Source organism: Aliiruegeria lutimaris (assembly GCF_900099935.1).
Classification (GTDB): domain Bacteria; phylum Pseudomonadota; class Alphaproteobacteria; order Rhodobacterales; family Rhodobacteraceae; genus Tropicimonas; species Tropicimonas lutimaris.
This window is the reverse complement of the sequence record NZ_FNEK01000042.1, coordinates 1-41,784: the sequence shown is the minus strand read 5'-3', so window position 1 is coordinate 41,784 and position 41,784 is coordinate 1. Positions and strand designations below refer to the sequence as shown.

The following is a 41,784-nucleotide window of genomic DNA, read 5'->3' as shown; positions in this document are numbered from 1 at the left end:
AGACCGCATTCATCGCTGGACGGGCAAACGCCCGATCAGGCATATCTCAACCCGCCACGGCCAGTCCCGGTCGCGGCATAACTGAGCGGAAGATCCACTTAGAAAACGGCTTCAACCTGTTCAGACAAACCGAGCCACCTCTACCTTCGCGTTTCGCTGGCACCCGCGCTGAACGGCCAGACCCAAAAAGAAAGAGCGCCGGGAATGTTTCCGGCGCTCTTCTTGTTCCATGTCTTCGGGCGTTATGTCCGGAACACCCGGTAGATCGCCGGGATAACCAGCACCGTCAACAGCGTCGAGCTGAGCAGGCCGAACAGCAGCGACAGCGCCAGCCCCTGGAAGATCGGGTCGGCTAGGATCACCGCCGCGCCGATCATGGCCGCGACCGCGGTCAGCAGGATCGGCTTGAAGCGGATGGCGCCGGCCTCGATCAGGGTCTCGACCTTGTCCTTCGTCGGGTCCGCGTGGCGAATGAAATCCACCAGCAGGATCGAGTTGCGCACGATGATCCCCGCCAGCGCGATGAAACCGATCATCGAGGGTGCCGAGAAGGGCGCGTGGAACAGCCAGTGCCCGGCGATGATGCCGACGAACGTCAGCGGGATCGGCGTCAGGATCACGAGCGGCAGCTTGAACGATCCGAACTGCGCCACGACGAGGATGTAGATGCCCAGCAGCGCCACCGCGAAGGCCGCGCCCATGTCGCGGAAAGTGACCCAGGTCACCTCCCATTCGCCGTCCCAGAGCAGGGTGATGGTGCTTTCATCCTCGGGCTGGCCGTTCAGGCGGATCTCGGGCTTCTGCCCGTCCTCCCAGTCCATCGCGTCCAGCGCCTCGCCAACGGCCAGCATGCCGTAGAGCGGGGCCTCGAAATTCCCCGCCAGCTCGGCGGTGACCATCTCGGCGGTGCGCCCGTTATGCCGGAAGATCGGGAAGGAGGCGTGCTCCTCAGCGACTTCCACCACGTCACCCAGCTCGACCACGCCCCGCGCGCCGGGCAGCACATTGGCCGGGATCGGGGTGGAGAGGAAGCGCTCGTCCACCACGCGGTCGGCCTTGTCCCGCTCGACGTTGATCGGGATCGGATAGCGGCCCTCGCCGCGATGGGAATAGCCGACCGTGGCGCCGTGGTTGAGCAGGGACAATGTCGTGAAGACATCCGACTCCTCGACGCCGAAGAATTCCAGCTGGTCGGTCGAAATGGTCGCGCGCAAGCGGCGCGGCTGCTCGCCGAAACTGTCATCCACGTCGACGATGAAGGGAACGGATTGGAATGCCTCCCGGATCTTCGTCGCCGCTTCCCGGCGCGCCTCGGCATCCGGGCCATAAACCTCGGCCAGAAGCGTCGCCATGACCGGCGGGCCCGGGGGCGGTTCGACCGTCTTCAGGCTGGTGCCAGCGGGAACGTCCAACTCGGCGATCCGCTCGCGGATTTCCAGCGCGATCTCGTGGCTGGTCCGTTCCCGGTGCGCCTTGTGATCGAGATTGATCTGCACATCGCCCAAATTCGGCTGCGCGCGCAGGTAGTAATGCCGCACGAGGCCGTTGAAGTTGAAGGGCGCGGCATCGCCCGCATGGGTCTGGACCGAAAGGACCTCCTCCAGTTGCAGTACCTCGCGCGCGACGGCCTGTGCCACGGCATCGGTCGCCTCGATCGAGGCGCCCTCTGGCAGGTCGATCACCACCGACAGTTCCGACTTGTTGTCGAAGGGAAGCAGCTTCACGGTCACGTCACGCGTATAGAGCGCGCCGAGCGAACCGAAGGAGATCGCCGCGGCAACCAGCAGGAAGAGCAGGCTGCCGAACTTGGTCTTGAGCAGCGGACGCGCCACGGAGGCATAGATCCGCCCGAGGGTGCCGCCGTGGTGGCCTTCGCCCCCGTGGTCATGGAGCGGCGCGCGCCCCGCGATCTTGACCATCAGCCAGGGCGTTATGATCACCGCCACGAAGAAGGAAAAGATCATCGCCGCGGAGGCATTGGCCGGGATCGGGCTCATATAGGGCCCCATTAGCCCGGAAACGAAGAGCATGGGCAACAACGCGGCAACCACGGTGAGTGTGGCGACGATGGTCGGGTTGCCGACCTCGGCCACGGCCCGAATGGCCTTATTGACCCGGTTCTCCTTGTCCGGCATCGCCCAGTGACGCGCGATATTCTCGATCACCACGATGGCGTCATCCACCAGGATACCGATGGAGAAGATCAGCGCGAAGAGCGACACCCGGTTGAGCGTGTAGCCCATCACCCAGGCGGCAAAGAGCGTCAGCAGGATCGTCACCGGGATGACCACCGCCACCACGATGCTCTCGCGCCAGCCGATGGTGAAGAGCACCAGCGCCACGATGGAAACCGTTGCCAGCCCGAGGTGGAACAGAAGCTCATTGGCCTTTTCATTGGCCGTCTCGCCGTAGTCGCGGGTGATCTCGATCGACACGGTGTCCGGGATCAGGTCGTGCTCGAGGCTGTGCACCTTGTGCAGGATCTGCTCTGCCACCACGACGGCGTTCGAGCCGGCGCGCTTGGCGATGGCCAGCGTCACGGCGGGCGAGCGGATGATCTCGCCATCCTCGGCGCGGACGACATTGGCGACGATCTTGTCCGAGGTGTCGGGCACGAAGCTCACATCGGCCACGTCGCGGACATAGACGGGGCGGTTGTCGCGTGTTGTCAGCAGGAGGTTGGCCACATCCGCCGGCGCCTTGAGCGTCTGTCCGGCCACGAGCGAAATCTGCTCGCCGCCATCGCGGACATAGCCGGTGCTGAAGGCCCGGTTGGCGCCTTCGACCTTGCCGGCAAGCTGTTGCAGCGTCACGCCATAAAGGGCCAGCCGCTCCGGATCGGGTGCGATGCGGATCGCCTCGGGGGACTCGCCCACGAGGTATGTCAGGCCCACGTCGGAGATCTTGGCCAGTTCCACCTGCAATTCGCGAGCAATGCGGGTGAGGTCATTTGCGGTCATCTCGCCGGCCTCTGGCTTGGGCGAGAGGGTCAGCGAGACAATGGCCACGTCGTCGATGCCACGCCCGACGATCAGCGGCTCGTCGATGCCGACCGGGATGCGGTCCAGGTTGGCGCGGACCTTGTCATGCACGCGCAGGATCGCGGTATCGGCCGATGTGCCGACGAGAAATCGGGCCATGACAAGCGCATAGTCGTCGTTCGTCCGGGAGTAGACATGTTCGACCTCGTTGATGCCCTGCACGATGGTTTCCATCGGCTCGGTCACCAGCTTGGCCGCGTCTTCGGCCTTCAGCCCCGGCGCCTGGATATGGATATCCACCATCGGCACCGAGATCTGCGGTTCTTCCTCGCGCGGCAGGCTGATGAGCGCCACAAGGCCCATCGCGAGCGCGGCGAGGATCATCAGTGGCGTCAGCGCCGACTGGATGAAGGCCCGGGTCAGCCCTCCGGCGATCCCGAGTTTGCTTTGGGACTCCTGCTCACTCATGGCCCATCACCAGTTCTTCACCTTCCGTGACGCCGGAAAGGATTTCGACCACCGGCACGCCGTCCAATTCCTGCGCGGCGCCGATCACGACAGCGCGCTGCACGGCGGCGCCGTCGGCACCGGCAATGGTGACGAAGTCGAGCCCCATCCGGGTTGCAACCGCCTCGGCTGGCACGACCAGCGCGGCCTGTTTGCCGACCGGCAGGCGAACGAGCACGCGCGCATCGACGAAATCGGTGGCGATGCCTTCAACCTCGACATCGGCGATCACGCGGCCATTCTCGATCAGCGGATAGAGCTTTGCCAGCGTTCCGGTGGTTTCGGCGCCTTCGCCGCCAATTCGGATCTTGGCCCCTTCCTCAAGGAAGCCAGCATGGCGCTCGGGCACCGCAAGCCGCAGGAAGAAACCGCCGCCGCCGATTTCCGCGATCTGCTCGCCCGAAAGGACGACCGAGCCCTCAGTGACCGGAACATTCAGGACTGTCCCGGAGATCGGCGCAAGCACCGCACCTTCGGCCTCGCGCTGCAGCAGAACGTTCTTTTCGGCCTCGGTGGAGCCGATCTGGCCCTGGATCACGTCGACCTGGGTGCGTAGCTGGTCCAGCCGTTGGGCGGTGGTCACGCCGCGTTCCAGCAGGCTCTCACCGCGTTTCAGCTCCGCCATGGCGTTTTCGAGCTGTGAGCGCAGCGAATCCAGCGTGGCGTCGATGGCGCCAAGCTGAAGGGCGAGTTTCTCGTCCTGCACTGTCGCGATCTGTTGGCCTTCTTCGACTTTCGAGCCTTCGGCCACGCCGACCTCGAGCAGGGTGCCACCAAGCCGCGAGCGCGCCGGGACACGGTCGCGCGCCTCGATCCGGCCGAAAACGGCTTTCCATTCCGTCAACTCGACGGATCGAACCTGTTGCGCTCCTTCGGCCATGGCTCCCAGGGGGAGCAGGGCGGCAATCAGAGGCAGAAAATATCTGAGCATGACGGGACTCCTGGTCGGTCGGCGGGTCGACAACATATGCGTATTGATGAATATAATGCAACCCGTAGCGGCAAGTCTCTTGTATTGAAGGCGAATTATAGATGCAGGATATGCTTTTGTGACCCATGGCGAAAGGTGCGCAATCGTAGCGCCCCTTGATTTCTGGCCTGGCCGGCGGCGCATGGGGAATCGCGCCGCAAGGAGTGGCATCATGCTGATACAAATGTTGAATTCCCCGTGCTGGCGCATATGAAGAAGAAAGGCTTTTCCGCGGCGTCGAACCGGACGGTTCGCGATCTGCCAGATGAGAAAACCTCATGCTTGTCTTTCTCGCGGCACTGCCCGTGACAGAGGATTCGGGGGAGAACGAACCGCTGCTGTCCAACCGCAAGTCCCGGTTGGCGCGGGGTTTCGAAACGGAACGTGACTGGCGCAGATATGTCGCCGAGGAGGAAGAATGACCAAACCCACAATCGGTTTCATCGGTGTTGGCCTGATGGGGCACGGCATGGGGCTGAACATCCTGAAAGGCGGCTATCCCCTGGTGGTCGTGGCCCATCGCAACCGCGGCCCCGTCGAGGACCTGCTGGCGAACGGGGCAACGGAGGCTGCTTCCATCGCCGAGCTGGCCGCGCAATGCGACATCATCCATATCTGCGTCTCCGGCTCCCCACAGGTCGAAGCGGTAATCGCGGGCGAGGGCGGGATCGCGGCCAAGGCCAAGGCGGGCAGTATTGTCGTGGATTGCTCCACGGCCGATCCGGTGTCGACCGTGCAAATGGCGGAAATGCTCGCTACCAGGGGAATCGCCATGGCCGATGCCCCGCTTGGCGGAACACCGGCCAACGCCGCGCAGGGCACACTGTCAACCATGGTCGGTGCCGATGACGAGGCCTTTGCCCGGATCGAGCCGGTTCTGAAATGCTGGGCCACCAATATCGCCCATCTCGGCGCCGTCGGCCTTGGCCACAAGATGAAGCTGATCAACAATTTCGTCGCCATGGGCAATGCTGCGCTGCTGGCGGAAGCCATGGCGCTCGCCCGGAAGTCCGGCCTCAGCGTCGAGCAGTTCCATAAGTTGATCGGCTCCTCGCGAATGCATAACAGCTTCTACGACACCTTCATGAAATGGACGCTGGAGCATGACGAGAACGCCCACCGTTTCAGCATCACCAACGCCCACAAGGACATGCGCTACCTGTCGAACCTGGCCACGAGCGTGGGCGCGGTGAACCCGGTGCAATCGGCCATCCGCAACAATTTCGGCGCGATGGAGTCCGCGGGGCAGGGGGAGCGTTTCGTCCCGATGCTCGCCGATTTCATCGCCGCAACGAACGGTCTCGACCGGGAGGAGTAACCCGGGTCTCGCTGCTTCAGGCGAACAGACCCGGAGCCGGCCGCGTTCGTCGCGGCCGGCTTTTCCTTTGGGGTGCGGTCGTTCGGCCCCGGGAACCTACGGCTCGCATTCCATCCGTCGCCAATCAGTCCAGTTCGGTGGATGGAATCATCGGGAAGAAACAGCCGCCGGACCATAATCCGAACCATTTCTCGCCGAGGTGCTCGTGATGCGTGCCGATCTCGCTCAGCCGATAAAAGGTCTTGCGGTCGATCAGCGCTTCGAGGTTGACGCGGACGAGCACGTAAGGCGACGGTTCGCCCGTTTCCGGATCGCGCTCCACGCGGATCGGGTGTTCGGGGCCAGCGGTGACCGTGTCGCCCACATTCGTCTTGAAGGTGATGACCTGTTCCTCGCCCTCGCCGGCGAAATTCGCATCGATTGCCACGAAGGGCGCGTCCTGCACCCGAATCCCCACCTTCTCGACCGGTGTCACCAGGAAATAGTCGTCGCCATCGCGGCGCAGGATCGTGGAAAACAGCCGCACGAGCGGCGCTCGGCCGATCGGCGTGCCCTGGTAGAACCAGGTGCCGTCGCGGCGGATTTCCATGTCCAGATCGCCGCAGAAGGGCGGATCCCAGAGGTGAACCGGGGGAAGTCTGCCCGAAGTCGCCACTTTGCTCGCGGCAGCGGCAAGGCTTTCGGCCGACGGGGTCCTGTTCATTTTCGTCGATCCCTTATTTGTCATTTGTTCCCCGCGAAATATCTGCCTTACTGGTCGCGACGTATTTGCCCGAGGAACCGTGTCATGTCCGAACCTAGCGAACTTGTTGCCGAAATCGAAGCCCTCGGTGGAAAACTGGCTGAAGCGCGGGAATCGATCACGCGGCGGTTCATCGGCCAGGAACGGGTGGTGGATCTCGTCCTTTCGGCGCTCCTGTGCGGCGGACACGGGCTTTTGATCGGCCTTCCGGGGCTGGGAAAAACCCGTCTCGTGGACACGCTGGGAACGGTGATGGGGCTGAACACCAACCGGATCCAGTTCACGCCCGACCTGATGCCGGCGGACATTCTCGGCTCCGAAGTGCTGGAGACCGGCGAGGGAGGCCGGCGCGATTTTCGCTTCATCGAGGGGCCGGTCTTCTGCCAGCTTCTGATGGCCGACGAGATCAACCGCGCCAGCCCGCGGACGCAATCGGCCCTGCTGCAGGCGATGCAGGAGAAAGAGGTAACGATTGCCGGCGAGCACCGCGCGCTCGGAGCGCCCTTCCACGTGCTGGCCACGCAGAACCCGATCGAACAGGAGGGTACCTATCCGCTGCCCGAAGCGCAGCTCGACCGTTTCCTCGTGCAGATCGACGTGCCCTATCCGGATCGCAAGACGGAGCATGAGATCCTGCTGGCCACGACCGGCATCGAAGAGGCGCAGAGCCACGCCGTCTTTACGCCCGAGGAGCTTCTGGCGGCGCAGGTTGTGCTGCGCCGGATGCCGGTGGGCGAGAAGGTCGTCGAACTAATCCTTGATCTCGTGCGCGCCTTCCGCCCCGGTGAGCCGGGTGTGCCCGAAGAGGTGACGCGCAATGTCAGCTGGGGGCCGGGGCCGCGCGCCGCGCAGGGGCTGATGCTGACAGTCCGCGCGAGGGCGCTGCTTGATGGCCGGCTGGCGCCGTCGCCCGAGGACGTGGTGCAGATGGCCGAGCCGGTGCTGCTGCACCGCATGGCATTGACCTTTGCCGCCCGGGCGCGCGGCGAGAGCCTTGGCCATCTCATCCATTCCGTCGCCGAACAGGTCAGCCATATCGAGGTTGCCGCGTGAGCATTGGCCCGACAGCGCAGGCAGGTCCGCAATTGCGAACGCGGGCCGAGGGGCTGGCAAGTGTGCTGCCGCCGCTGTTGGTGCAGGCCGAGCACCTGGCCTCGACCGTGCTGCTGGGGGCGCATGGGCGCCGCCGCGCGGGGATGGGCGACGAGTTCTGGCAATACCGGCCCATCGCGCAAGGTGACGAGGCGCGCGAGATCGACTGGCGGCGTTCGGCGAAATCCGACGTGCATTTCATCCGTCAGAAGGAATGGCAGGCCGCGCAGAGCGTCGTGATCTGGGTCGATGGGTCCCGTTCGATGAGCTACACGGGCGACCGGGATCGAGCGACCAAGTCGGATCGTGCCCGGCTGCTTGCGCTGGCGCTCTCTGTGCTGCTGGTGCGGGCCGGCGAGCGGATCGGACTTGCCAATCTCGGAACGCCGCCGCGGTCGGGACAGGTACAACTCGTGCGCCTTGCCGAGGCGCTGACCGGCGAGCTTTCACAGGAGGATTACGGCATCCCGCAGACGCCCGGGCTGCCCGCCCATGCCCGCGCCGTGTTCCTGTCGGATTTCATGGGCGACATGGACGCGGTGGAGGCCGCTCTGGCCAAGGCCGCGGATCGGGGCGTGCACGGGATGCTGTTCCAGATCCTCGATCCGGTGGAGGAGACGTTCCCCTTCGATGGCCGGACGATCTTCGAGAGCATGGGCGGCACCGTTTCGCACGAGACCCTGAAGGCCGGGGAGTTGAAAGATCGCTACCTGGAGCGCCTGGCCGGACGCAAGGACCGGCTGGATCGCCTCGCGCGGCTCTCCGGCTGGCTCTATCAATGTCATCATACCGGTGACAGCGCCCAATCGGCGCTGCTCTGGCTCTACGCGGCGCTGGAGCGCAGCGGCTGATGTGGATGCTCGGGCCCATAGGTTTTACCGCGCCCCTGCTGCTCTTGGGGCTTCTGGCGCTGCCGATCCTGTGGATCCTGCTGCGGGCCGTGCCGCCTGCGCCGATCCGGCGGCGGTTTCCGGGCGTAGCGCTGCTGCTGGGGCTCAGCGACGAGGAAACCCAGACCGACCGGACGCCGTGGTGGCTGCTGCTTCTGCGGATGCTGGCGGCAGCGCTGGTGATCCTCGGCTTTGCCGGTCCGGTGCTGAACCCGCAGATCGACGAGCCGGGTTCCGGACCATTGCTGGTTCTTGTCGATGGCGGCTGGGCCGACGCGGGCGACTGGGCCCGGCGGCGGGACCGGATCGAGGCCGCGCTGGAGGAAGCCGGGCGGGCCGGACGGCCTGTCGCGTTGGTGCAGCGCAGCGATCTTTCGCCGGTGGCGACGGAATTCCTGTCGGCGGATCGCTGGGCCAATCGCCTCGCAGGTCTGCATCCTCAGCCGTGGTTGCCCGATCCGGAGGATCAGGCCGGCTGGATCGCGGCCCTCGGGTCGGAGCGGTTCGACACCTTCTGGTTGTCCTCCGGGTTGGAGGACGAAGGCCGCGCCCCGCTGCTCGAAGCGCTGGAAGCGCGCGGAACAGTCCGGGTTCTGGAAAACGGCCGTCCCGTGCTGGCGCTGAAGCCGGCGATTTACGAGGATGGGCTGGTGCGCCTGTCCGCGCTTCGGCTCGGCAGCGGGCCGGAGATGGAAGTGGACCTCGCCGCGGTCGGGCTGGACCCGGCAGGGGTGGAACGCCAACTCGCCACGGTGCCGCTGACCTTTGGGGCCGGTGAAGCCGGGGCCGAGGTCGAGCTGTCCCTGCCGCCGGAGCTGCGCAACCGGGTCACGCGTTTCGAGATCGTCGCTCAGCGCTCGGCCGGGGCAGTGACGCTCACCGATGACAGCCTGAAGCGGCGCGAGGTGGCGCTGATCGCCGGGCGGGAGGACCGCGAGGGGTTGGAGCTACTTTCGCCGCTGCATTATCTGGAGCAGGCGCTGGCGCCCACGGCAGACCTCGTCGACGGTGACATTGCCGACCTGCTCCTTGCAAACCCGGACGCCATCATTCTGGCCGATGTCGCCCGCCTCGCGCCTGCTGAGAGTGACGGGCTGGTCGACTGGGTCGAGGCAGGGGGCTTGCTGGTGCGATTTGCCGGTCCGCGACTGGCCGGCTCCGATGTGAGCCGCAACGAGTTGGACCCGCTGATGCCGGTGCGCCTGCGCGAAGGCGGGCGCTCGGTGGGCGGTGCGATGAGCTGGGGCGAGCCGAAGGGCCTGCGCCCCTTCAGGGAAGACTCGCCCTTCTTCGGCCTCGACATTCCCTCCGAGGTGGTCGTCAACTCGCAGGTCATGGCGCAACCCGATCCCGAGCTTTCCGAACGTGTCATCGCCGCGCTGGCCGATGGCACGCCGCTGGTCACGCGCAAGCGGATGGGCGACGGGCAGGTCGTGCTGTTCCACGTCACTGCGAACACCGAATGGTCCACGCTGCCGCTCTCCGGCCTTTTCGTGCAGATGCTGGAGCGGTTGGCCATTTCCACCCGCCCTTCCGCGCCCGATGCGGCAGAGCTGGTGGGCACGACGTGGACGGCGGACCGGGTTCTTGACGGGTATGGCCGCGTGGAACTGGCCGAGACGCTGGCCGGGGTTCCGGGCGAGCGGCTGGCCGAGGGCCGGCTGACGCGCGAGATGCCGCCGGGGCTCTATGCCAGCGGCGACCGTCGGGTTGCGTTGAACGTGATTGGGCCGGAGGCCGTGCTGAAACCCGCCCAATGGCCTGCGCGGATTGCCGTGGAGGGCCTGCAGGTTGCCCGCGAAACGCCGCTCAAGGGGCAGGCTCTTGTGGCGGCCCTGGCGCTGCTCTGGCTCGACCTGATGCTCTCGCTCTGGCTCTCTGGGCGCTTGCGTCAGCTGCGGGGCGGTGCCGTTGCCCTTCTGGCACTGTCGCTCCTGATCGTCCCCGGTGGCCGGGCCAAAGCGCAGCAGGGCGATGACGCGCTGGCACTTCTTGCCACCAACGAGGTCGTGCTTGCCCATGTGATTACCAATGATCGTCAGACAGACCAGATCGCCGCTGCCGGACTTCGCGGTCTGTCGGAAACGCTCTACGGACGGACGTCGATCGAGCCAGTCGATCCGGTGGCGGTGGACCTGGAGACCGACGAGCTTGCTTTCTTCCCTTTCCTCTACTGGCCGATCTCGCTCGACCAGCCGATCCCCTCGGCAGTCGCCTACGGCAAGCTGAACCGTTACCTGCGCTCGGGCGGGATGATCCTGTTCGACACGCGCGACGCCGATATCGGCGGCTTCGGCTCAGGCACCCCGGCAGGCCGCAAGCTGCAACAACTCGCCCGCCCGCTCGACGTTCCGCCGCTGGAGCCGTTTCCGCAGGACCACGTCCTCACCCGCACCTTTTACCTGCTGCAGGATTTCCCCGGCCGTTTCGTCAGCCGCGATGTCTGGGTCGAGGCAGCGCCTCTGGACGCGGAAAAGGTCGAGGGGATGCCGTTCCGCAACCTCAATGACGGGGTGACGCCCGTGGTGATCGGCGGCAATGACTGGGCGGCTGCCTGGGCGGTCGACGAGCGCGGCAACACGATGTTCCCAGTTGGCCGGGGCTTCTCCGGCGAACGGCAGCGCGAACTGGCGCTGCGCTTCGGCGTGAACCTGATCATGCATGTGCTGACCGGCAACTACAAATCCGACCAGGTCCATGTGCCGGATCTGCTCGACAGGTTGGGCCAATGATGCGCGCCGCCGATATCTTGTTCGACCCGCTTCTGCCATGGATGGCGATCTGGATCGCCTGTGCCCTCTCGGCGCTGCTGGTCGGGCTGGCGCTCTGGCGCGGCGGGCGCGGTTGGTGGCTGCGCGGGCTGGCCGCCATCGCGCTGCTGGTGGCGATTGCGAACCCGTCTTACCAGGTCGAGCAGCGCGAGCCGCTCTCCGATTTCGTGTTGATGGTGGTGGACCGGACCGCTTCGCAACAGATCGGCGCGCGTGCCGAGCAGACCGACGCTGCGATTGCCCGCGTCACCGAGGCCGTGGCCGCGCTGCCCGATACCGAGCTGCGGCAGGTGATCCTTCGCGACGGCGATGACAATGCCGGCTCACTCGCCATGAGCGCGCTGGCCGAGCTTGCCGCCGAGCAGCCGCGGGCGCGCATCGCGGGCGCTGTGCTGGTGAGCGACGGGCTCGTCCATGACATAGCGCGCGCCCCGGATCTGCCCGCGCCGCTGCATCTGCTCATGACCGGGCAGGAAGAGGATTGGGACCGTCGCCTGACGATCAAATCGGCGCCGGCCTTTGCCATCGTCGGCGAGGAGGTGACGCTGACCCTGCGCATCGAGAATAGCGGCGCGGTGCCGGAAGGCGCCGGGGGGCTTGTCACGCTGATGGTGGGCGTCGGTGCCGAGGAGCCCTTCCCGGTGCAGGTGCCGGTGGGGCAGGATCTCGACATGCCGCTGACGCTCTCGCATGGCGGCATGAACGTGGTGCGGCTGGAAGTGGACGCCGCCGAGGGCGAGCTGACCGACCGCAACAACGCCGCCGTGGTGCAGATCAACGGCGTTCGCGACCGGCTGCGGGTGCTGCTGGTCTCGGGCGAGCCGCATGCGGGCGAGCGGACATGGCGCAACCTGCTGAAATCCGACAGCTCGGTGGATCTCGTCCATTTCACCATCCTGCGCCCGCCGGAAAAGCAGGACGGGGTGCCGGTGACCGAACTGTCGCTCATCGCCTTTCCCACGCGCGAGCTGTTCCTGGAGAAGATCGACGAGTTCGACCTGATCATCTTTGATCGCTACAAGCGGCGCGGTATCCTGCCGATGATCTATCTCGACAACGTGCGGAACTATGTCGAGCGCGGGGGCGCGATCCTCGTCGCGGCGGGGCCGGATTTCGCCACCGCCGACAGTCTCTACCGCTCCCCGCTCTCCGAGATCCTGCCCGCCATGCCGACCTCGCGCGTCATCGAGCAGGGCTACCGCCCGCAGATCACCGAGACCGGCAACAAGCATCCGGTGACGGAAGGGCTGGACCGGCTGTTCCCATCGGTCGAAGATTCCGGGGAACCGGGCTGGGGCCGCTGGTTCCGGTTGGTGGAGCTGGAGCCGGAGCGCGGGCAGGTGGTGCTCTCGGGCATCGAGGAGCGCCCACTACTGGTGCTGGATCGCGTCGGCGAGGGGCGCGTTGCGCTGCTTGGGTCCGATCACGCCTGGCTCTGGTCGCGCGGTTTCGAAGGCGGCGGGCCGCAGATGGAACTGCTGCGGCGGCTGGCGCACTGGACGATGAAGGAGCCAGACTTGGAGGAGGAGGCGCTCACCGCGACGGCCGAGGGGTTGGATGTGACGCTGACGCGCCGTACTTTGGGCGAAACACCAGAGGCGGTCGAAGTGACGGCACCGGATGGACAGGTGCAGGTCGTGCCTCTGACGGAGGCTGCACCGGGGCGCTACACGGGCCGATTCAGTGGCGAGGAACCGGGGCTCTACCGGTTGGTCGAAGGCGAGTTGACCGGTGTCGTGGCGCTCGGTCCGGCGGCGCCGAAGGAATTCGAGCAGACCATTGCCAGCGCCGAACCGCTGGCCGATATGCTCGCCGCGCGCCGTGGCGGCGCTGTCCGGATAGAGGAAGGGCTGCCCCGGATCCGGCAGGTGCGCGAGGGCCGCACGGCGGCCGGGCGTGGCTGGATCGGGATCACGCCGCGCGGTGCCTACCAGACAGCGGACGTGACCATCATCCCGCTGGTCGCGCCGCTTCTGTTCCTGTTGCTGTCGATCGGGCTGATGCTCGGCGCATGGCTGCGCGAGGGACGCCGCTGATCGGCCCGCGAATGACCCCTAAAGCAGCCTGGGCGCGACATGTTTGCGTCGGATTTGGCGCTTAGTTCAACCTGCAAAAGTCGCGTAGATTTTTTCAGGTTCCGTTGTGATGTTGAGAGAGATCTGTCTGGCGCTGTCGCTGTTTGCCGTTTCGGCCCTGCCGTGCAATGGCGCCGTGGTCCAGTGTACCGCCGAGGATGGCGGAAACGACCACTGGTACGAGTATATCTATGCGTGGGTCACGCATGAGGACTCGCAGGACTTGGCGGCCGCCTCTACCTATGACGACATGACGGGGTATCTCGTCACCATCACCTCGCAGGAAGAACAGGATTTCGTCGATTCCCTCGCCACGGCCAGTTACCAGGTGGGCGGCGGGCAGAACGCGGATGGCAACTGGGGCTGGCTGGACGGGCCGGAGGCCGGCGAGGAGATCGGGGTGAGCGGCTGGGAAAACTTCCCTGTTGGCGAACCCGATAATTCCAGCCATTGGGCCGATTACATTCTTTCGCCGATGTGGAGCGACGAGTGGCGCACCACGAATGGCTATGTTGCCACCTATGTCATCGAGTATTCCGCCGCAGCCGTGCCGCTGCCCGCGTCGGCTTTCCTGCTGGGCGGGGGGCTCGGGGTCATGGCATTTGCCGGACGCCGTCGGCGCCGGAGCGTCAGCGCGGCAGCCTGAAGCCCTGCGGCTTGCCGGACCAGCCCTCGGGCGAGGTGCTGGCCTCGATGCGCACCTTTGCAATCGTGTCCGGGATCGCCACCCCGGAGAGGGAGCGGGTGAAGGGTTGTTCATTGACATGTGGATGGGCCAGCACGCGGGTGCCGAGCACCGATCCGTCAGGCGCCAGCACGCGCCACCCATCGGCGTAATCGTCCCAGCCGGTATCCCCGTGACGCAGCGTGACCGAGAAATGCCAGCCATTTGACATCGCGCGCGCCTCGACGGCTTCGATCACGGCCGGGTCGGCCATGACGGGAGTGGCGGCGAGAAATGCGAGCAGCGGTGATGCGAACCGTTTCATGGCACCATCCTGCCACGGGGCCGGCCAGCCGTGCGGTCACGATGCTGTCAGCCATCCTCGCGCATCAGCAGCGCGCGGCTGTGGGAGGCAAATTCGCGACGCCAGATCATGGCGGTCACCGCCAGCGTGCCGAGGATCAGTGGAAGGGCGCCCGCCAGCCAGGCGGTTGCCCCAAGCGCGTAATAGACTGAGCGCATACCGCGGTTGAAGCTGCGCGCGGCGCGGGAATTCAGTTCCGCCGCGCGTGCCGCGCGGGGATAGGTAATGGGGTTTTCGGGATCGTTTGGCACGGATGCCATGAGCACCCCGCAATAGCCGAATTGCCGGTGCGCCCAGACGAAGGCGAGAAACGCGCTCACGAGGTAGAGGAGTATCGGCAGAAGCTTGATCTCCCACAGGATCGCGGGGGCCTGGTTGTTGCTCACGAGTTCCCCGGCGACGTCGCTCAATGGTTGCGGATTGGCAATGAGGGCCAGGCCAGCGCCGATGGCGATCATGCAGGAGGAGGCAAAAAAGGTCGTTCCCTGCCGAAGCGTCGACAGGATGGACGCGTCGAAGATGCGGGGCTGGCGGGTGACGAATTCCCGCATCCAGTCTTCGCGATAGGCCAGCATCATGTTGGAAACCGAGCGCGCGCCGCCCATGGGATGCTCGATTCTCCAGCCGATGCCATACCAGCACAGGACGAGCAGGGTGAGGCCGGCTATGTCGAGCCAGGAGAGAAGGGCGAGTCCGTCAAGCAATGTCATGGCGCGACACTAGCGCCGAAATCCTTCCTTGCCAGCCGCAAAAATTGGTTCTATTTCCTTACCAATTATGGGGAGGACAAGCATGGACATGCCGGTGCCCAATCAGCGCGTGCTTGCGCGCAAGGACCATATCGTGAACCGGTTGTGGGCGGTCCTTTCGGACGGCGCGGTGATTTCGGAAATCGCCGAGACGCGGGCCTATGAATGCGATGCGCTCACAGCCTATAAATGCCCGCCCCTGGCGGCGGTCCTGCCTGCTTCCACGGCGGAAGTGTCTGCGGTTCTGAAGATCTGCCACGAGGAGGGCGTGCCGGTTGTGCCGCGCGGCGCGGGCACCTCGCTTGCCGGTGGAGCGCTGCCGACGGCGGATAGTGTCATTCTCGGGGTGGCCCGGATGACAGAGGTGCTGGAGGTCGACTACGCGAACCGCTTCATCCGGGTGCAGACCGGGCGGACCAATCTCAGCGTCTCTGCGGCGGTGGAAGAGGAGGATTTCTTCTATGCGCCCGACCCGTCCAGCCAGCTTGCCTGTGCGATTGCCGGCAATGTGGCGATGAATTCGGGCGGGGCGCATTGCCTGAAATATGGGGTGACGACCAATAACCTGCTTGGTGTGACCATGGTGTTGATGGATGGAAGCGTGGTCGAGATCGGCGGGGCGCATCTCGATGCCGACGGCTATGATCTTCTGGGGCTTGTGTGTGGCTCCGAGGGGCAGCTTGGCGTCGTCACCGAAGCGACGCTGCGCATCCTGCGCAAGCCCGAGGGCGCGCGGCCGGTGCTGATGGGGTTCGACAACAACGAAGTGGCCGGGCAATGCGTGTCCGACATCATCCGCGCGGGCGTGCTGCCGGTGGCGATCGAGTTCATGGACAGGCCCTGTATCCGCGCGACGGAGGCCTTTGCCAAGGCAGGCTACCCGGATTGCGAGGCGCTGTTGATTGTCGAGGTCGAGGGCTCGGCGGCGGAGATCGACGAGCAGCTGGGCAAGATCCTGGAGATCGCGCGCCAGCATAACCCGGTGGAATTGCGCGAAAGCGGTTCGGACGAAGAATCGGCGCGGATCTGGCTGGGGCGGAAATCGGCTTTTGGCGCCATGGGGCAGATCAACGATTACATGTGCCTCGACGGGACGATCCCGGTCTCTTCCCTGCCGATGGTGCTGCGGCGGATCGGCGAGTTGAGCCGGGAGTTCGGCCTGGATGTGGGCAACGTCTTTCATGCTGGCGATGGCAATATGCATCCGCTGATCCTGTTCGATGCCAACAAGCCGGGGGACCTGGAGTTGTGCGAGGCCATGGGGGCGGAGATCCTGAAGCTCTGTGTCGAGGCAGGCGGGTGCCTGACGGGCGAGCATGGCGTTGGCGTGGAGAAGCGGGATCTGATGGTTCACCAATTCGCGCCCGAGGATCTGGAGATACAGATGGCGGTGAAGGATGTGTTCGACCCGAAATGGCTGTTGAATCCGGCCAAGGTGTTTCCGCTGGCGGCTTCCGAGCCGCGCCGGGGGGATGCGGCGTGAGGGCGCTTGGCGGTGGCAGGGGGCTGTCTGCCCCCTCTTTGCCTGACGGCAAATTCACCCCGGAGGATACTTGGGAACAGTTGATGACAGGGTTTGGCGCGAGATGTTGAGGCCGGAGAGTGAAGCCGAACTGGCAGAAGCCGTTCGGAGCGCGGAGGGACCGCTGGCGGTATGCGGCGGTGGCACGCGGCCCATGGGGCGACTGGTGGCCGGGCAGGCGTTGACGGTCTGGGGGATGTCGGGGATCACGCTTTATGAACCGGGCGCGCTGACGCTCGTGGCCAAGGCAGGCACGCCGGTTGAGACGGTGGATGAGGCCCTGCGCGCCGAGGGGCAGCGGTTGGCATTCGAGCCGATGGATCACCGCGTGCTGCTTGGCACGGACGGGGTGCCGACCTTGGGCGGGGTGGTTGCGGCCAACGTGTCCGGGCCGCGGCGGATCCAGGCAGGGGCCTGTCGGGACAGCCTGTTGGGGGTGCGTTTCGTCGATGGCAACGGCACGGTTCTGAAGAATGGCGGGCGGGTGATGAAGAATGTCACCGGCTATGATTTGGTCAAGCTGATGGCGGGCAGCTTCGGCACGCTCGGGGTGTTGAGCGAGGTGAGTTTCAAGGTTCTGCCGGCACCGGAGACGGCGGCCTGTCTTCGGTTGGAAGGGCTGGAGGTGGCGCGCGCCGTGGATGCGATGTCGCTCGCCCTGGGCTCGCCCTTCGAGGTGACGGGCGCGGCGTATCTGCCAGCCGAGGGCGGGAAAGAGGCGACAACGTTGATCCGCATCGAGGGGTTCGATGCATCGGTGGCCTATCGCACGGATCGGTTGCGCGAAGTTCTGGAGTCGTTTGGAGAGCTTTCGGTCGTGACGGACCCGGAAGAAGTCGCTTTGATCTGGCGGGATGTTCGCGATGTGACGCGGCTGTCTGCCGGGGATGGCGTGGTCTGGCGAATTTCCGTGAAACCCACGGATGCGCCGGCGGTGATCGCGGCCCTGCCAGATGCCGATTTTCAGCTTGATTGGGGCGGGGGGCTGATCTGGGCGCGATTGGATACGCAGTTCGATCTGCGAGCAGCGCTTCGCGGGATTGCCGGTCATGCGACCCTTGTGCGCGCGCCCTTGGAACGGCGCGCCTGTGGCGGGATTTTCGCGCCGCAATCGGCGCCGCTGGCGGCACTGGCCGAAGGGTTGCGGGCGCGGTTCGATCCGCGCGGGATCCTGAACCCGGGGCTGATGCTGTGAGGTGCCGGGGCGAATGCCCGGGCGCGTGCCTGATGACGAAGAAAGCGACAGGGTAGGGCGGGATGCAGACGAATTTCACCGAGGCGCAATTGCAGGATCCCGGCATCGCGCGGGCGAACGAGATCCTGCGCTCCTGCGTGCATTGCGGCTTCTGCACGGCGACCTGCCCGAGCTACCAGGTGCTGGGCGACGAGCTGGATAGCCCGCGCGGGCGGATCTACCTGATCAAGGACATGCTGGAGAATGACCGGCCCGCGGATGCGCATACCGTCAAGCATATCGACCGCTGCCTGAGCTGTTTGGCCTGCATGACGACCTGCCCCTCGGGTGTGCATTACATGCACCTGGTCGATCATGCGCGCGAACACATCGAGAAGACGTACAAACGCCCGTTCACGGACCGGGTGCTGCGGTCATTGCTGGCGCGCATCCTGCCATATCCGGGGCGCTTCCGGCTGGCGATGCTGGGCGCGAAGATTGGCCGTCCCTTCCGGCGACTGATGCCCGATGCGCGGCTCCGCGCGATGCTGGAGATGGCGCCGAAGCGCATTCCGCCGGTCAGCCGCAATGACGATCCGCAGGTGTTCGCGTCGAGGGGCGAACGGCGGATGCGGGTGGCGTTGATGACGGGCTGCGCGCAGAGGGCGCTGAACACGGATATCAACGATGCCACGATCCGGCTGCTGCGGCGGTTGGGGTGTGAGGTTGTCGTGGCCGAGGGGCAGGGCTGCTGCGGGGCGGTGACCCATCACATGGGCAAGACCGATCAGGCGCATGGCACGGCAGCGAAGAATATCGAGGCCTGGTGGGCGGAGATGCAACGTGATGGGCTCGATGCCATCGTCATCAACACATCCGGCTGCGGCACGACGGTCAAGGATTACGGCTTCATGTTCCGAAACGACCCGCTGGCCGAGAAGGCGGCGGCGGTCAGCGCGATTGCGCGCGACGTTTCGGAAGTGCTGATGGAACTGGGGGTCGAGGCAGAGCCGCCAGAGACGCTGCGGGTGGCCTACCACTCCGCCTGCTCTTTGCAGCATGGCCAACAGATCAAGACCCATCCCAAGACCCTGCTGAAACAGGTGGGGTTCGAGGTGGTGGAGCCGTCCGATCCGCACCTGTGTTGCGGGTCCGCGGGGACTTACAACCTTATGCAGCCGGAAATTTCGGCCGAGCTCAAGGCGCGCAAGATAAGGACCCTGAAGGCCAAGCAGCCGGACGTGATCGCGGCGGGCAATATCGGCTGCATGATGCAGATCGGCAGCGGGGCGGGCGTGCCGGTGGTGCACACGGTCGAGTTGCTGGATTGGGCGACGGGCGGGCCGAAGCCGCGCGCGATGGATCCGATGGCGTTCTGAAGCAAGGCGTCCCCGGGCGAGACCGTTACTTCACCCCGGCGCGCAGGAGGGTCATGAAGGAGCTGTCGAAATGCTCCGACATGGCGGCCTCGGCCTTTTCGACATCCTGTTCCACCACGGCCTTCGCAATACGCTCGTGACAGCGGATATTCTCGACCCGGTTCTCGTAATTGCCGCGCGCCCGCCAGCCGATATTCCATGTCTGGCGGGTGATAACGCGGAAACTGTCGACGAAGATCGAGTAGAGCGGGTTGCCAGAGGCGCGGGCAATGATCTCGTGAAAGAGAATGTCCAACTCCATCACGGTCTCGGACTCGCTGCGTTTGGCGGCCGCCATCATCCCGTCGATGGTTTCGAGCAGCGCACGCGCATCATCTTCGCTGCGATGGAGCGCGGCAAGCCCGACCGTGCGCATCTCGATCGTGCGCCGCGCGTCCTGGATCTGGACCACGGAAACCTGTCGCGTGTGAACTGTGTGATCAATGATAACGCTGAGCGCTTCGGCGGACGGGCCGGCGACGCGTGCCCGACGACCATTGCCGACCTCGATGATGCGAAGCGCGGCCAGACCGCGCAGGGCCTCGCGCGCGACGGTGCGGGACACATCCAGCTGAGTCGAAATCTCCGCCTCCGGCGGCATAACGTCTCCGGGCTTCAACCCGTTGCCATAAATGTATTTTCTTATGTCCAGCATCGTTCTTTCGACGAGGCTTGGCGATTCTGTCGTATCAAATGGCGTCGATTGTAGGATTGATCTGTGCATCGGGTACCTTGAAAGGTAGCAAAATTGTTCTTCTTTTTATAGCGGGCTTGTCTTATCAAACAATCCAAGAAAGCGTGGTTCGAGTCGTTTTCCCGGTTTAAAACGGTGACGGGAGGTCCTTTGGAGGGGCTGAACGTGATGCGCCGGGAGGGCGGAGTCGCTTGCACTGCCGGAATTCGGGACTTCGGGACGTGAGCAGGTCACGACATGCTCCAGGTCCATGTTGGAACCGGAAAAGGCTTCTATGGTCTCGGAGGAGGAGATCGCAATTCCGCAATTGGCGCGGTGCCTGTTCATGGTTTCCCTGCCAGCGGATTGCCGGACACGCCTCCGTGCCGGTTGGGTTGCAATTTGCAGTCATCCGAACCGGTCGTGCCATGGGAACCGATCCGCTTGAATGCGCTGTATGCCACGGCTGAAACCGGCGTTCTTTCCTGAGGGCTGGTTGTTTTGAAAAATGAGGAAAAACATGAGCTTGAAGCTGTCCGCCCTCTCCCTCAAGACCGCGCAACTGCGTGCGAAGGGGCGTGGCGTGATCGCTGCTCCGTTCGAGCTAACATCTGATGAAACAGGCCATGTTGCGTGGCTGGCAACCCGTGCCGATCACGGCATCAGCGGTGCGCTCCGAGCATAATGGCGGCTGTCCTCGATATCCCTTCTCTTACCCTCAGGCAGGCAATGTCCTGCCGGGGTCTTAACCTTCCCCGGGAATCCGTTCCGTCCCGAACGGAGCGACCTCGCAAAGCAAGGAAATCCGCATGAAACTTCGTTCCCAAGAATGGTTCGACAATGCCGAAGATCCCGGATCGACGGCGATCTACCTTGAACGCTACCTGAACTTCGGCCACACCCGCGAAGAACTGCAATCTGGCAAGCCGATCATCGGTATCGCCCAGACCGGTTCCGATCTCAGCCCCTGCAACCGTCATCACATCGAGTTGGCCAAACGGGTCCGCGATGGCATCGTTGCCGCGGGCGGTATCTGCTTCGAATTCCCGGTTCACCCGATCCAGGAAACCGGCAAACGCCCGACCGCGGCGCTGGACCGCAACCTGGCCTATCTCGGCCTGGTCGAGACGCTTTATGGGTACCCACTGGACGGCGTGGTTCTCACCATCGGGTGCGACAAGACCACCCCGGCGCTACTCATGGCCGCCGCCACGGTGAACATTCCCGCCATTGCCCTCTCGGTTGGCCCGATGCTGAACGGCTATCACAAGGGCAACCGCGCCGGCTCGGGCAGTGTGATCTGGGATGGCCGGGAGATGCTGGCACGTGGCGAGATCGACTATGACGAGTTCATGGAAATGGCCGCGAACTCGGCGCCCTCGGTTGGGTATTGCAACACGATGGGGACGGCCTCGACCATGAACAGCCTGGCCGAAGCGCTCGGCATGCAGCTTCCCGGCTCCGCCTCCATCCCCGCGCCCTATCGCGAACGCGGCCAAATCTCCTATGAGACCGGCAAGCGGATCGTCGAAATGGTGCATGAGGACCTGAAGCCCTCCGACGTGATGACGCGCGCCGCTTTCGAGAACGCCATCGTCGTGAACTCGGCCATTGGCGGCTCGACCAACGCGCCGATCCACCTCAACGCCATCGCGCGGCACCTCGGGTTGGAGCTGAGCAATGACGACTGGCAGAAATTCGGCCACAAGATTCCGCTGCTGACCAACGTCCAGCCGGCCGGTGCATATCTGAGCGAGGATTTCCACCGCGCGGGCGGCATTCCGGCGATCTTCTCGGAGCTGATGGGGGCAGGCGTGTTGCCGAACCCGGATGCCGTGACCGTTTCGGGCAAGCCGGTCTCCGAGATCTATGCGAATGCCGAGGTGGCCAACGAGGATGTCATCCGCCGCTTCGCCGCGCCTCTCAAGGAGGCGGCTGGTTTCGTCAATCTCAAGGGCAATCTGTTTGACAGCGCGATCATGAAGACTTCGGTGATCTCTGGCGATTTCCGCGCCCGCTACCTGTCCAACCCGGACGATCCGGACGCCTTCGAGGGCCGGGCCATCGTCTTTGACGGACCGGAGCAGTATCACGAGACGATCGACGATCCCGCGCTCAATATCGACGAGTTCTGCATCCTCGTTATCCGTGGCGCGGGCCCGATCGGCTATCCAGGCGGTGCCGAGGTGGTGAACATGCAGCCGCCCGCGGCGCTGTTGAAGCGCGGCATCGCGGCGCTTCCCTGCATCGGCGATGGACGGCAATCGGGCACATCCGGCAGCCCGTCGATCCTAAACGCGGCCCCCGAAGCGGCTGCGATGGGCGGGCTGGCGCTGGTGCAGAACGGTGACCGGCTGCGGATTGATCTCAAGAACGGTTCCGCCAATATCCTGATCTCCGACGAGGAACTGGCTGCCCGCCGCGCGGCGCTGCAGGCCGCGGGTGGCTACCAGTATCCCGATCACCAGACCCCCTGGCAGGAGATCCAGCGTTCCATCGTGGATCAGTTCGACGAGGGCATGGTCCTCAAGCCGGCGGTCAAGTACCAGAAAGTCGCCCAGACCAAGGGCATGCCGCGCAACAGCCACTAAAACCGATGCGCCGGGGCCGTTTCCGTCGGCCCCGGCGCTTTCCCTGCCTGTCTTTCCATGTTTGAAGCATTGTCACATTGGAAAGCATGGCCGACCGGCGTAAAGGCGTGTCACGCTAAATGGTCGGACCAAAAACGATGTCTCTCGAAACCCGCTATCCCTCGATTCCCTATCTCGCAGCCCGCGCAAGACAGCGTGTTCCCTTCTTTGCGTGGGAATACCTTGCCAGTGGAACGGGCTCGGAACGGCTTGTTCCGCGCAACCGGGAAGCGCTCGATGCGGTGGAACTCGTGCCGCGGGTGCTGAAGGGACGTCTCACGCCGGATCTGGAGACAAAAATCTTCGGCCGCAGCTACAGCGTGCCCTTTGGGGCGGGGCCGGTTGGCCTGTCGGGGCTGATGTGGCCGGGAACAGAGCGTTTTATCGCGCGCTCGGCGGCGGAAAAACGGTTCCCCTATGGTCTGTCCATGGTTGCAAACGAAGCGCCGGAGACCATCGGGCCGATGGCCGATGGCAATGGCTGGTACCAACTCTACACGCCGGTGGACCCCGAGATCCGCGCCGATATCATCAAGCGCGCCTGGGAGAGCGGTTTCGGAACGCTCTTGGTGACGGTGGATGTGCCCGTAGGCAGCCGTCGCGAGCGCCAGCTGGTGGCTGGGGTTTCAGTGCCGCCCCAGTTCACACCGCAGACCTTCTGGCGGGCGGCCATCCGGCCGCGCTGGTCGCTCGAAACGCTCACCAACGGGATCCCGCGTTTCAGGACGCTGGAGAAATATTTCGACAAGAGCACCTTTGCGGGCGCGGCCCGTTTCGTCGGCAAGGTCGTCGATGGTCGCCCGGATTGGGAGATGCTGCGCCAGATGCGCGACCTGTGGCCCGGCGCCTTCGTGGTCAAGGGGATCCTGCACCCCGAGGATGCGCGGCTGGCGGTGGAGGCAGGCGTTGACGGCATCGTCGTCTCCAACCATGGCGGTCGGCAGTTCGATGCCGCGCCCGCTTCCATTGATGCGCTGCCCGAGATTGCCCGCGTCGTCGGGGGGCGCGCGAAAATTCTCTTCGACAGCGGCATCGAGGGCGGGCTGGATATCATACGGGCGCTGTCGCTCGGGGCCGATTTCTGCCTGCTAGGCCGGGCCTTCCTCTATGCCACCGGCGCGCTTGGCTCGAAGGGGCCGAACCATGCGTATGACATCCTCAAGGCGGACCTTGAGGCGAACATGGTGCAGCTGGGGATCGAGAAACCCTCGGAGTTGAAACCGGACTGGGCGGTGCAGCCATAGTGTCAGGGAAATCGCTACGATCCGCTTGCATGGCCTGACCGATGCCGAAATAGTCCCGCTCCATGAAGAGATTGCAGAACCATCTTATTGGTGTTGAGCAGGGCGAAACCCTGCTGTTTTCCGATTTTCAGAACAACGGCCCCATGTGGGCCGATGAGGGAGAGCGTTGCGTTATCCGGCAGGTGCGGTTCTCCGAACCTTACCGCAAGGCACCGAACGTGCAGGTTGCGCTGTCAATGTGGGATATCCATTCGGACAGGAATTCTCGCATTGAGATCGCGGCGGAAGCGATCACGGCGGAGGGGTTCGAGCTTGTGTTTCGAACCTGGGGCGATACCCAGGTTGCCCGCGCCCGGGCGAACTGGTTGGCGATCGGCGAGTTGCCGCATGAGGATGACTGGGACATTCCCTGATGCGGCCCGCGACTGTGCGCCCCGCCAATTACAAAGGCCCGGCAAATGCCGGGCCTTTGTCATGTTCAGATCAGGCGTGACAGCCCGGACGAAGGCGCCTCAGTAGGTGCCTTCGTAGATTGCGGCGAGCGACTCGTGATCGAAGAGCGAGGAGACAGAGGTGCCGTTCCAGATATTCAGGATGGCCTGCGCGAACATGGGCGCGGTCGGCACGATCCGGATGTTCCTGGCCTTCTTGACCGGTTCCGTCGCTTCTATGGAATCGGTGATCACCAACGATTTCATCGAGGAATTGGTAATCCGTTCGACAGCGGGGCCGCTCAGAACGCCGTGGGTGATGTAGGAATGGACCTCCTTTGCCCCGGCCTGGAGCAGCACGTCCGCTGCCTTGCAGAGGGTGCCGGCGGTGTCGCAGATGTCGTCCACGATGATACAGGTCTGGCCCTGCACGTCACCGATCACGGTCATCTCGGCCACTTCGCCGGCCTTCTCGCGCCGCTTGTCGACGATGGCCAGCGCGCAGCCGATCCGCTTGGCAAGCTCGCGCGCGCGGCCCACGCCGCCCACGTCGGGCGAGATCACCGTCACCTTGTCGAGCTTCTTGCCGAACTTGTGCTGGATATCGAGCGAAAAGATCGGCGAGGCATAGAGGTTGTCCACCGGGATGTCGAAGAAGCCCTGGATCTGGGTGGCGTGCAGATCCATGGTCAGTACCCGCTCGATGCCGGAGGCGGCGATCATGTTGGCCACCAGCTTGGCCGAGATCGGCGTGCGGGCCTTGGCGCGGCGATCCTGGCGGGCATAGCCGAAATAGGGAATCACGGCAGTGATGCGCTGGGCCGAGGAGCGGCGCAGCGCGTCGGCCATGATCAGCAGCTCCATAAGGTTGTCATTGGCCGGGTTCGAGGTCGGCTGGATGATGAACATGTCCTCGCCGCGGACATTCTCGTACACCTCGACGAAGATTTCCTGATCGTTGAACCGCTCCACGCGGGCATCGACAAGTCCTACGGACATGCCGCGGCTCATGGAAACGCGCCGGGAGATTGCCTGGGCAAGCGGCAGGTTGGCATTGCCGGCAATCAGTTTCGGCTGGCTCTGGTGGGGTATCATTCGGTTCGCTCCGGAGTGCACGGAATCATGACAGGTATGTGACGGGTTCCGCCTAACCCATGGGCGACGAAATTTAAACACTCCCTTTTGTCAGCATTCGCCGCATTGCGGCGCTGTTGCACAGGCCTGGACGCTCAGGGGGCGCAAACCTCGTTGGCCTCGCCCCAATACGCCAGTACCCAATCGTCGAACCTGTACAGGCAGCGCGGCTCGGGGGCGCCCTCCTGCAGTGCCTCGTCGAGCCCGTCCTGCTGGAAATAGGCAAAACTGTTCTGCCCGCTCTCGAGCGCGTCGGTCAGGCGGGACAGCGTGAAGGAGCGCGGCCACATCCGGTCAAGCTCCGGGCGGTCGAAATGATGCGGCCAGAGTTCGAGGATCAGTTCGCTCCTGACACCGCCGGTCTTGTCGATCAGCAGGCTGACCGTTTCCGGCGGTACCCGGTTGATGATCTCGGCCACCGGTTCCAGCGAGCGGTCGCGGGGTGCGCCGGGTTGCGTGGCCTTGAAATAACCGGAGAAGGCGAAGAGCAGCATCAGCGGCGCGATTGCCAGCCAACTCCAGCGCGTGCGCGCCCGGGCTGCGGCCATGCCGGTTCCGGCCAGCGCGAGCAGGGCGATCCAGGGCGGCAGGAAATAGCGTGCGACCAGTACGCTGGTCCAGATGCTGACGCAGAGCAGGATCAGCGTGTAGCCGGCCATCAGGCAGGCGGGGGCGATCAGGGCGGGGCGGTATCGGATCCGGGCGAGGCCGAGGACAAGGAAGGCCACGAACAGCGCCGAGCCCGCCCAGATGAGCGGCATGTTCGCCGCCTGCGGTCCTCCCAGTCGCGCGATACCCTCCGCAAGCCCGCCATCGGAGAGCATCGAGGACCAGAGTCGGCCCAGCCCGTCGAGGCCCAGCGGGTTGTATTTCTCGGCCCAGTAGCCATCGACCTGGCGGGCGATATGCGGCCCGCTCATGGCGAAATAGGCCAGGACCGACACGACGGCGGGTACCTTCAGGGCTTTCTTCCAGCGCTTGAGGAAGGCCTTGTCGCGGCGCGTCCTTGGCAGGGCAAAGGGCAGCAGGGCCGTGGCGAGGAACGCGAAGATCCCGGCCGTGATCGTCAGGCTGGCCATGGAGAAGCCGAAGCCGAAGAGGCGCCTCTGGCGGCGTGTGGCCACCGCTCCCTCGCGTCCCAGCGTTGCCAGAAGGCCGATCGCGCCGGCAAGGCCAATGCTGACAAAGAAGATCAGCAAACCATAGGGTCGGGCGTTCTGTGCCCAGTGGATCGCCACGGGAGACCACGCATAGAGAAAGCCGAAGAAGAGCGCCGCTGGCCGGCCCACATGAAGCGCCAGCGCGCCGGCGACGATCCCGGCCCCGAGGGCGTCAAATACCGAGGATGCTGCGCGCATGGCGGCGACATCGGCCCCCGGAATGCCAAAAGCCTTCATCAGCGCGTAATAGAGCGGCGAGTGGCCCCGGCTGATCCTGTCGGCAGCCAGCCCATACCATTCGCGCGAGATCGCGAACTGGGAATAGACCTCGTCGAGCCAGGGCTCGCGCAGACCGACGCCCAGCAGGCGGATTGCCAGCGCAAGGGCGAAGGTGGCAAGGGCCACGAAAAGAGCGTTACGGGTGTTTGCGGCCATGATCTGCTGTCCGATGTGCTGGCGTCAGCGGCATTATGCGGCCCGTGACGTGACTGCCGATTTCTAGGAACCGAAGCATCACCCATTGTCAACTGCCACCGGGTCGCTAGGGTTGCAACGCTGACACGGAGAGGCCAATGCCGCAAATTGATTATTTCTTCTCGACACTTTCGCCCTTTACCTACCTGGCCGGCAACCGGCTGGAAGAGATCGCCGAGAAACACGGCGCGACGATTACCTACAAGCCGATGGATATCATCGCGCTCTTCCCGCGGACTGGCGGGACGGCACCGCCGGACCGGCACCCCTCCCGGCTGGAATACCGTATGCAGGAACTGAAGCGGGCGGCGAAGAAAACGGGCATGGCGATGAATTTCAAGCCGGCCTATTTCCCGACCAACGCCGCGCCATCCTCCTACGCCATCATCGCGGCGCAGAAATCGGGCGGCAATGTCGGCCCGCTGGTTCAGTCTTTCCTGCGCGCCGTCTGGGCCGAGGAAAAGGACATCGCCAGCGATGACGTTGTGCGCGAATGCCTCGGCAATGCCGGATTCGATCCCACGCTGGCCGATTCCGGCCTGCTGATGGGCGCAGAGACCTATGCCGCCAACCTTGAAGAGGCCGTCAATCGCGGTGTCTTCGGCTCGCCTTTCTATATCACGGAGACCGATGAACGTTTCTGGGGCCATGACCGGCTGGACGATCTGGACGCCTACCTGGCGGGAAGGCTCTGAGCGGCATCATGCGAAGCCTCGGGCACGGTCCGGAACCTGTCGTCGCGCTGCATTGCACGCTGGCCCATGGGGGTGTCTGGGCACCGATGACCGCCAATCTCTCCAATCAGGTCACAGTCCTGGCGCCGGATCTTCCGGGCCATGGCGACCGGCCGGATTGGGAGAGCGGCGGGGATTTCATGGCGGCCTCGCTCGAGACACTGGCGGAGCTTCCGCAGGAACCCTGCCATGTTCTGGGGCATTCCTTCGGGGCTGTCGTGGCGCTGGAATATGCGCTGCGCACGCCCGAACGGGTGTTGAGCCTGACGCTGGTCGAGCCGGTCCTGTTCGCGGCGGCGGCTTCCGCGCAGGGGCGCATGGAAGCGGCGAATGAATGGCGTGAGCTGGAGCGCCTCTCTCACGCGCAGGACCGCGAGGCCGCTGCGAAATACTTTACCGATACCTGGGGCGCGGGCCTTCCCTGGGAGTGTCTCCCACGTCCTGCACGGGCTCGTATCGTCGAGCAGATCCATATCGTGACGGATCAGACCGCGACCCTGCACCATGACGGTGCCGGGATCCTCTCGCCCGGTCGGCTGGAGGCGCTGACTGTCCCGGTAACCATCGTGTCGGGGTCGGACAGCCCGGACGTCGTCAGGGATATTGCCGGGGCACTGGCCAGCCGCATGCCACGTGCCCGCCGCGTGGAGATCGACGGGGCCGGGCATATGCTGCCGCTGAACCATCCGGCTGAAATGGCCGATGTGCTAGGCCAGTCCATCGAGGCCGGGCGTGTGCCTTTCTCCTAGGCGGGCTTGCGAGCAATGACGAAGACGGCCTTCATCGAGTCGTCATCCGGCTGCCAATTCTCCTCGATCTCAAAACCCGCCGTGGTGAGCGCGTCGATCAATCCGTTGCGGCTGAAGGCATGGATCCTGGGCAGCAATCCGAGCAGGTTTCCCAGCGGCAACAGGGTATTCGTCAAGAGCCGGGCCTGGCCTTCGAGGCACATTGTCGAACTGACGAAAACGCCACCGGGTTTGAGCAGGCGATGGACCTTGCCGATCACGGCATCCCGGTCATCGACAAGGTGCAGGATGCTCATGCCGAGCACCGCGTCATAGATGCCATCCTCGGCGTCGAGCGTGTCGATGGCATCCACGTCGAAGGTGGCGTTTGGCACCGCGCCCGCGTCCAGTTTCTCGCGGCAGATGTCGATCATTTTCGGCGCGGAATCGATGCCGCGAATACTGGCGACATGCGGCGCGTGTTCCAGCGCTGTCGATCCGGTGCCGCAGCCGAATTCCAGCACGTTCCAGTCAGGTTGAAGAACAGCCTGTGTCCGCCGCAGCTTTTCGCGGTAGGCCGCCTCGTCCCGAATGGGAGTGCGGGCATATCGCCGGGCAATCCAGTTCCAGAATCGGTGAGAATGCGCCATGAAAACTCCGTTTATCGAAATACCCGCTCGGTCTAGCCCGGTCTTGTTTCCCGGGCAATCGACGGTTTCGTGACAGACTTGCCCCGAATGGACCCATGCGGTCCCGCCTGACGTTCAAGGGCGCGCGCTTCGCGCGCGAACGATCCTTCGGATCGTGCCTTCGGATCGTGCGCCCGGCAGGGCATTGCCGGCCTCGCGCCTCCCTGAATACGCTGAACCCGGAGAAGGAGGATGAAAGACAAAACTCAAATCATCTTTCCTCAAATATCCTGGGGGGAGCGCTCGCAAGAGCGCGGGGGGGCGAAGCCCCCGAATCTGTCCGGAAACGGTGCGACGGATGCCGAACCGACATTGTCCGCGGTTCCACGCGAAACGCGCTCTGCTCAGAGCAGGGAGAGGAAACGCTCCGTATCGGACGGATTTGCGGACCAGTCGGTCACGAACCGCGCGGCGATCCGTTCATCTTCCGCGCCACTTTCCAGGTAGCCATTCCAGAGGTGGTACTCGGCACCAGCCGCGAAGAGGCGCCTATGTGTGCTACGCGGCAGGCGGGCGAAGAGGATATTTGCCTCGGGGCGGTACATCAGGTTTGCGCCCGGTGCCTCGCGGAACCCGTCAGCCAGATTCTGGCAGGCGGCATTGGCCGCCGCGGCCATGTCCAGCCAGAGATTGTCGGTGAGATAGGCCTGCATCTGCGCCGCGAGGTAGCGGTGCTTGGAAAACAGATGCGCCCCGCGTTTGCGCCGAAGCTGAAACTCCGTGTCGCGCGCCGGATCGAACAGGATCGCGGCCTCGACTCCCATCAGGCCGTTCTTGGTGCCGCCGAAGCTCAGCATGTCGATGCCGGCTTTCCACGTCATCTCGGCCGGGCTGCAGCCGAGGGTGGACAGTGCGTTGGCAAAACGCGCACCGTCCATATGGGTCCTGAGGCGGAACTCCCGCGCGACCTCTGTCAGCGCGCAGAGTTCTTCGAGCGTGTGCACCGTGCCCTTTTCAGTGGCCTGTGTCAGCGAAACGGGGCCGCGTTGCGGGCCGTGCACGCCGCGCGTCTCTTCCGCCTCGATGGCGGCGCGCAGGCCCGCCGGTGACATCTTGCCGTCCTCGGTCGGAACCAGCGTCAGCTTCGCACCGCCGCAGTAGAATTCGGGCGCGTTGCACTCGTCCTCGTGGATATGGGAGACGCGGCTGCAGAAGATCGTGTCCCAGGGTGCCGTGTGGCTGGCCAGCAGGAGCGAATTCGCCGCCGTACCCGTGGCGACCAGATGTACCACGGCGTCGGGCGCCTCGAAGATCTCGCGGATCTGGTTGGTGACTTCCCGGGTCAGGGCTTCGGCGCCATAGGCGGGTGCATAGCCCTCGTTGGCGCGCAGGAGCGCTTCCATGACCTTGGGGTGAACGGGGCCGGTATTGTCGGAGGCATAATGCATGGGCCAAGCCCTAGCGCTGACAGAAAGATTCGGAAAGGGGGCCTGCGGCTGGTGGGGCTAGAATTCGCCCTCGAAGAGGTAGTCCTCCCAATCCTCCTCGGGGGTGTCGAATTCCGACACCGTGATGTGCCGGACCGAGATGCCCGCTGTGTGCACCATGTTGCGATCCCCCGAGACGAGGTAGTGCCAGCTGGGCAGCGGCTTGCCTTCGGCCAGCAAGCGGTAGGCGCAGGTGGAGGGCATCCAGTAGGCGTTGGTCTGGATATTCTCGGAGGTGAGCGTCACGCAGTCGGGCACGAACTGGTGGCGGTTCTCGTAATGGGCGCATCGGCAGGTGTCGTCGTCCAGCAGGCGGCACGCCACTCGGGTGAAGGCGACCTCGCCGGTATCGGCATCTTCGAGCTTGTTCAGGCAGCATTTGCCACAGCCGTCGCAGAGCGCTTCCCATTCCGGCTGGGTCAGCTTCTCAAGCGGCAGCTTTTCCCAGAATCGCGGTCGCAGCGTGGGAAGGCGTCTCGCTTCAGACATCGATCTGGAAACTCCCAATGGCCTCGCGCGGGAAGCCCACGAGCGGGACTTGCGAGAGGATCTCGCGGGCTTTGTCCTCGTCGCGCCGGATCTGGGCGACAAGAGCGTCCACGCCGTCGAACTTCATCTCCGGGCGCAGGAATTGCACGAGGCCGACCGAGAGATGCTCGTCGTAGAGCTCACCCTTGAAGTCGAAAAGGTGCGTTTCGAGATTGGGCAGGTTTTCCCCGAACATCGGCCGGATGCCGAGCGAAGAAACCCCGCGGTAGTGGCCGGCATGCGGCCCGGTGACGACCTCGACCAGCACCGCGTAGACGCCGAATTTCGGCGGGTGGATGCCGGAAATATCCATGTTCGCCGTCGGGTAGCCGAGGTTGCGGCCACGTTTCTCGCCATGCAGGACCGGGCCTTCGATGCGGTGCCAGTGCCCGAGCATCGCTGCCGCCTTGTGCGGGACGCCGTCGTGCAGCGCATTGCGGATGGCGGTGGAGGAGACCCGCTCGCCGCCGCCGGCCAGCCCGAGCAGCTCGGCGATCGTCACGGCGAAGCCGTGTTTCTGACCGGCCTGCCGGAGGGTTTCGGTATTGCCGGCGCGTCCCTTGCCGTAGCAGAAATCCGCGCCGACGGTCACGCCCGAGACGCCGAGCCCATTGACGAGGATCTTCTCGCTGAATTCGGCTTCGGCGAGACCGAAAAGGGCGGCGTCGAAGGGAATTTCATAGAGCAGATCAACGCCGAGCTTGCTCAGGCGGTGCGCCTTGGCCTCGGAGTTCATCAGGCGGAAAGGGGGATCGTCGGGGCGGAACACTTCGCGCGGATGCGGCTCGAAGGTCAGCACCGCGAGCGGAGCGCCCTGCGCATCGGCACTTTTCTTGGTCAGTTCCAGAACCGCCTGGTGGCCAAGATGCACGCCATCGAAATTGCCGATCGCAGTATATGCACCGCGCTCAGCCTGGGTTATCCGGGAAAGAGACGTGATCCGCTTCATGCGCATCCCCTAGCTGCGGGGCTGGGCAAGCGCAAGCACCCGATCACCGCCTCGGGGCCGGGTTCGGTCAGTCCAGCTTGCGCGAAGGCGCCAGCACATTGGCTTCGCCGCGCAGAACGGGTTTGCCGTCGATCAGCGCCTGGGTCCAGAGCTTGACCTTGCGCTTCTTGTGATCGATTTCGGCCACTTCGACCTCGACATTGACCATGTCGCCCGGACGCACCGGCGCCATGAATTTCAGCGTCTGGCCGAGATAGATCGTGCCATGGCCCGGAAGCTGCTCGCCGATCACGGCCGAGATAAGGCCGGCGGTCAGCATGCCATGCGCGATACGGCCGTGGAAAATCGTTTCCTTGGCGTATTCCTCGTCGAGATGGACCGGATTGTGATCGGTCGAGACCTCGGCAAACTTCTCGATATCTTCTTCCGTGATCAGCTTGGTCAGGCCACGCTTCATCCCGACTTCCAGGTCTTCCAGGAAAATCGTGCCACGGGGATCGTTGTCGAGCATCATGACTGTCCTTTGAGTTGCTGGCTACTTTCCTAGCGGATTTTGGTGTCCGCCGCAATGCAGAAAGAAATAATATGCAAGGCTGCTATGCGCTGGGAGCAACAAAATTACAAGATCTCTGTCTGTCAAGGCGCCTATGGTCTAAATCGACAGGTGGCGGTCATGTATTGCGCTAACGATGCCGCGCTGCGGCGCTAACATTTGGCAATTGCAGAAAGTCTGCTCCATTTGCGGTCAGCGGAAAAAGCCCATGGCATACGTTACGGCCATCTGGTGAAGCGCGAGATAAGCCTCGAGCGCCTCCGGTTCGGGCTGACGTTGCGTCAGGGTTTCCTTCGCGGCCAGCCCGCCGGTGATGAAGACCACATCGAGTCCCTCGCCGACGGCCCCTTTGACGTCGGTCGCGATTCCATCGCCGATGCAGACGATTCGATCATCCGGCACCACGGCCAGTTCGGCCAACCGGCGGCGGGCGAGGTCATAGATCGCCGGGTGCGGCTTGCCGAAATAGAGGCTTTCGCCGCCCATCTCGGTATAGAGCTTGGCCAGCGCGCCGGCGCAGTATTCGCGCTTGTGGCCGCGATCGACGATGACATCGGGATTGGCGCAAAGCAGCTTGAGCCCCTTGGTCTTGGCATAAAGGAATTGCGCGCGCATCTCCTCCGGTTCGCCATCGGGGTGGAACAGCCCGGTCACGACCATGCTGTCGGCCTCCTCAAGCGGAACGCGGGTGATTTTCTGGGGGGTCTCGACCATGTGCAGCGGCTCGAAGAAGGGCAGGTCGCGCTCCTCGCCGATATGGTAGACCTTGTTGCCCACGGCACCGGAAAAGAGCGCAAGACGGGCGGAGTCGCCGGAGGTCGCGATCGTGTCGTAGCAATCGCTCGGGACGTTGAAATGCTCCAACTGTGCGGCAATCGAGGCGCGCGGGCGCGGAGCGTTGGTGAGCAGCACGACCTTGCCGCCCCGGGCGCGGAAGCTCCGGCAGGCGGCGACGGCCTCCTCGTAGGCGGTCAGACCGTTATGCATGCAGCCCCACAGGTCCACGAAGGCGGCGTCATACATGGAAGAGACTTCGGCGAAGTTTTCGATGATGCGGGTCATGGGGCCTCCGGAACAATTGGGGGCGCTATCATAGCCGCCCGGCAGGGCTATAGCGCAGCCAACGGGTTGCCGATAGGGCCAGTGGAAAGGCGCGGCACCTCAACGCAGCATGAATTTCGTCGCGAAGCGGGCCAAACGGCCATATGGGGAGTGCAGCAGGCGGGAGACGTGACGTTTGCCGGGGTGGAAGCTGCCCTTGGCATGGCTGAGGCGGCGGAACCCCTCGACACCGTGATAGGCGCCGATGCCGCTGTCGCCGACGCCGCCAAAGGGCAGGCTTTCCACGGCGTAATGCAGCATGCACCCATTCACCGTGACATTGCCGGAGGTGGTCCGTTGCAGCACATTGTCAACCGCGGCCCGGTCCTTGCCATATATATAAAGTGCGAGCGGGCGCGGGCGGGCATTCACGAAATCGATGGAATCCGCGACGGACTCGCGGGCGATGACGGGCAGGAAGGGGCCGAAAATCTCCTCCTGCATGATCCGCATCTCGGGCGTGGCATCGAGCACGAGCGCGGGCGAAAGCGCGCGGGGATGCGCGCTATTGCTGCCCGCTGGGAAGGCCTCGACGATCCGGGCGCCCTTGGCGCGGGCATCCTCCAGCAGGTCCCGCAGACGGGCGAGGTGCCGCTCGCTGATGATCGTCGTCAGGTTCGGATCGGCCAGGCCGCCGGGGAAGCTCTCACGAATCTTCGCGATCAGAGCCTCGCTTAGCGGTTCCACCTGATCGCGAAGCGCCAATAGGTAGTCGGGCGCGATACAGGTCTGTCCGGCATTCACCGTCTTGGCAAAGGCGAGGTCGCGCGCGAGCAGGTCGAGATCGGCATCGGGGGCGAGGATGACCGGGGATTTGCCGCCGAGTTCGAGAGTCACGGGCGTGAGGGTGTCGGCAGCCGCGCGCATGACATGGCGCCCGACGGCGGTGGAACCGGTGAAGAGCAGGTGGTCGAAGGGCAGGGCGGAGAAGGCCGCGGCCACATCCGCCCCGCCGGTGAGCACCGCGACCTCTTCCTGCGGGAAGATTCCGTCGAGCATGTCTCGCAGCACGTCCGCCGTGGCGGGGGCCAGTTCGGACGGCTTGATCATGGCGCGATTACCCGCGGCGAGCGCGGTTGCCAGTGGGACCAGCGTCAGCGCAACCGGGTAGTTCCAGGCCGACATGATGCCGACCACACCGAGCGGCTGGTAATGAACGCGCGCGCGCCCCGGCCGCATCAGCCAGCTCACCGGGCGATGTTTTGGCGCCATCCAGCGTTTCAGGTTGGCACGCATATGGTGGATCGCCTGCACCGTCGGGCCGAGGTCGATCAGCGAGGTTTCCACCGGGGCGCGATTGCCGAAATCGGCCATGGCGGCGGATTGCAGGCGCTTGCTCTCGCTTCGGATGGCGTTCTTCAGCCGTTTCAATGCGTCGCGGCGCGCGTTGAGATCGGGCGCACCTGCTTGAAGAAAGGCGGCGCGTTGCGCGGCGAGCATGTCGATGCCTGTGGAAAATTCCGGCGTGGTTCCGTCCGCCATTTGGGACTCCCTGCTTCTGTCAGGCAGAAGATGGGGGTGGCAGCGCCGCCGGTCAACGACGCCGCAGCGTCGCCTTGTGTCGGTCGGGAGGAATATCCAGGCCGAGCATAGCCGGCCGCCGCGATCTCGGGCGGCCGGCAATCGTGTCAGGTCATCAGACCTTGAGGTTCGGAATGATCTGCTTCTTGCGGCTCAGGATGCCGGGCAGCACGACGCTGTCGCCTTCGACGGTGGCGCCGAAGCTCTTCTCGGCGACTGTCTTGACCACGTCATTCGGGATCAGCAGCGTGGCTTCTTCCTTCAGGATGTCGATGACGAAGAGCAGGACGTGGTCCACGCCGTCCTCTTCACAGACGGTCTTCATCGTTTCCACGATGGAGGCCTTGCGGTCGAGCGGGATCTGCGGCGCGGTGGTTTCCAGCACCGAGACGCGGAATTTCACGCCGTCAATCTCGTTGATCTTGGAATCCATCCGGATCAGTTCTGCGTCGGAGAACTCGGAGACGTCGGATTTGGCTTCGAACATCTCGGAGGCATAGGCACCCATTTCGATGCCCAGATCGGCGGCGAGCTTCTCGGCCAGCGACTTGTCGTGATCGGTGGTGGTCGGCGAGCGGAATTCCATCGTGTCCGACAGGATGCAGGAGAGCATCGCGCCCTTGATCGCGGCGGGCATCTTGGCGGCATCGTCGCCCATCAGGTCGTACATGATGGTGGCGGTGCAGGCGAGCGGGCGCATGGTGATGTCGATCGGCGACTTGGTCTCGATACCACCGGTCAGCTTGTGGTGGTCTATGATCTGGAGCAGGTCGCAGGAATTGATGTCCGCGGGCAGCTCGGCAGGGTTGTTGGTGTCGACCACGACGCAGGGCGCGCCTTCGCCGGCGGCCTCGATGATCTCTGGCTTGTCCAGCGACCAGCGCTCCAGCACGAAGGCGGCCTCGGTGTTGGGCTCGCCAAGCAGCTTGGCTTCGGCGGGCGTGCCTTTGATTTCGGAGAGATACCAGGCCCAGATGATGGGTGAGCCGGTGGAATCGGTGTCGGGGGCCTTGTGGCCGAAAACCTTGATAGTCATGAGGCAATTTCCGTCGTCAGGGGTACAAATCGCCGTCCTTGTAGCGGGAAGGCGGCGCGCTGTCATGGGGCGATTGGGCGCGGCGGCAAGAAAATGCTGCGTTGCGGCGTGGCCTTGCCTGTCGCGAGTTTCTGCTTGCCAGTTGTCTGATGAACCTGTGCCAGACTTCCGTCCTCGCTTCATCTGCCCAGAAGTTCGAGGACCGCTTCGGGCTGGCTCGTCAAAACGGAGTGGCCGCCTTCGAGCACACTCAGCCACGGGGCCGGATCGTTGCGCTCGACAAGCGCGTGGTCCTCGTTCGACGCCCAACCGGACACAGCCAGGTGCAGGTCGAGATCCTCCAGTCGCCCAAGGAATTCAGGGGTCAGCCCCTTGCTTCTTGCGACGACCATTTGAAGATGCGCGCCGAGTTGTCCGGCCACGGCTTCGAGATCCGCCAGATAGTCGGTCGACCCGTACATGACGACGGCAACACCCAGTCCGGACAGGTCTGCCATTTCGCGGAGCTTTGTCTGGGTGGTGCCCGGATAATACAGTTCGAACAACAACAGGTTGCGGGTCTCGTGGTTTTCGAGAGTCGTTGCGAGGCTCTCGACGTCATAGGATTTCAGGCCCAGGCTCACGAGGAGTCGCCTGTCGATCAGGTCAAGTGCCTCGTCCAAAGTGGGTATCGGGTAGGCGCCCGCGATATTCTCGCCCACGACCCGCAGTTGCCTGATCTCGTCGAGCGTGAAGTCGCCGACATAATCCTTGCCGCCACGCTGCTCGCGTGTTGGGCCGCCGGGTGGCCCGGCCGAGAAGACCAACTCCACATTGGTTGTACGATTCAGGGTCTGGTCATGCATGAGCACGTAGTGGCCGTCTGCGGTCAACTGTGGGTTGAGGTGGATCATGTCTACACCTCGATCAATTCCGTACTGAATCCACGGCAGGGTATTTTCGGGGTGACCGCCCATATGAGCGCTTCGGTGCGCGATGACCATTGGGGGCTGCCCCTTGGCCAACCGATCTTCCAACGCGACTTGGGCCTGGCATGTTCCATGCAGACACGTCACCAATACCAAAGCGGCCAAATTGAGCCTCGACATGACATCCCCCGGAATGACCCTGCTCGGTTCTTCCGCATTGGCCTTGCGGCACCAACAGAGAATAGCATGGCCCGTACGAATGCACGTTGACCTCGGTCACTCGTGCGACCGGAATATCCCCCGATACGTTGCCCGGCGCAGCCGGTCTGTGGTCCGCGACTGGTACACCTGCCAACTTCCGGCGAAAAAAAGCCGAACGACCTGTCATGTGGTGGCAAAGGTGCCGCCCGAGACACAAAGCCTGGGCGGCACCCGTTGACCGCGTCATGGCGTCGGCATGGCGCGGAGCCAGCCGACCCAGCGGGGTAACCAAACCCGGAGCCGCCGCATGGGCCGGGGCTTCGCCGGAGCCTCGCGCGCTGCATTGTCCAGCATCTCGGCAATCTCCGCGCGCACGGCCGGGCTGTCGGGCAGGGTGGTCGTCGCGTGCAAAAGGAAGCTGTCACGTCGGAAACGTTCAGTGTTCGTCTCGTTCAGAAGAGTGATGTCGATAATGGGCGGATTCATCGTGAGCCTCGTAATCCGAAAATTCATGTTCATGGCCGGCCGATTGGCCGAAATGGGACGCATTATCCCGGCGTCGGAAAGAAACACTGGTGCATGTCATGAAAGACACCTCGCTCGTTGGGTTTGTGCATGGATGCTCCGCCGAGGGCGGAGCCAAAAGGGAAAGGAGGGTCTCCGGGGAGCCAAACTCGAAACGGATCACTCAAAAGCCGAAGCGGCGGTAGAACGCTTGCGCGTGTCCAGGGGCGTCAGGGGCGGTTGGGAAATCTGCAAGGAGGACAGCCCGCGCGGGGCGCATGGCCGGAGAGCTGGGGCCTGTTCAGCAGGCGTGGGTAAGGGTGCTCATCATATTTGGTCCTCCTGTCGCAAGACGCGCAGTGCGGATCGGCTAGCACGCATGTTCGTAGCCATCCATAGGTGGTCCGAACGAAATTCGATTTCGTGGCTTTTTTGCAAAGGAAGCTGTTGACTCGATTGGTGCGCTTGCCTACATCCATCGCGTTAGCACTCACGGTTGGTGAGTGACAAAAATCGAAACACCTAGAACGTAGGAGCGTTCCGACATGGCATTTACTCCGCTGCATGACCGGGTTCTGGTCGAGCGTGTCGAAAGCGACGAGAAAACCGCTGGCGGCCTGATCATCCCCGACTCTGCCAAGGAAAAGCCTGCCGAGGGCATGATTATTGCCTGCGGCGAAGGTGCCCGCAAGGACAGCGGCGAGCTGATCCCGATGGGTGTCAAGGAAGGTGACAAGGTTCTGTTCGGCAAGTGGTCCGGCACGGAAGTCACCGTCGACGGCAAAGAACTGCTGATCATGAAGGAAAGCGACATCCTGGGGATCATTTCCTGATCTCCGGGCTTGCGCCACACCCTTCCACGAAATTCAAGTATTCAGGAGTAGCAACCAATGGCTGCTAAGGACGTCAAGTTCGAATCCGAAGCCCGTAACAAGATGCTGCGCGGCGTCAACATCCTGGCCGACGCGGTCAAGGTGACCCTCGGCCCGAAAGGCCGTAACGTCGTCATCGAGAAGTCCTTCGGTGCCCCGCGCATCACCAAGGACGGTGTGACCGTCGCCAAGGAAATCGAACTGGAAGACAAGTTCGAGAACATGGGCGCCCAGATGGTGAAGGAAGTCGCTTCCCGCACCAATGACGAGGCCGGCGACGGAACCACCACCGCCACCGTTCTCGCCCAGGCGATCATCCGCGAAGGCCTCAAGTCGGTTGCCGCCGGCATGAACCCGATGGACCTCAAGCGCGGCATCGACCTCGCCGTTGCCAAGGTCATTGAGAACATCAAGTCCTCTGCCCGTGACGTGACCGACAGCGACGAAGTCGCCCAGGTTGGTACCATTTCCGCCAACGGCGAAGCCGAAATCGGCCGTCAGATCGCCGACGCGATGCAGAAGGTCGGCAACGAGGGTGTCATCACCGTCGAGGAGAACAAGGGCCTTGAGACCGAGACCGAGGTCGTCGAGGGCATGCAGTTCGATCGCGGCTACCTCTCGCCCTACTTCGTCACCAACCCTGACAAGATGATTGCCGAGCTGGAAGACTGCCTCATCCTGCTGCACGAGAAGAAGCTCTCCTCGCTGCAGCCGATGGTTCCGCTGCTGGAAACCGTCATCCAGTCCTCCAAACCGCTCCTGATCATCGCTGAAGACGTCGAAGGCGAGGCTCTGGCCACGCTCGTCGTCAACAAGCTGCGTGGCGGCCTCAAGATCGCTGCCGTCAAGGCTCCGGGCTTCGGCGATCGCCGCAAGGCCATGCTGCAGGACATCGCGATCCTGACCGGCGGCCAGGTCATCTCCGAAGATCTCGGCATGAAGCTGGAGAATGTCACCATCGACATGCTCGGCTCCGCCAAGAAGATCGCCATCACCAAGGACGAGACCACCATCGTCGACGGCAATGGCGAGAAGGCCGAGATCGAAGCCCGCGTGGCCCAGATCCGTCAGCAGATCGAAGAGACCACTTCGGATTACGACCGCGAGAAGCTTCAGGAACGTGTTGCCAAGCTGGCCGGCGGCGTTGCCGTCATCCGCGTCGGCGGCATGACCGAAGTCGAAGTGAAGGAGCGCAAGGACCGCGTCGATGACGCGCTGAACGCGACCCGCGCTGCTGTTCAGGAAGGTGTTGTCGTCGGTGGCGGCGTTGCGCTGCTGCACGGTGCCAAGGCCCTTGAGGGCATGGTAGGCGCCAACTCCGACCAGAACGCCGGTATCACCATCGTGCGCAAGGCGCTTGAGGCGCCGCTGCGCCAGATCGCCGAGAACTCCGGTGTCGACGGTTCGGTTGTTGCCGGCAAGATCCGCGAAAGCTCCGATCCGACCTTCGGCTTCAACGCCCAGACCGAAGAATATGGCGACATGTTCAAGTTCGGCGTGATCGACCCGGCCAAAGTTGTCCGCACCGCGCTGGAAGACGCTGCTTCCGTCGCGTCCCTGCTGATCACCACCGAGGCCATGGTTGCCGACAAGCCCGAGAAGCCGGGTTCCGGCGGCGGCATGCCCGACATGGGCGGCATGGGCGGCATGGGCGGCATGATGTAATCACGCCGTCTGCACGCCAGACATCGGGAAGGGGTCGCGTTTCGCGGCCCCTTTTCCTTTTTTTCGTCCGGTCGCCGTTCTTGAGCTTTCCTTAAGGAGCCACTGCGTAAGGTCCATTCGGAGGAACGGATGATGCGGATATACGACCTTCTGGACAGGATTTTCCCGGGCTCTTACGCGGCCAAGTTCGGTCTCGTCCTCGGGCTCGTGCTGGCCTGCCCGCTTCTGGCCGCATTGCTGATACCTCCGAACGGAGCGGAAGGTTCCATCGCGCTGTTCTCGGCGACCGTGATGGGTGGAATGGGTGCTTTTCGTGCCATTCTGGGGCTCCTGTCTCCGCTTTCACGAGTCGCGGCCTCGCTTCAACGGATCGAGGCGGGGCATCGGGCGCGGCTTCTGCCGGTTGGACACCGGGACGAGATGGGCTTCCTGATGGAATGCACGAATCGCCTTGCCGCCGGCCTGGAGACGCATCTCGAACTGGCATCGGAAAAAGCCGACAGGGATGCGATGACGGGGCTTCTCAACCGTCGCGGAATTGAACGCTGGATTCCGTCGCTGCAACTCGGAGCGTTCATCATGATCGGTCTCGACCACTTCGAGCAGGTCCAGAACAGTCATGGTCGCCATGCCGGGGACAGTCTCTTGATCCAGGTAGCCGATCTGCTGGGAGCGACGGTCCGGCAGCGGGACATATTGGCCAGAATTGGGGGGGGCGGACTTCCTTGTCTGCCTTCCGGGAGCCGGGATGGAACAGGCGCGGCAGACGGCGGAGCGAATCCACATGGTGCTCGAAGACAGGATCCACCTAGGCGAGCAGGTCATGACGGCGTCTATCGGCGTTGCCTGCAGGGAACGTGGCGTTGCCGATCTGACGGTTGTCGAGGCGGCGGACCAGGCCATGCAGGCGGCTCGGACGGCTGGGCGCAACAGGATCGTTTGCGCCGGGTTGCTCTCCGCGGCCGCGTCGACCGAGGCTCGATCATGCGCGGGAGCACCAGCCAGAGGGCCGCGGGCGCAACGAATGGCAGCTCTCCGACGATTCCGTTGAAAAACAATGCGCTGCAAGTCAGAAAATTGGCTTCAAAAAACGGTGTGAGCGCCTTTGTTCATGGCGCTTTCGGCAATGCTGCAGGTGCAGGAAGGAGCTTGGCGAGTTTCCTGAGGTTCTGTGCGGTGGCTGCGAGGAGGAATTCATCGTTGGCGCCGTTTGGACCGCGTAGTCGGAGCCGGTTGAGGCCGAGTATCCGCTTCAGATGGGCGAACAGCATCTCGACCTTCTTCCGCAGCTTCATGGCGATCTCGTATTGGTCGGTTTTGGCGAGGTCTCGGGCTGTCTGACGGGCGTCTTCGTGTTCTTCGCGCGTGATGGATCGGAAATCCGC

General features: G+C 64.0%; 38 protein-coding genes and 1 pseudogene. 20 read left to right on the top strand and 19 right to left on the bottom strand.

What is annotated here, in order from left to right; all coding sequences use genetic code 11:
• Positions 1 to 242 precede the first annotated feature (242 nt).
• Positions 243 to 3,449 carry an efflux RND transporter permease subunit gene (locus tag BLR85_RS17895; protein ID WP_093159702.1) on the bottom strand — a complete coding sequence of 1,069 codons (3,207 nt, stop codon included), beginning with the start codon at positions 3,447 to 3,449 and terminating at the stop codon, positions 243 to 245.
• The gene (locus tag BLR85_RS17890) at positions 3,442 to 4,419 is read right to left on the bottom strand and encodes an efflux RND transporter periplasmic adaptor subunit (protein ID WP_093159697.1); all 978 of its coding nucleotides are present in this window, start codon (positions 4,417 to 4,419) and stop codon (positions 3,442 to 3,444) included. The genes BLR85_RS17895 and BLR85_RS17890 overlap by 8 nt, the downstream gene beginning before the upstream one ends.
• A gap of 317 nt (positions 4,420 to 4,736) precedes the next feature.
• On the opposite strand from BLR85_RS17890, the gene BLR85_RS29210 reads away from it, so the two are divergent.
• Together BLR85_RS29210 and BLR85_RS17885 are read left to right on the top strand one after the other, a co-directional pair.
• Positions 4,737 to 4,880: a hypothetical protein gene (locus BLR85_RS29210; protein ID WP_170844622.1), complete on the top strand. Its 144-nt coding sequence runs from the start codon at positions 4,737 to 4,739 to the stop codon at positions 4,878 to 4,880.
• Positions 4,877 to 5,776, top strand: coding sequence for an NAD(P)-dependent oxidoreductase (locus tag BLR85_RS17885; RefSeq protein WP_093159692.1), 900 nt, complete (start codon positions 4,877 to 4,879; stop codon positions 5,774 to 5,776). The genes BLR85_RS29210 and BLR85_RS17885 overlap by 4 nt, the downstream gene beginning before the upstream one ends.
• A gap of 124 nt (positions 5,777 to 5,900) precedes the next feature.
• Here BLR85_RS17885 and BLR85_RS17880 read toward each other — a convergent pair whose 3' ends face one another.
• Positions 5,901 to 6,479 carry a DUF1285 domain-containing protein gene (locus BLR85_RS17880; RefSeq protein WP_244520775.1) on the bottom strand — a complete coding sequence of 193 codons (579 nt, stop codon included), beginning with the start codon at positions 6,477 to 6,479 and terminating at the stop codon, positions 5,901 to 5,903.
• A gap of 84 nt (positions 6,480 to 6,563) precedes the next feature.
• Between BLR85_RS17880 and BLR85_RS17875 the strand changes: the two genes are divergently transcribed.
• The 5 genes from BLR85_RS17875 to BLR85_RS17855 all read left to right on the top strand — a co-directional run bounded on the left by BLR85_RS17875 (position 6,564) and on the right by BLR85_RS17855 (position 13,992).
• Complete coding sequence (locus BLR85_RS17875; RefSeq protein ID WP_093159682.1) at positions 6,564 to 7,571, top strand: AAA family ATPase; 1,008 nt, start codon at positions 6,564 to 6,566, stop codon at positions 7,569 to 7,571.
• Positions 7,568 to 8,461, top strand: coding sequence for a DUF58 domain-containing protein (locus tag BLR85_RS17870; protein WP_244520774.1), 894 nt, complete (start codon positions 7,568 to 7,570; stop codon positions 8,459 to 8,461). The genes BLR85_RS17875 and BLR85_RS17870 overlap by 4 nt, the downstream gene beginning before the upstream one ends.
• On the top strand, positions 8,461 to 11,232 hold the full coding sequence (locus BLR85_RS17865) for a DUF4159 domain-containing protein (RefSeq protein WP_093159678.1): 2,772 nt from the start codon (positions 8,461 to 8,463) through the stop codon (positions 11,230 to 11,232). Before BLR85_RS17870 ends, BLR85_RS17865 begins: the two co-directional genes overlap by 1 nt.
• Positions 11,232 to 13,307, top strand: a complete 2,076-nt coding sequence (locus BLR85_RS17860; protein WP_093159727.1) for a hypothetical protein — start codon at positions 11,232 to 11,234, stop codon at positions 13,305 to 13,307. Before BLR85_RS17865 ends, BLR85_RS17860 begins: the two co-directional genes overlap by 1 nt.
• A 109-nt stretch (positions 13,308 to 13,416) precedes the next feature.
• Positions 13,417 to 13,992, top strand: a complete 576-nt coding sequence (locus BLR85_RS17855) for a VPLPA-CTERM sorting domain-containing protein (protein ID WP_093159672.1) — start codon at positions 13,417 to 13,419, stop codon at positions 13,990 to 13,992.
• Here BLR85_RS17855 and BLR85_RS17850 read toward each other — a convergent pair.
• Both BLR85_RS17850 and BLR85_RS17845 read right to left on the bottom strand, forming a co-directional pair.
• Positions 13,976 to 14,335: a hypothetical protein gene (locus tag BLR85_RS17850; protein ID WP_093159667.1), complete on the bottom strand. Its 360-nt coding sequence runs from the start codon at positions 14,333 to 14,335 to the stop codon at positions 13,976 to 13,978. The genes BLR85_RS17855 and BLR85_RS17850 overlap by 17 nt on opposite strands.
• 47 nt (positions 14,336 to 14,382) lie before the next feature.
• Positions 14,383 to 15,084: a DUF599 domain-containing protein gene (locus BLR85_RS17845; RefSeq protein ID WP_093159662.1), complete on the bottom strand. Its 702-nt coding sequence runs from the start codon at positions 15,082 to 15,084 to the stop codon at positions 14,383 to 14,385.
• An 82-nt stretch (positions 15,085 to 15,166) separates the two neighbouring features.
• Between BLR85_RS17845 and BLR85_RS17840 the strand changes: the two genes are divergently transcribed.
• The 3 genes from BLR85_RS17840 to glcF all read left to right on the top strand — a co-directional run bounded on the left by BLR85_RS17840 (position 15,167) and on the right by glcF (position 19,198).
• Entirely contained in the window at positions 15,167 to 16,606 is a 1,440-nt protein-coding gene (locus tag BLR85_RS17840; RefSeq protein WP_093159658.1) for an FAD-linked oxidase C-terminal domain-containing protein, read from the top strand.
• A 106-nt stretch (positions 16,607 to 16,712) separates the two neighbouring features.
• Positions 16,713 to 17,840, top strand: coding sequence for an FAD-binding protein (locus tag BLR85_RS17835; RefSeq protein ID WP_093159722.1), 1,128 nt, complete (start codon positions 16,713 to 16,715; stop codon positions 17,838 to 17,840).
• A gap of 62 nt (positions 17,841 to 17,902) precedes the next feature.
• Positions 17,903 to 19,198 (top strand): glycolate oxidase subunit GlcF, encoded by a 1,296-nt coding sequence (glcF, locus tag BLR85_RS17830; protein WP_093159653.1) that lies wholly within the window; start codon positions 17,903 to 17,905, stop codon positions 19,196 to 19,198.
• Between the two features lie 25 nt (positions 19,199 to 19,223).
• Here glcF and BLR85_RS17825 read toward each other — a convergent pair whose 3' ends face one another.
• On the bottom strand, positions 19,224 to 19,892 hold the full coding sequence (locus BLR85_RS17825) for a FadR/GntR family transcriptional regulator (protein WP_170844621.1): 669 nt from the start codon (positions 19,890 to 19,892) through the stop codon (positions 19,224 to 19,226).
• 538 nt (positions 19,893 to 20,430) lie between these two features.
• On the opposite strand from BLR85_RS17825, the gene BLR85_RS29205 reads away from it, so the two are divergent.
• From BLR85_RS29205 to BLR85_RS17810, 4 genes are all read left to right on the top strand, one after another.
• Positions 20,431 to 20,595: a hypothetical protein gene (locus tag BLR85_RS29205; protein WP_170844620.1), complete on the top strand. Its 165-nt coding sequence runs from the start codon at positions 20,431 to 20,433 to the stop codon at positions 20,593 to 20,595.
• Between the two features lie 118 nt (positions 20,596 to 20,713).
• Positions 20,714 to 22,501: an IlvD/Edd family dehydratase gene (locus tag BLR85_RS17820; protein ID WP_425284490.1), complete on the top strand. Its 1,788-nt coding sequence runs from the start codon at positions 20,714 to 20,716 to the stop codon at positions 22,499 to 22,501.
• A gap of 137 nt (positions 22,502 to 22,638) precedes the next feature.
• Positions 22,639 to 23,784: an alpha-hydroxy acid oxidase gene (locus BLR85_RS17815; RefSeq protein WP_093159717.1), complete on the top strand. Its 1,146-nt coding sequence runs from the start codon at positions 22,639 to 22,641 to the stop codon at positions 23,782 to 23,784.
• Between the two features lie 62 nt (positions 23,785 to 23,846).
• On the top strand, positions 23,847 to 24,197 hold the full coding sequence (locus BLR85_RS17810; RefSeq protein ID WP_093159639.1) for an H-type lectin domain-containing protein: 351 nt from the start codon (positions 23,847 to 23,849) through the stop codon (positions 24,195 to 24,197).
• 99 nt (positions 24,198 to 24,296) lie between these two features.
• On the opposite strand, the gene BLR85_RS17805 is transcribed toward BLR85_RS17810, so the two are convergent.
• Complete coding sequence (locus BLR85_RS17805) at positions 24,297 to 25,310, bottom strand: ribose-phosphate pyrophosphokinase (protein WP_170844619.1); 1,014 nt, start codon at positions 25,308 to 25,310, stop codon at positions 24,297 to 24,299.
• A 134-nt stretch (positions 25,311 to 25,444) separates the two neighbouring features.
• A complete protein-coding gene (locus BLR85_RS17800; RefSeq protein WP_093159634.1) occupies positions 25,445 to 26,944 on the bottom strand; it encodes a hypothetical protein in 1,500 nt (499 codons plus the stop codon).
• A 137-nt stretch (positions 26,945 to 27,081) separates the two neighbouring features.
• On the opposite strand from BLR85_RS17800, the gene BLR85_RS17795 reads away from it, so the two are divergent.
• Both BLR85_RS17795 and BLR85_RS17790 read left to right on the top strand, forming a co-directional pair.
• A complete protein-coding gene (locus tag BLR85_RS17795) occupies positions 27,082 to 27,678 on the top strand; it encodes a 2-hydroxychromene-2-carboxylate isomerase (RefSeq protein ID WP_093159629.1) in 597 nt (198 codons plus the stop codon).
• Between the two features lie 8 nt (positions 27,679 to 27,686).
• Positions 27,687 to 28,466: an alpha/beta fold hydrolase gene (locus BLR85_RS17790; RefSeq protein ID WP_093159624.1), complete on the top strand. Its 780-nt coding sequence runs from the start codon at positions 27,687 to 27,689 to the stop codon at positions 28,464 to 28,466.
• Here the strand turns inward: BLR85_RS17790 and BLR85_RS17785 are convergent.
• The 10 genes from BLR85_RS17785 to BLR85_RS17740 form a co-directional block, all read right to left on the bottom strand.
• Positions 28,463 to 29,095, bottom strand: a complete 633-nt coding sequence (locus tag BLR85_RS17785) for a class I SAM-dependent DNA methyltransferase (protein WP_093159619.1) — start codon at positions 29,093 to 29,095, stop codon at positions 28,463 to 28,465. The two genes, BLR85_RS17790 and BLR85_RS17785, sit on opposite strands and share 4 nt — an antisense overlap.
• Positions 29,096 to 29,478: 383 nt before the next feature.
• A complete protein-coding gene (locus BLR85_RS17780; protein ID WP_093159614.1) occupies positions 29,479 to 30,522 on the bottom strand; it encodes a threonine aldolase family protein in 1,044 nt (347 codons plus the stop codon).
• A gap of 57 nt (positions 30,523 to 30,579) precedes the next feature.
• A complete protein-coding gene (locus BLR85_RS17775) occupies positions 30,580 to 31,050 on the bottom strand; it encodes a YcgN family cysteine cluster protein (RefSeq protein WP_093159609.1) in 471 nt (156 codons plus the stop codon).
• The gene (locus BLR85_RS17770) at positions 31,043 to 32,038 is read right to left on the bottom strand and encodes a bifunctional riboflavin kinase/FAD synthetase (RefSeq protein ID WP_093159707.1); all 996 of its coding nucleotides are present in this window, start codon (positions 32,036 to 32,038) and stop codon (positions 31,043 to 31,045) included. The genes BLR85_RS17775 and BLR85_RS17770 overlap by 8 nt, the downstream gene beginning before the upstream one ends.
• Positions 32,039 to 32,105: 67 nt before the next feature.
• Positions 32,106 to 32,549, bottom strand: a complete 444-nt coding sequence (locus BLR85_RS17765; RefSeq protein WP_170844618.1) for a MaoC family dehydratase — start codon at positions 32,547 to 32,549, stop codon at positions 32,106 to 32,108.
• A gap of 234 nt (positions 32,550 to 32,783) precedes the next feature.
• Positions 32,784 to 33,653, bottom strand: coding sequence for a TIGR01459 family HAD-type hydrolase (locus BLR85_RS17760; protein WP_093159601.1), 870 nt, complete (start codon positions 33,651 to 33,653; stop codon positions 32,784 to 32,786).
• A gap of 99 nt (positions 33,654 to 33,752) precedes the next feature.
• On the bottom strand, positions 33,753 to 35,174 hold the full coding sequence (locus tag BLR85_RS17755; RefSeq protein ID WP_093159597.1) for a coniferyl aldehyde dehydrogenase: 1,422 nt from the start codon (positions 35,172 to 35,174) through the stop codon (positions 33,753 to 33,755).
• Between the two features lie 154 nt (positions 35,175 to 35,328).
• Positions 35,329 to 36,249 (bottom strand): manganese-dependent inorganic pyrophosphatase, encoded by a 921-nt coding sequence (locus tag BLR85_RS17750; RefSeq protein ID WP_093159593.1) that lies wholly within the window; start codon positions 36,247 to 36,249, stop codon positions 35,329 to 35,331.
• Between the two features lie 179 nt (positions 36,250 to 36,428).
• On the bottom strand, positions 36,429 to 37,205 hold the full coding sequence (locus BLR85_RS17745) for a glycerophosphodiester phosphodiesterase family protein (RefSeq protein WP_280138488.1): 777 nt from the start codon (positions 37,203 to 37,205) through the stop codon (positions 36,429 to 36,431).
• Between the two features lie 396 nt (positions 37,206 to 37,601).
• Positions 37,602 to 37,844, bottom strand: a complete 243-nt coding sequence (locus BLR85_RS17740; RefSeq protein ID WP_139188441.1) for a hypothetical protein — start codon at positions 37,842 to 37,844, stop codon at positions 37,602 to 37,604.
• Between the two features lie 563 nt (positions 37,845 to 38,407).
• Between BLR85_RS17740 and BLR85_RS17735 the strand changes: the two genes are divergently transcribed.
• The 4 genes and pseudogenes from BLR85_RS17735 (at position 38,408) to BLR85_RS30500 (ending at position 41,450) form a co-directional block, all read left to right on the top strand.
• Complete coding sequence (locus BLR85_RS17735; protein WP_068312434.1) at positions 38,408 to 38,695, top strand: co-chaperone GroES; 288 nt, start codon at positions 38,408 to 38,410, stop codon at positions 38,693 to 38,695.
• 57 nt (positions 38,696 to 38,752) lie between these two features.
• Positions 38,753 to 40,399, top strand: a complete 1,647-nt coding sequence (groL, locus tag BLR85_RS17730; protein ID WP_093159580.1) for a chaperonin GroEL — start codon at positions 38,753 to 38,755, stop codon at positions 40,397 to 40,399.
• Between the two features lie 129 nt (positions 40,400 to 40,528).
• Positions 40,529 to 41,056: pseudogene (locus tag BLR85_RS30505) on the top strand (GGDEF domain-containing protein); the annotation flags it as partial.
• A gap of 91 nt (positions 41,057 to 41,147) precedes the next feature.
• Entirely contained in the window at positions 41,148 to 41,450 is a 303-nt protein-coding gene (locus BLR85_RS30500; protein ID WP_093159575.1) for a diguanylate cyclase domain-containing protein, read from the top strand.
• 58 nt (positions 41,451 to 41,508) lie between these two features.
• Here the strand turns inward: BLR85_RS30500 and BLR85_RS17715 are convergent.
• Positions 41,509 to 41,784 (bottom strand): transposase (locus BLR85_RS17715; RefSeq protein WP_139188440.1); only part of this gene is annotated, 276 nt, incomplete at its 5' end.

Bases quoted from the DNA above. Each gene is read 5' to 3' on its own strand.
- BLR85_RS17895 (WP_093159702.1), bottom strand. From the start codon at position 3,449: ATGAGTGAGCAGGAGTCCCAAAGCAAACTCGGGATCGCCGGAGGGCTG.
- BLR85_RS17890 (WP_093159697.1), bottom strand. From the start codon at position 4,419: ATGCTCAGATATTTTCTGCCTCTGATTGCCGCCCTGCTCCCCCTGGGA.
- BLR85_RS29210 (WP_170844622.1), top strand. From the start codon at position 4,737: ATGCTTGTCTTTCTCGCGGCACTGCCCGTGACAGAGGATTCGGGGGAG.
- BLR85_RS17885 (WP_093159692.1), top strand. From the start codon at position 4,877: ATGACCAAACCCACAATCGGTTTCATCGGTGTTGGCCTGATGGGGCAC.
- BLR85_RS17880 (WP_244520775.1), bottom strand. From the start codon at position 6,479: ATGAACAGGACCCCGTCGGCCGAAAGCCTTGCCGCTGCCGCGAGCAAA.
- BLR85_RS17875 (WP_093159682.1), top strand. From the start codon at position 6,564: ATGTCCGAACCTAGCGAACTTGTTGCCGAAATCGAAGCCCTCGGTGGA.
- BLR85_RS17865 (WP_093159678.1), top strand. From the start codon at position 8,461: ATGTGGATGCTCGGGCCCATAGGTTTTACCGCGCCCCTGCTGCTCTTG.
- BLR85_RS17860 (WP_093159727.1), top strand. From the start codon at position 11,232: ATGCGCGCCGCCGATATCTTGTTCGACCCGCTTCTGCCATGGATGGCG.
- BLR85_RS17855 (WP_093159672.1), top strand. From the start codon at position 13,417: ATGTTGAGAGAGATCTGTCTGGCGCTGTCGCTGTTTGCCGTTTCGGCC.
- BLR85_RS17850 (WP_093159667.1), bottom strand. From the start codon at position 14,335: ATGAAACGGTTCGCATCACCGCTGCTCGCATTTCTCGCCGCCACTCCC.
- BLR85_RS17845 (WP_093159662.1), bottom strand. From the start codon at position 15,084: ATGACATTGCTTGACGGACTCGCCCTTCTCTCCTGGCTCGACATAGCC.
- BLR85_RS17840 (WP_093159658.1), top strand. From the start codon at position 15,167: ATGGACATGCCGGTGCCCAATCAGCGCGTGCTTGCGCGCAAGGACCAT.
- glcF (WP_093159653.1), top strand. From the start codon at position 17,903: ATGCAGACGAATTTCACCGAGGCGCAATTGCAGGATCCCGGCATCGCG.
- BLR85_RS17825 (WP_170844621.1), bottom strand. From the start codon at position 19,892: ATGCTGGACATAAGAAAATACATTTATGGCAACGGGTTGAAGCCCGGA.
- BLR85_RS29205 (WP_170844620.1), top strand. From the start codon at position 20,431: ATGAGCTTGAAGCTGTCCGCCCTCTCCCTCAAGACCGCGCAACTGCGT.
- BLR85_RS17815 (WP_093159717.1), top strand. From the start codon at position 22,639: ATGTCTCTCGAAACCCGCTATCCCTCGATTCCCTATCTCGCAGCCCGC.
- BLR85_RS17810 (WP_093159639.1), top strand. From the start codon at position 23,847: ATGAAGAGATTGCAGAACCATCTTATTGGTGTTGAGCAGGGCGAAACC.
- BLR85_RS17805 (WP_170844619.1), bottom strand. From the start codon at position 25,310: ATGATACCCCACCAGAGCCAGCCGAAACTGATTGCCGGCAATGCCAAC.
- BLR85_RS17800 (WP_093159634.1), bottom strand. From the start codon at position 26,944: ATGGCCGCAAACACCCGTAACGCTCTTTTCGTGGCCCTTGCCACCTTC.
- BLR85_RS17795 (WP_093159629.1), top strand. From the start codon at position 27,082: ATGCCGCAAATTGATTATTTCTTCTCGACACTTTCGCCCTTTACCTAC.
- BLR85_RS17790 (WP_093159624.1), top strand. From the start codon at position 27,687: ATGCGAAGCCTCGGGCACGGTCCGGAACCTGTCGTCGCGCTGCATTGC.
- BLR85_RS17785 (WP_093159619.1), bottom strand. From the start codon at position 29,095: ATGGCGCATTCTCACCGATTCTGGAACTGGATTGCCCGGCGATATGCC.
- BLR85_RS17780 (WP_093159614.1), bottom strand. From the start codon at position 30,522: ATGCATTATGCCTCCGACAATACCGGCCCCGTTCACCCCAAGGTCATG.
- BLR85_RS17775 (WP_093159609.1), bottom strand. From the start codon at position 31,050: ATGTCTGAAGCGAGACGCCTTCCCACGCTGCGACCGCGATTCTGGGAA.
- BLR85_RS17770 (WP_093159707.1), bottom strand. From the start codon at position 32,038: ATGAAGCGGATCACGTCTCTTTCCCGGATAACCCAGGCTGAGCGCGGT.
- BLR85_RS17765 (WP_170844618.1), bottom strand. From the start codon at position 32,549: ATGCTCGACAACGATCCCCGTGGCACGATTTTCCTGGAAGACCTGGAA.
- BLR85_RS17760 (WP_093159601.1), bottom strand. From the start codon at position 33,653: ATGACCCGCATCATCGAAAACTTCGCCGAAGTCTCTTCCATGTATGAC.
- BLR85_RS17755 (WP_093159597.1), bottom strand. From the start codon at position 35,174: ATGGCGGACGGAACCACGCCGGAATTTTCCACAGGCATCGACATGCTC.
- BLR85_RS17750 (WP_093159593.1), bottom strand. From the start codon at position 36,249: ATGACTATCAAGGTTTTCGGCCACAAGGCCCCCGACACCGATTCCACC.
- BLR85_RS17745 (WP_280138488.1), bottom strand. From the start codon at position 37,205: ATGGGCGGTCACCCCGAAAATACCCTGCCGTGGATTCAGTACGGAATT.
- BLR85_RS17740 (WP_139188441.1), bottom strand. From the start codon at position 37,844: ATGAATCCGCCCATTATCGACATCACTCTTCTGAACGAGACGAACACT.
- BLR85_RS17735 (WP_068312434.1), top strand. From the start codon at position 38,408: ATGGCATTTACTCCGCTGCATGACCGGGTTCTGGTCGAGCGTGTCGAA.
- groL (WP_093159580.1), top strand. From the start codon at position 38,753: ATGGCTGCTAAGGACGTCAAGTTCGAATCCGAAGCCCGTAACAAGATG.
- BLR85_RS30500 (WP_093159575.1), top strand. From the start codon at position 41,148: ATGGAACAGGCGCGGCAGACGGCGGAGCGAATCCACATGGTGCTCGAA.